Genomic DNA, 57,671 nt, shown 5'->3' with positions numbered 1-57,671 from the left:
GACTCGGAAAAACGTCTCTCTGGGCAGGTGCCAACGACGAACGTTTTGCACTGGTCATTTCAAACAACTCTGGGTGTGGCGGTGCCGCACTTAATCGTCGACGAATCGGAGAATCGGTCACTCGCATTAACACATCGTTCCCACATTGGTTCTGCGACAACTTCTTGAAATACAACCATAACGAAGACGCACTTCCCGTCGATCAACACTTGCTCGTTGCATCAATTGCACCGCGCCCGGTATACATCGCCAGTGCCGTCGAAGATACGTGGGCTGACCCCAAAGGTGAGTTCCTTTCCGCGAAGTATGCTGATCCAGTCTACCGCGCACTCGGAACCGATGGACTCGGCGGAGAGGCTCCACCAGAAGAGCAACCTGGAGTTGATCAACCATTAAAGACCGGGACTATTGGCTATCACGTTCGATCTGGAAAGCATGATGTGACAGATTTTGACTGGAGCCAATATCTCGACTTTGCAGACCTGCACTTAAAAAACAAATAGTCCATCCCCGTAATCTTAACGATTAGCGATAACTCATAACGACGTGACGAACGTCGACATAGACCTAGAGAAAGATTGTTTCATGCTCATCTTTGACGCACACCTTGACCTCGCCTGGAACGCAGTCGAGTGGAATCGAGATCTGGAATTAACGGTTTCCGAACTCCGCGAGTTTGAGAACAACTTCGAAGGCATCATCCCTGGTGCTTGTACGGTTTCGTACCCTGAACTCGAACGTGGTGGAATTGGGATCGTAATTGCCACACTCCTGCCACGTTTGCACCGCAAACACAAAGAACTTACGTTCTATCAGGGACGCGAATCATCCTACGCAGCTGCTCATGGTCAACTCGCATACTACCGCTCAATGGAACGAAAAGGCGTCCTGAAAAGTCTTCCAGACCGAGCGGCACTCGCGGAACATGCACAACTCTGGCGAGACTATCTCGCGTCACCGACTGGCGAAGCCCCGCCGATTGGTTACATCCTCAGCATGGAAGGAGCTCCTCCAATTCTTGAACCAGCACAAGCCGGTGAATGGTTCGACGCAGGACTACGAATTGTTGGCCCCGGACATTATGGGCCAAATGAATACTGTCACGGAACCGGAAGCGAAGGTCCGCTGACTGAAGATGGAGTACAGCTATTGAAAGAGATGGACTCTGTCGGATTGCTGCTCGATGCCACTCACCTTGCTGATGAATCGTTCTGGCAGGCACTTGACGTTTTCAACGGTCCCGTTCTGGCAAGCCATCACAATTGCCGAACACTCGTCCCTGGCGATCGCCAACTCGACGATAATCAAATCAAAGCGTTGATCGAGCGAGGTTCCGTCATTGGTGCAGCCTTCGACAACTGGATGATCAAACCTGGATACGTGAAAAAAGTAACCTCTGCCGACCTCGTCAAAATCGAAGATGTCGTCGACCACATCGACCACGTTTGCCAACTCGCTGGAAACGCAAATCACTCCGGAATCGGAACGGATCTCGATGGAGGATTCGGCAAAGAGCAATGCCCCGGCGACCTCGACACCATTGCCGATCTGGTCAAGATTCCAAATATTCTCGAATCACGAGGCTACAGCAGCGAAGACATCGAGAAGATCATGAGCAAAAACTTCGTCGACTTCTTCGAGAAAAATCTCCCGGAAGCAAACTGACTGCTGAAAATAACTTGCATACGGTCAGCCAGAAGACGACTTGATCATTGAAGTGCAACAGTGAGCCGGGATCGAGGAAACTCGCTCCCGCTCCTCAGCACTCTCACCAAATCTCTCCAACCGCTCGCAGCCGACAGCATTTTTCGCATTGGCGTTTGCGTAGTCAGAAATCAAGAGCAGAAGCTTGAACCCTACAGTTTCCCAAAACGCGAAGCACCGCATTCTTAAGCCATAAAATAAAAAATCCCGGAAACAGAGAGTCTCAAACACGCGTTGCGCGTGGTGTTTGCTGTAGTTTGATTGACGTTGCTATTTATGCGGTGAAATCGCTTTATCCCGAAAACTATCTTTGCTAAAATTTGCCACGATATGACCTAATTTAACCCCAACTGTTGCGCAGGAGTTGCGCCGATGGCAAAACGGCAGAAGCTGACAAACCGATTCATCGCTGATTTATCGAATGATTCAAAAAAAGCGATTCACTTCTACGACACCGAGGTGAGGGGGTTCTGTGTCACTGTTACCCCGAATCAAACAAAATCTTTTTACTACGTCGGGCGTATCAATGGGCGTTCTCGGCGGGTGATGCTTGGTCCATTTCCTGAAATGACAGCCACAGAGGCTCGCCAGTGCTGCCGGGAAACGATTGTGGAAGCGGCAAAGGGACAGGACATTTCATCACGCAAAGCGTCACATCGGCGAACTCTGGGCGAACTGTTTAATCTTTATCTGACAGTTCACGCCAAACCGAACAAACGGACTTGGAAAAGTGATGTGCGGGACTTTGAACGGTTCTGTAATTCGTGGAAAGCTCGGCCAGTCGTAGAAATTCGGCGGGGCCATATCTCAGATTTGGTTGCCACCATCGCAGCTGAAAACGGGCCGGGTCCAGCTCACAAATGCCGCGCGTTGCTCTCGAAGATGTTCAACATTGCCATCAAGCATGAATGGGTGGAATTCAATCCAGTCACCGGAACCGACAGGCCACAAATTGAAAGTCGAGACCGGTATCTCAGGCCGGAAGAAATCGAGCGATTCTTTGAGGCGGTTGAGCAGCTGCAACGGGAAACATCCCGGGACTTCATCAAGCTGGCAGTCTTCACCGGTGCCAGGCGTTCGAATCTTTGCGAGATGCGATGGGAAGAACTCGACTTGAATCGGGGCGTCTGGACGATTCCAAAAGAGAAATTCAAAGGGAAGCGGGTCCACACTGTCCCACTGATTCCACAAGCTCTTGAAATCCTACGCAAGCGCAAGGCAGATGCAGTCTCAGGCGTTCCATGGGTTTTTCCGACTGGAAGTAAGGCCGGGCACATGATGGACCCAAAGGCCGCAATGCAGCGAGTGAAGGAACTTTCAGGAATCAAAGACCTACGCTTTCATGATCTTCGGCGAACGATGGGCGCTTGGCAGAACAACAATGGAGTCCCGACCAGAATGATTCAATCGACTCTAGGCCATGCCGACATTGCGACCACAGCAGCGGCATATTCTCCCTCAGAAGTGGAGCCAATTCGGGCTGCAATGATAAAAGCAGTGAATGCGATGCAAAAAAAATGAAATATTTTTTACGCGTAAACCCTTATGGTATTAGTTGTTAACTAACACGCTTGTTTAAATCCGGTCGAATACTGGTCAACAGTTCGGAACAACTCCAAAAGTCGCTTTACCCGCTTGCACATTTCCGCATAATTAACCTCATCAACCTAACACAACCTGCAACACTTGAGGGGTTATTTATGGCAACTTTCACTGCACCTATTAAGCTTAGCCGGGCCGACGCAGCCAGCTACATCGGCGTGACGAAGCCAACTCTTGCAACCTGGGCCAGTCTCGGCAAAGGGCCGAAATTCGTGAAGGTGGGCTCAAAAGTCTTCTACCTGCAGCGTCACCTTGACGAGTATCTCGAATCGCGAGCAACCAATTGCTCTAGCTCGCTAATCAACAAATGAAGCCCCGTCGTTGGCGCGACGAGGCTTCGGAAAATTGAATTCCCACACCGTGCAAGCATAGGAGATTCCGCTAAATGGTACAGAACCGCAATCCGGTCGTCCACCACGGGCATTCTCTGCGAACGCGAGCCCCATCTACGACGCTGAACACGTCAACGATGTCTGCCGGGCTTTTGTAATAAAAAAGCCCCATCACTAAATCTTAGTAGTGATGAGGCTTTTGCATGTTCTCGCACAACACGCAATCAAGTGGCTGAACATATAATGTCTAACACACACTCAAAAATCAATAGAAAATCCTCGTCGGGTCTAAGTAATGGCGAATCGGTAAGAGCTCTTTCAGAGATTCGACCGAGCCCTGAAAACGACAAATTGTATCGACCGATCAATCCCGATGATCCGGAAATCATCGCGCTCGCCAATAGCATAAAGAAGCACGGACTTCTGCAACCGATCGTCGTCACCAGGGACGGGTTTATCATCTCAGGCCATCGCAGGTTTGCGGCTTGCAATCTCGCAGGGCTTGCGACCGTTTCAGTTCAGACAGTTAATGTATATCGCCAACATGACATCAACCGATTCACGGTTTTACTGCGAGAGCATAACCGTCAACGTGACAAGTCGAACGCAGAAAAGCTACGAGAGGAAGTTCTTCAGGTTAATCCTACGGTTGCGTATCAGACACTCATTTCGCATCGACAGGAAATTGCCAATGTCGATGTGGATGAGATTGTGCTTGGCGAGTGTCGGAAGCGTTCGAAGATCAGCAAGGCGAAGCGAGAGTTTCGTGATGCGATTTATGATGTGGTCTATCAATACCGCGAGCACTGGCCGCTAACTGATCGTCGCATTCATTACTTTTTGCTCAACAATCCACCAATGAAAAACACGGTCGGGAAGAATCGAGCAAGATATCAAAACGACCAGCACAGTTATGACAATCTGACAGACATGCTGACCAGGATGCGGTTGAATGGTGACATCCCCTTCAAGTGTATTGCCGACGAAACAAGGCCGGTTGAGACATGGAACTGCTACAGCAGCGCACGACCTTTCTTCCGGGGTCAACTAGATGAATTCTGCCTGAACTATTGGCGAGACCTGATGCAGTCTCAGCCGAACCATGTCGAACTCTTAGCGGAGAAGAACACTGTTTTTCCGACTGTGAAGTCAGTCGCCATGAAGTATTGCATTCCGGTGACATCTGGACGGGGGCATTCTTCGTTGGATCCTCGTCATCAGATTTATCAGCGGTTCAAAAAGAGCGGAAAAGAGAATCTGATCCTGATTATCGTGAGCGACTTTGATCCAGCTGGCGAATGTATCGCTGAGTCATTCAGTCGCAGCATGAGAGACGACTTCGGGATAGAGGGCATCATTCCAGTCAAAGCAGCACTGACACACGAACAGGTGTCAACGCTGAGCCTCACGGTTGATGGTCTGACACCGAAGAAGAACGATAAGCAACGAAAAGTCTTCGAGGAAAAGTATGGTGCTGACCAAAAGTGTTTTGAGCTCGAGGCGATTGAGCCGGAAGCGTTGTCAAAAATCATTACAGAAACGATTGACTCAGTAATCGACCAGGATGCGTTCAACAACGAACTCGACAACGAAAAGCAGGACGCAGCAACACTTGAGATGGTCCGCAAACAAGCTGTTTACCAGTTGCAGGACTTACTAAACGACATTTGAAACTAAAAACACCACCTAGGTGGCGAAAACCAAATTCACGACAATTTAGAGAGTTAATCAGTTGCCTACAACACAATTAGAGACCCGCAGAAGATCGGCAGAGATGCCAGGCGGTTGGGAGTCTACGCCATTGGGTGTTGTAGTGATGCAATGTGGTCTCGGGGATGACTCGCACTCATCAAGCACGGTCTACCGAACAATTAAAAATCCCGGCTCTGTCAGCCTACAACCGGGTCCATTGACGCTACGGTAACTCATAGCCGGTAACACGTCACCACATCGTACGCCATCTGATTCATTCATCAGTGTCCACTAAGTTAAGGTCACTGGGATATGGCAGCGGTGCGCAATAAGCGTGAAAACAACACTACCGAATCTAGAACTGTTAGTGGTAATTGGCAATGGTTTCGATGGTTAAAACTAGAGTTGTCATGCTTTGGAAGTAACACCGCAATTGAAGTGAACAGCCTTTTAACGTCGTAATGACAGTGGGCTTCTAAACTTAATTCATCGCGTCAACACAAAGTGAACAGCGAGTGAACAGCCAATGAACAGCCAATGAACAGCGACGACTGGAAAGCCTGTGAGAGTGAGAAGACACAGGGACGACGACCGGATCCAACACCGGAACAGATTCGCGAACGATGTTTGCAGATTCAAAGCGAGTGGACTGAGGCCGAACGTGAAAGCAGGAGTTGCTACAAGACGAGGCCGATCACGATGGACTCGCAGAGATACCAGGTCGCAGGGGTGGCCGGGGTGGACGTCGAATGAGGCGGAAGGGGGGCGGGACAAAAAAGCTACCTTGCCGGGTTCGTTGCTCTCGAGGTGCTTTGTATGGCGAAAAATTTGTCGATAGTGAGTGAGGAATGACAAGCAACAGGGACGCACACGCATCGTTGATGCGACGTAAGCGAGCATCGGAACGGGACTTATCTATTCCAACTCCGGTGAATCCTGAACGTCGCAAGGCGGCTCTGGCTAATCATTACGTTTTCATGGAAACCTACTTTCCGGACACGTTCTATCAGGGCTGGACGGAAAATCGTCGTGCGATGGTTGACGCAATCTTCCGGTCGTTGAAATACAAGACAGCGGAGGGGCTCGCAGCACCACGCGGCGAAGGAAAATCGACCATTGCCAAAGTGATTTTACTTTACTGCATCCTGAAACGACTGGTCAGGTTTGGGCTGATCATTTGCAGCACATCCGAATACGGTGACCAGCGGCTTTCAGATTTGAAAAAACTAATGGCGAGACCGAAGTCAAAAGCATTTCGCGAGGACTTTCCAGAACTGTTTGTTCCGTGTTCCGACGTGGACAAATCCGCACACCGGGCGAAGGGGCAGACGATAGGCGGAGAGTTGACAAACGTTGAGTGGACGAAGAATCAGATTGTTCTGCCGACTGTCACGCTTCGATGGTGTCCTAATTGCTTGACTGAAAATGTCGCTGAGTCTCAGGGGACAGGCAATAAACTCACCTGCCAGGATTGTGGCAACGGATTTGAACCATGGGAGGCTGGTTTTTCCGGAGCCATTGTTTCCGCCAAGGGGATCACCGGCAGTATTCGCGAACAAAATGTTGATGATGAACGTCCTGATTTAGTGCTGATTGACGATCCCGACGATGAAGAAAGTGCCGACTCTCTCACTAAAACCCGCAAAGCCGTCAAGAAAATCAACCAGTCAATTCGCGGGCTTGCGGGTCCGGGGGAGTCGCTCGCACGGGTGATGCTTTGCACGATCATCAATCGGCAGTGTGCCGCGTTCCTCTTCACTGATCGGAAGTTGAACCCCACATGGAACGGAAAGCGATTCCGCCTGATCAACAAGTGGCCTACAAACATGGAATTGTGGGACGAGTATGTTGAAAAGTTTCGAACCGATCTTGAAGAAGGTGACGAATTTGGACGGCGTGCACACCAGTTCTATCTCGACAACCGAGAGGCAATGGATGCAGGGGCTGAACTCAGCAACCCGTACCGCTACGACGACACGAAAACGCCAGACGGATCACCACGCGAAGTATCCGCACTTCAGCAATGTTTTAACGTCATTGCGGACATCGGTCGGGGATCATTCGACACAGAATTTCAGAATGACCCACCAAAAGCAGAGTCGAAGTCAACCGAATCATTAACAGTGGGCATCGTCTCAGGTTCACGCGAAAAGTATGCAGGCCGCTTGACTGGTGAGAATCCGAGAATCGTTCCTGAAACAACGGAGTATTTGACCGCATTCGTGGACGTTCAAGGCGGCTGGTTGTGGGTCGAGGTGACCGCATGGAGCGCAGGCCGATGTGATGTCATCGACTATTTCTCATTCGGTCGAAATATCCTCACTTCGCAATACGGTCAGCACACAGCGATTGTTGAACGGTTGGGTTCTCTAAATGAACACTGGAAAGCAAACCCGTATCTCTTCAAATCAGGAACAAACTTCAGTCTGAGTTGCGTACTGGTTGATTCAGGATTCGAAGCGCCTGCTGTTTACGATGCCGTACTTGAAATTGGTGGGGTTTGGCGAGCTGCAAAAGGGGACAGCAAGTACGTTCATCCCAAAAAAGCAACGCAGGGCAAGGTCACCAGCGCGGACGGCTCACCATGGTGTCTGTCAGTGATCCAACATGGTGAAAAGCTTGTTCACTTAGTGCTGTATGACCCGGACTGGTGGAAGCATCGTTGCCAAGAGCAGTGGCTCATCGAACCAATCCAGGGGGCGAAAAACGCGGTTTATCTCTTTGGGAGCAACCCGAATGAACACCGGGAATTCTCTCGACAAGTCGCATCCGCAAAGTTTGTGACAGAGTTCGACCAGAAGACCGGGGAAAAATCGTACTGGCTGGAATCACGGGACAACCACTTGTGGGACTGTCACACCGGAAATCATGTCGGTCGGTCATTGTGTGCAGATTCAAAAGTTCGAGCGGCATCGGCGGGAAATCGTCGGTACGGAGTTATTAGTAAACGCCATTGAGGAAAATAGAGTGGTAAACAAACGAAGCACAAAACCCAAGAAAGGCAAAACTCCATCAACGGGACTGCCTGCATCCCCGAATCGGTATGTTACACCGGATTGCCCTAGCTGCCGATCAGCAGCGACAGGGACATATAAAACATATCAGTTCATCCGTTACTGTAAATGCAAACGATGCGGATACACTTGGAGTGAAGGAAGGTCACAACGATAACAACATCAAGACAAGCAACGTGAATAAGTTTTCGTGGTAATGTGGTAATGATTTATAGATTGAACTCTTTATAAATGCAGTTATGAGCGATTATCAAACAGCAGCCAATGCCGCAATTGACCACCTAGCCGAAAATGCTGGCGGAATTGTTGAGGAGTACACCACCGAGGACGGGCGATCTGTTCGACGTGGCAAGGCTTCTGAGCAAATCGACGCAGCTCTGAAACTTGAAGGCATCGCAAATCGACGCCGAAACGGTCTCTTCAGGGTCGCCAAGATGCAGGAGCCAAAATGATCGGACGTGCAATCGACAGCATTGTTGGAGTTATCTCACCAGCAGCCGGGGCACGTCGTGCACATGCTCGCGAGGTGATGCGGAAAGTCTCACAACGAAGCTACGACGCAGCTCGCAAGGATCGACGGTTGTCGAGTTGGAGAACTCAAAACCGCTCTGCCGACTTGGAAATGCTCGCAGACGTCGACACTGTACGAGCTCGGTCTCGCGATCTTGTTCGAAACAACCCGTACGCTCGGGGAATCTTGCGGGCACAGATTCGAAACATTGTTTGCACTGGGATCGTTCCCCAGGCACAGGTAGAACTGGAATCGGAAGAACAGAGTGATCTCTTCAATGAAAAGGTAGAAGACCTATTTCGACGATTTAACGAAGAAGCGGACATCACAGGGCGATTGACGTTCTACGAAATGCAACAAGCGATCATTTCTGAACGCTGGGAAGCTGGGGAAATTCTAGTCAGGTTTGTTCGGGTCGATGACCGTGCGAGCGCCATTCCGCTAAAACTTGAGCTAATTGAAGCGGATCGTCTGGCGGGGGATCATCTATTTCCACGCGGAATGAATAAAGAAACCGGAAATGAAGTTCGACGTGGAATTGAAATTGATTCTAACGGAAAGCCGGTTGCCTATTGGATTTACAAGACTCACCCCAATGACTTAAACACTAGGCAACTGAAAGCTGAACGATACCCAGCTGATGATTTTCTACCTTTATTCAAACCCACTCGAGTTGGACAAACGCGAGGCTTTCCCGAACTTGGAACCGTGGTCACATGGATCAAAGGTGTTGACCGCTATTTGGCGACGGAACTTGAAGCCAGTGAAGTTGCTTCATGTTTCACTGTCGCGATTAAAACAACAGGAGGCGGGGCCGATGGTGGATTGCTTCCATCGTCTGGCGGGGCATCAGAAGACACTCGCGGAAACTCATTCGAACACATTGAACCGGCAACAGTCGCGCGGCTGTTCCCAGGTGAAGACATCTCGGTGATCAATCCGAGTCGCAACCATTCCGATTCGGGCGAATGGATTGCATTGATGCAACGCTCAATTGGTGTTGGGACGGGGCTTTCATACGAGCGACTCACACGCGACTACTCAAAGACCAGCTATTCAAGCAACAGGGCTGGCGATCTCGAGGACAGGCGAGAGTTTCGGATCGAACAACAATGGTTGATCGGTCACTTTTGTCGTGAAGTCTGGTTGCGATTTATGGCAGCGGCTGTTTCTTCGAGTATCGACTGGATGCCAGATGAAATGCAATTCATCGCTGAATTTGACAAGTGGACCGCTCACTATTGGCAACCACCGGGCTGGGAATGGGTTGATCCGAAGAAGGAGTCAGACGCTTCGAGTAACAGCATCTCGAGTTTTCAGTCAACGTTGCGTGATGAAATCGCCAAGAAGGGCGGTGACTGGAGAGGAGTTCTCAAGCAACGCGCCAAGGAATTGCGGTACTTGTCAACACTCTTAAATGTGCCCATCTCAACAATCCTGAATGGATCTGGGGCAAACGCTCCAAACGTGGATAACAAATCTCTTTTAGACAAGCTGGAAGATATGGAACCAGCAACCAATTAAGGAATTGAAATTATGACAGTTGAACGCGGTACAAAATCATTTAACGACCATTTCGACCGTGCCCAAATTCTCACGACGACTCCAGGCCACAACGGTTGGACTGTTGCGGACACATCATCGTCCGGAACGCCGACATACCTCACGACTGCTGACGGCTTGAAGCTGACACTGGCAGCCACCAGTGAGCCAGAAATCGTTACGGCGTACCAGAATGATATTCTGTCATTCAAACTCGCAGACATTCAGCGGGTTGATATGACGTTACTGGTTGCTGGAATTGATGCCGCAACGACTCTCGTTTTCGGAGTTGGCTCGGCTCAGAATGACACTGCTGACAGTGTTGCGAATCACGCGTGGTTTCGTATTCAAGGGTCGGTTTCAACATCAGCTGTCGTTGCTGAAACTGACGACGGAACCAACGACAACAACGACGTTGCCACTGGTGCAGGTCTTGCTGATGTTCTGAAACGTCTGGTGATCGACTTGAATGATCTCCGGAACGTCAAGTTCTACATTGATGGCGAACGGGTTGCCGAAGGAACGACGTTTGATATGTCCAACGTTGCCAGCGGTGCAGGTGTGCAACCATTCATCCAGTTGCAAAAAGCCAGCGGAACCGGAACCCCATCAGTCACGATTCGCAAATTCAAAATCGACTCCACATATTCATACGGAGCGTAAACGTGTCACTGAAGTCTCTCATCTCCGGTGATGTTTCGAACGTCTTCATGAACACGTCTGAGTTCGCTGAAACGATTACCCGTTTCCCTCATAACGTGGGGGCAGGTGTACAGGTCACGGCAATTATTGCGATTGAAGATGGCGAGACAGATGAGGAGGCCGGGAAAGCTCACGTCCACATTGGGACCGCTCTTGTAGAGGACTCTGTAATCGTGAAAGTGAGGGACCGGTTCACAATTCGTGGCGACTCAGTTCAGGTCACAAAGGTAAAGAAGACAACAGCCGGAATGATTAAGTTCTGGTGGAAGCGAGTCGAGCATGAAAGTCGAACAGTTGGATTTGGGGGAGTTTTATAAATGCCTATGAAAACAGAAGAGACACCCATTCTTTACAGGATGGCAGAATTCAAAAGCGATGGCATCAACCGGGAAAACCGGACGATTGACATCGTTCTCGCGACTGAAACCCCAGTCGAGACTTACGTCATGGGGGTCGGAGTTGTCGAGGAAGTTCTATTGATGCGGGGAATCGAAGTTCCCGAAAAAATCACAATGGTGGACAGTCACAACCGTTCGACTGTCCAGGCAACTCTGGGATCGATTCGCGATCTGAAAGTTGTGGGTGACAGGCTTATCGGACGTGCACACTTCGGATCAGACGAAGCGAGCGTCCAAGCCTTCAACAATTACGCTGATGGGCATCTGACAGATTTCTCAGTCAGTGCTTCACGGCTCGAAGTAACCAACAAAGAAGGACGAATCATTGTGGTTCGGTCCAAACTCATCGAAGGCTCGGCAGTCGTTTACGGTGCTGATCCGAACTCAAAAGCCTTGCATTCGATGCGGGCCTACTCAGAACCTCAAAAGGTTAGGATTGAACAAATGGAAAAGACTCTTTTCGAAAAGCTGGTCAAGCGGGGCATGCCTGAAAATGCGACCGAAGAACAGGCACAGGATTATCTGGACCGAATGTTGACCGGTGCTGGTGGTGACGGTGCATCAGCGACCGACGACATTGACCAAACTGGAATTATTCTTGAGCGAAAACGCATCAAGGAAATCGATGAACTCTGTCGAAAACACAAAGTGGAAGAAACTGTCCGCACGAAAATGATTGACGAGGGTCTGACAGGGCCGGAAGTCGCGCAGACGATTCTTCGAAAATATCAGGGTGGTGTTCCAATTGGACCGGGACAGGGAATCGAGTACGGAAAGTCAGACCGTGAAAAGTTCTACAACGCGGCTTCTGATGCTCTCGTAACACGATGTGTTCAGGGGGCTGGTCTCAGGCCTTTCAGTGCTGTTGAACGTGCCAAAGCGAACAACGACATTGACTCACTTCGACGCGCCCAGGCGATTCAGAAGATTGTTGAAAACCCGTCTGAAGGCTCGGAAGACTTTCAATACAGAAGGCTACCTGAAATTGCTCGCATGTTCTTGGAACGATCTGGTGAGCGAATCACCGGACTTTCACCACAAGCGATTTGTGAACGTGCCATGACTCAGAGAGGGTTCGTAACTCTCAGCCGTGCTGGGGAAGGCGCTTTCCATTCGACTGGCAGTTTTTCAAACCTGTTGTTGAACGCAGCCACAAAAACATTGCTTGCTTCTTACGATGAAGCGGCGGTCACTTATCCACTTTGGGTTCGTCAAGCACCTTCAACGCCAGACTATAAGGAGTTGTCCCGCGTTCGATTCGGGGAACTGGATGATCCGGAAGTTATTCCAGAGGGTGACGACTACAACGAATCGGAAGCGAACGATTCGAAGGAAACTTACTCGGTTGAGAAAAATGGAAAAATCTTCTCAATCACTTTGGAAGCGATCGTTAATGATGATCTGAACGCCATCAGCCGAATCCCGCAAATGCAGGGGAACTCAATGCGGCGCCGGATCAACAAAGCCGTTTACGCGGTGTTGACTGGCAACAAGAAACTCAGTGACAACAAAGCTTTGTTCCATACTGATCATGCAAATCTTGACAGTAACGCTTTGAACAATTCCGCGTTGAACACGGCATATAAAAAGATGATGACTCAGTCAGGCCTGAAAGCTGACACGATTCTGAACATCATGCCACGATTCTTGATCATTCCTGCTTCTTTGTCAGACACAGGACTTCAGATCATCACGTCAACAGCTGATCCGACTCAAACATCCTCATCCAATGAAGATGCAGCACGACCCGGTTTCAACTCCGGTGTTGTGAACTTGTATGGTCCAAGCGGTCCACGCCGACTGATCCCGGTCGTTGAGGGCCAACTCGACGCGTTCAGTGAATCAGGATGGTACTTAGCGGCTGATTCTTCACAGGTTGACACGGTCGAACTCACATTCCTGCAAGGGGAAGAGTCACCATCATTGACTGTCGAGGAAGGTTTCGTCAACGACACGTTGCGGTACAAAATTCGCCAGAGCTTCGCAGCGAAGGCTATCGATTACCGAGGGCTCTACCAGGGTAATTCGTAATCTATTGTTGCTGTGATTTTCCTCAATGGTCACAGCAACCTCCCGGGTGGGTCGTATCAGGAGTAAGTACGACCCACCTTATTTTATTAACAGGTGAAAAAGATGAGCGAGAACGAAGGTGAGCGAGATTTCGAGAACGAGAGACTCAATCGAGAGTTGAGATTGTTCGCGCTGGTGAAAGCAGATCTCGAGAAGGTCAATCATAAAATTACGACGGGTTATCTTGACGATCTGGACATTACAGAGCGGTCTCTACTTCTGAATGGATTCGGACTTTTTTGCCGCATCGTCAAAGGGTATTCAGAACCAATCCCCCCCAGTCGTCAACATTCCAGGGGAATAAAACGGATGATCGATGAACAACTCTGCCGGGCTCAACTTGTCCAGGCGAAAGAAGAAAACGAATTGCACGTTGAGCAAGCCATCAAGCGGTTGCTGAACAATCGAATTGAACTTGCAGAACTGATGCAACGCATCGGAACCGGGGCAACACTCGTTATCCACGACGAAGATGAAATGCAGTTGATTCGCAATTCACTCGTCTTGGCGTGCGGCATCGTCACTTGCCGAAGCATCGAGGAGAATCTGAAAAATGTCTGATGCAAAAATTGTGATTACTGGAGATGCCGACCAGTACGTCAAAGAAGCTCAAAAGGTTGAGAAAGAGAACCTGAAGCTCGAAAAGCAGCTCGAATCAATCAAGAAACAGAGCAGCGAGGCGGCACGCGAGGAACGGAAGCGGGCGCGAGAACTCGAAGCGGCATTGAAGAAGGTGCAAACGCCAGCGGAGCGGTACAACACGACTCTCAGGCAGTATAAAAAAGATCTGGATGCGGGCCGGATCTCTCAGAAGGAATTCAACAAACTCAAGGATGAAGAAGTCCGGAAGTACACAGAATCGAAGAAAAAAGCCGATGAGATGGGCGGCTCGATTCGCGTCTTAGGAAAAGAGTTCAAGGTTTCTGAACGTGCATCAGGGTTGTTCAGCGATGCACTGAAAACTGGTCTTGTCGCAAGCACAGCGGCAGTCTTGCAACTTCACAAAGAGTTCACGAAGTTTCACGACCGGATGCAGGAAGTCGTCAAGACGAACGAGAGTGCGGCGGGATCGTTCGCAAAGCTGAAAACCAACTTCAAGGCCGATGACACAATCACCGATGAACAGCTCGACAAGAAAGTTTTAGCAGGAGCGAAAGCAACCGGCACATCGGTTGATATCTTCAGCCAGGCATTTGGGCCGGCACTTTCCGCTAAGGGTTCCGGATCAAATCAGTTTGCTTATGACGCAACCACAGCGGCACTTGAATTCACTCGCGATCCGGACGAAGCGGCAGCACTCACGGGTGCGGTTGGAGACTTCGCGAAGTTCGGTGAATCGAAAGCTCCAAAGGCGATTCTTGGCTTCTTGTCCGGCACTCAGAAGTCAGCACGAATGTTGTCGGTCAATCAACTCGCGAAATCATCAACGCCAGCTGTGAACGCGGTACGTCAAACGGGCAACTCAGTTGAAGAGTCAATGGAACTGTTCGTAACGCTGGCGAACCTTTCCGCCGATCAGACAGGGGAAACCTCATCGTCTGCGTTAATCAATCTATCGCAAAAACTGGAAAAGGCCGGGGTTGCTGGAAACACCACCACAGAGCGAATCCAGACACTTCAGCAAAATCCAGAATTGAGAGAGGCGTTTCTAGGCTCGAATTCGTTTGAAGCGAAGGCAACACCAGCCATCAAAGCGATGCTCTCAGCCGATCCGGAAGCGATGAAAGAGTTCGAAGCTGCAAAACAGGGGATCGGTTCGCTCGACGAGAAAGACGATGCACAGAACGTCAAAGCCTTCGATGAACAGACTCGGAAGATTCGCGGACTCGACACGGTTGGCGGGCAATTCCGAAATGCCATCAATCAATCAAAAGCGAACATCGAGAACTTCCAGCTTGATTCAGGAGACTTGGCTCGGGGTGAAGCGGCACGTCAACTGACACTTAACACAATCAATTCTTCCGAAGCATCCGAACTGAAGAAGCAGGAACTGCGAACCGGATTCGATGCAGCTGTTGAAGCACAAGTCATCGGGAGGGGGGCGGATCGGGGAACCGCATCGACTGAAGTTGCTCGCGAGATATTGAGTCAACTGAAGAGTTCAGTCGGGAACCGCAATGACAAGCTGATCGATGAACAGATACGGTTGCTGAACGAGATGAACAGCAACTTGCTGAAGATTCAAGTCGAGTCAAGACGCAACGCAGAAGCGGCAGAACGTGACGCCAGAAACAAGAAGAATCCGATTGATAACTTGCAGAACAACAAAGGTGAATGATTTTGCCATAGTGGCAGCCGACAATTGCGTCCTGATGCGTTTCGATGGGAAAGCCGACTCAGAACACGTCCGGAAATGGCGACCAAAAACAACTGTGAACGTTCACAGTTCAGGTAGAGACTCAGGTGTGAACGTTCACACCTGCCGGACAGGGGAACAAATTGTTTCCAAGCAACTGGCAACGTTGCCAGTTGTCGCTAGTGACACTTGAACAACGTCGAATATTCGATGTTGGAAAACTTAGAGACAACCTAGGATATCCGAGGTTGGAGGACTCAGGGGCAGGCTCGGATATCCGAGGCTACCAACTGTCACTTATGACAGTTATCACCTGATTCACTTTTTGCGTTTCTTCTCGGCGGCTTCAATTTGTTCAGCTGCGATCTGATCCAATTGGATTCTCGCCCAATCACTGATTTTTCGTTTATCTAATTCAGCAGCCTTTGCCCACAGTTCGTATTGCGAGTCAGAAGTACAGCGGATGTTCAATCGTTTCTCAGTCATACGGGATTTGTAACCATCATGACGTGAACCATGCAATCACAGTTGACACCATCGGTTCACGTTGCGTACCTTTGGTTCACAGCGGAACGTCGGACTAGGGCGTTTTGCTGACTACAATTCATTCAGCCGGGTTTGACTCGGATTTTAAGCCGCGCGGTGTTCACTAGTCCTGATCATCACGCGGTTTTTTTCGTGGAAAGGGCGAAGCATCCGGGACCAGCGCAAAAAGAAAGCCGCTGCAAATGGTTTGCAACGGCTCACACTCAGCAACCTGAACGGAATTCTTGGCAGAAGCGTTCAGGCAACTCAAGGGATTATCGATGATTCGCTCATTCACATCAATTGAAAACTTGGCCGATGCACTGGAAAGTGAAGAACTTCCACAGATTGACCAGTTCAACCGGCCAACATTCCCAATGCACCAGGCAGCTGGTGATTCATGCGTCATGCTGATTCCGGTTAGTCGAGACTTCGAGCCGGGGGGATTGACAACCACACCGGGTGAACGGTCTATCAAGATGCCTAGGGCCATCGCCAATGAGATGGCGGTGAAGCTCAATCGGGATGTGCTCAGGAGGAGCCCTCACTGTCCGCATTGGAACGTTGTCACCTACAGTCCGGCAGGCTTCCACGTTCTCAGAATTCAACCTCCTGAAGACTGGCAAGCCGAAACCGAGTATGACATGCCACCAGTTCAAGCATCCCGTTTGATGAACTGCGAAGCTCGGCGTGAATTGAAGAGCGTCAACGGAGCGTTTGTGAAGTCAGGCCGCAAGATTAAGCACTGGGCCATTCACGTGAAGCGTCTTCGGAAGATTGATGATGCCGATACCACAATTGCGGAAGAAGAGCCGATGGAAAGACTCGAGGTTCATCACCTTCAGCCTTGCGAGTACGAATTCTGTATTGAAGGCGATGATGTTCTCACATTCCGCGTGAACGTTGACAACATTCGCTTTGGTCAAGCAACTCGCGAAGAATGCCAAGAATACCTTGAAGAGTTTCTGAACTCACGTAGAAGCTAACAACAACCATCCGTGCGCCCTCGGCGGGAAACTGTCGGGGGCGTTTTTTTAACACTGACTGAGGTTCATGATGACTTTGAAAACGCCGTACGAACTGCCGGACGAGACGATGACCACAACCGAAGTTGCGAGGATGGTTCGCCGAACCAATCGCACGGTTCGCCAGTGGTGTAAGGATGGCAAGTTGAGATTCTGGAAAATCGACGGTTCGCGAGATCTGCTTATTGATGTTGCTTCCGTTCGGGATCTTTTTGAAACATCAGAACGCTAATAATCATGACCCAGTGCCCTCGGCAAAGGGCTATTTTTTTCCAGTTAGCGTATCATAGTCGCTGTGAGACCCGATCCAGTACCAGACATTTCTGTCACCTTCAATGACATACAAAGCACGGTACTGCATAGTTATGGAAACAGATCGGCTGTTCAAGCGTTGCTTACTATTTCGATTGTCTTTTAACTGATGATTTCTCAGTGAGTGATGGGAAGGGTCAGCCTTGAATTTTTCAAAAGCAGCTTCAGCAATTTCCGTAATCTTCACGGGAAGGGAATTAAAACAATCCCACCACTCTGGAGTCCTGCAATTTTCTGGCGCACTGATGCTATATTGACTCACACTCATTAGCCCTGCATCGTTTAACGGCTCGTTCTTCCAGTGGCAGAAGACTGTCCTCCGTGAAGAATTCTGAGTCGTCGGTCAACATACTTTTCGCAGAATGGTAGCATTCAAAAAACTTTTCCGAACGGCGAACAGGCATACCTTTCTCTTCGAGAAATCTGAACTCTTCTACAAATTGAGTACAATTATCGTACCAATCCGAGATTAACTGCATTACTAGCGAGAGAGTCTCGGCAGAATCTGGCAGTTCACCTTTGTAGATTTTCAGCCGGACTTCTTCGTCAAAGCAAATGATTTTATCAAAATCATCGACTCGAGCATTTAGAATTTGCTCGAGATCATTGCGCATCCCTCTCAACTTGAGGCGGATTTGTGTCTGCTCGGTGCTGTAATTTCCAATTTTATTGCGCATATCATCGATTTGCACATTGGACATCGTATTTTCCTCTGGAAGAAGATGTCTCTTCATATTCAAGACCTTACACAATAGTACGACTATCAGACACATTGCAATCTATAAAAGTACGCTAAAAGTCCAGAAATCTTTCATAATTAAATGAAGATTAAGCTCCCAGCGTTGCGCCCACGTTGCGCGGAATCGCAGCCACCACATTTGACCGCATAACTTAAGCCATAAAATAAAAAATCCCGGAAACAGAGAGTCCTAGGGGGGCTGAGGACTTCAATCTATTCCCGGGGGCGATGAGCGTTTGCCGGACCTTCGAAAGCCACTCATCAAGCTTTCGATGACGGGAAACATACGGGGTGCTTCAAAACCGGTCAATACGTTTTTACCTGTTTCTGGTTTCATTGAGACCCTCAAGGATCTAGTGCCCGTTTCAACACTTCGAAATTCACCTAAACGCTTTACCACGCAAGTGATACAGCGAACGAAAACATGTTCAGCCAAAGCCGCAAATCTTGCCGGTTCGTGTGTTATCACTGTTCAGCCTCAATAAGTCAGAGTGATAAATTCAAAAGATTTCCATCCAGAGCCTTAAATGCGTTCAAAAATGAGCATGCTTGCATCGCTTTCATTCTCTGAATGGAGCACCTTTCGAATTGGTTTGCAGGATCCGCCTCGTAGCGAACAGCATCTTACTAGAGAAATGCGTTCTTCACGGGCACACGGTAGAGCAAACTGCTCTAGCCAAATTGAGACGGCCTGAATCGGGATTGGTCTTCGAAGGATTTATCGAAAACCTGTCGGTTTTGGGATGATTCATCATGAAGAGTCTGTTTTCTGTTGAGTTCGGGCTATCGAATGCGTTTTTCCTGTTGTTAAACTCTGTAGAAGAATAATTCTCAGTTGACTGATTGCCAGAAAGGGAGTTCAGACTCGGGGTTACGTCAGTTTTCCAGTCTCTTCTCGAACCTGAAATGAAATGTCGCAAATGCCTGCATGCTCGTGAGAGTGCCTGCCGGACGTCGACATACTGCCATCTCATGTTCGGTGAATCACTGGAGAAATCGAATCCTGGTCCGCACGTTCTTCCCGGTAGCAAGCAGCCTATGAAGTTAAGAGACTGATCTTCAAAGGCACGACAAGCATTGAGAATTCTCGAGTTTGCGCTGGAATGTCCTTCGGAGAGACACAATGAAGCCGGAAATGCCTGAGATCATTGCTTTACAGTTCCAACGTTTGCGGACTCGAATTCGGTCAGTGGCTGCCGCAGGAGGAGTTGGATTAACACTCTTCTCAGTCGCGACAGCCGTCGGGCTCGCGATTCTAATGGACATCTTCTTCGATCTGCCTGTCGTCGTTCGATTGGGGATGTTGGTGGTTGCAGCAGGTTTGTCAGTCGTTGGAGTCGCTTTCTGGATCATTCGGCCGATGACTCAACGGGTCCAGGACGATGAACTGGCTGCGATTGTTGAACAACAATACCCGGAACTTAACGAGCGTTTGCTCTCTGCGGTCGAACTGGATGAGTACTCCGATTCAGATGCTTCTCCAATGATGAAGAAATGGTTGATGCAGGAAACGGTGAGCCTTTCGAAACGCGTGGACTTCGCTGATTCCATCGATGCATCACGCTCTGTGCGTCGTTGCTGGTGGGGAGGAGTTGCTTGTCTGGCACTTCTGTTGCCCACGCTCTTCGCGGGAGATGCTTACGCAGTTCTGGTCTCCCGATTTTTAAATCCCTGGGGCAACTACGAACGAGTTCAGAATTTGATCCTGCAAGTTGTTGATGGGGACCGCACGGTGTCACAAGGGAGTGACGTCACCATTGAAGTGAAAGCGGGATGGAGGTTTCAGCCAGGAACTCTGCCAAAATCGGCGTGGTTAGAATGGACTACAGATAATAGTCCAACGGAGGCTCGTCGACTCGACTGGAACCAAAAGACAGAGAGTTACATCGGAACGCTGCCGCGGATCGGACGAAGTTTTTCTTATCACGTTTCTGCCGCACGTTCAAAAACCCGGTCGTATCGAATCAATGTTGTCCCGCTGCCAGTTGTCGAGGAGCTGCAAGTTGAAATTTCTCCGCCCGCGTACACGGGGCATCCAGCACAATTTCATGATCTGGTGCTGGGAGAAATCCGTGTCATTGAGCAGTCACGATGGGATGTTTCAGCAAGATTTAACAAGCCGATTGAAAAGGCTGAAATTCTCTGGCTCGACGGAACCGCTTCCCCGGAGCAACTTGAGAAGCTTGAAACTCTTCCAGGAGGATTCCCGATCTTCAAGCGGACAGAATTTATATTAAGTGCTGACAAGCAACTTGCGTCAATCGAAGAAGTCCTCTCTTTAAATTCTCCCTCTGGACGTTTCGTGATTCGAGGAATTGACAAAGAAGGACTCGCATCGGACACAAGTGCCATTCGTCGGCTCACCATCGATGCTGACCAGCCTCCTCTCATTCAATTTACTGATCATGAAGAGAACACTGCAGTCCGTCCGGACGATGTCCTTGATATTCCGGTTTCAGTGATCGACGACTTCGGAATGAGTTCCGTCGAATTGCATTATGAAATGATTCGCACCGAAGCATTTCACGAACAGGGAATCCTCAAAATGGAAAACCTGAGAGATCAGGGACGTGCATTGACTCATTCTTTCCGGCTGGACCTCTCACCACTCAAACTTGAACCTGGAATGCGATTGACTCTCCGTGGACGGGCAACGGATGAACGTCCCGTTCCCAAGCCGAATGAATCGTGGACGATCACACGATCTTTGCTCATCCGCTCCGACGCAAAACCGTACGGAGAGCAAACTATTGTTGAACAACAGCAGCGAACGGAACAAGTGATTGAGACACTGAAAACGGAACTGCAACAACAAAAAGAAAAGGCCCGTCAGTTCGAACAGGACGCCAAAGAAGCCAACGCGAATCGTGAAGAATGGGAAGCCCAAGAAGATGTTCAACAAATGCAGGAGAAACTTGAAAAGTTGCAACAGCAATTGGAAAAGCTGAGTGCATTGTTCGAGCAACAACCACTCTTTGACCAGATCGCAAAAGAGACTCGAGAGATCGCTGAGGGTAAGCTGGAAGAAGCCAGCAAGAGTGTCAAGCAGGCTCAGCAAGCCGAGCTGAAACAAAAGCCTCAGGAGTTCGCTAAAGCGTCGGAGCAACTCAATGATGCAGCCAAGCAATTAGATGAACTGCAACAAAAGTATAAAGAAATTGCTGACTTACAACGTGACTTATTGGAGTTGGGCCGCCTGGCGAATCAAACGGAAAGACTGGCAAATAGCGTCGAAGATTTAGAACAGCGACAAAAAGAGATGAACACTCAACCTGCTGAACCTATGCCGATCGCAAACCAGCAAGCTGAACAGCAATCCAAACAGAAAGCATGGGATGCTGATCATCGTGAAGCCTGGGAAGATCATCAGCAACTCAGCAACACGCTCAACGATCTATTTGAGCGACGCCCTGAGCTCGCAGATGCAGCAGCTGAAACATTGGAGAAGCAGCTCGAACAACTTGCTAAACGGACTGACGAGCTCTCTCAACGGCAAGAGAATCTAGCGAAGGCTGCGAAGCAATCTGCGGAACGGACCGTAAAGGAATTAGAGGCCGTTCAGAAACAGCAAAACGACGTTGCTTCGAAAGCTGATGAATTGCAAAAAGGTCTTGAACAACCGGAGGCAATGCAGGACGCCGAACAGGCTGCCAAACTGTTGCAGAAAGCGCAAGCTGACTTGGCTGAAGGCAACACGACCGATGCAGCTCAAGCACAGAGCCAGGCACAAAAACAATTTGAAAAACTTGCTGAGAAACTTAGATCCCAGAAGGAAACTGAGACTCCGAATGAATCGAAAGTTGATACAAAAAAGCAGGCCCAACAGGCTCAGGAAATTGCGGAACAACTTTCGAAGTCGGTCGAACAACTCGAAAAGCTTATCGCCGGGATAGAGCCCCCTCCCCAAGCAACCGCAACTCAAGACCAGACGGCTGAGGATCAAGCCGATGCGAAGATCGAAAATGAAACGACAACAAAAACGACTACAGATGCAAAACCAGAAAATTCCGCGAAGGAAAACGTGAACTATCCAGATCTATTGGAGAAGCAGAAACAACTGGCTGACATCGCAAAGCAAATTCAACAAGCTGTTGAGAGTCAAGAAGGGACAAGCAAGGAGGCTCAGCAGGCAAGCGAGCAATTCGCAACGCAGTCGCAGCAATCTTCAGATCAGGCGCAACAACTCGACTCCTCTCAAGCTGCCCAAAAAGCTCAACAGGCCGTTGAATCTGCACAAAACCTTTCGGAACAACTGCAACAGCAAGGAGCCCCCAAAGCACTTCAACAAGCGGCTCAACAGGCCGCACAGCAACAATCCGAAGTCGCAGAGAAACTGCAAAACGTTGCGAAAAGCCAGAGTGCTCAAAAGGAAATGCAGACTCAAATGCAACAGCAGAACCAACAAGAAGTTGCACAACTTGCTGACGAACTCAAACAGCGGACTGAGGAGTTGGCCTCGAATCCGATCAACAGAGAAAAACAAGCGCAATCCGGAAGCGAAGCTCAGCAACTGGCGCAACAAGCTCAGGAAGCGATGAAACAATCTAGTGAGCAAGCCGAGCAAAGCAATCAGGGTCAAGCCAGCAAACAGGCGCAACAAGCTGCGGATTCTCTGAGCCAAGCCTCTCAGAAAGTAATGGAAGCAAGCGGCCAGCAAAAGCCGACCACGCAGCAACCAGGTGAATCGGGGCAACCAGGCGACGAAGCTCAACCAAATCAACAAGGCGAAATGCAGAAAAGCGCATCGGAAAAGACTTCCCCAGAGCAAGATCAGCAGTCCGATTCTATCGTCCCCGCAGAAGTTGGGACTCAGGTTGCTCAAGCCTCTCGTCAACTCAATCAAGCGGGCGAAATGTTGCAGCAACTTGGAAAACCGACTCCGGGAACACAGGGAGATCAAGACGGGGAGCCTGATAAAGGAGAAACCTCTCAAGATCAACCGATGGACGGTGGAGAAGGTGAAGGTCAGCAGAAAGAAGGCAATCCCTCACAGTCGGGACAACAGCCATCATCTTCTGAGGCACTTCGACAGGCTGCTCAGTCCATGCGACAGGCTGCGGGGAAATCTGGGATGTCACAGTCGCAACAGAAACCGGGTGACTCCGATCAACAAGCCCAGGAAAGTAGCAGCGGATCTGGCAATGAAGCTTCCGACTTTGGGTCGACTCAGCAACTTGCAGAGTTGATGCAAATGCAAATCGATTTATCCAACATGTCCAAACGCGATTGGGGTAAACTCCCGGGAGAGCTTCAAACTGAGCTACTCGAGTCTTCACAAAAGAAGGCTTCGGGAGAGTATCAAAAATTAATCCGTCGATACTTCAACGACATTTCCAAAGCACGCTCACCAGAGTTGCAACCTCAGAAAAACTAGAGCATCTTCAATACTTGTCGTGCCCGTGGAGAGTGCTTTTCTTTTGGAAAATCGCACATATCCACGAGGCACAAATTCAAAACAAATCGTGGAGTTGTCAAGACTTACTCTTCTTCGAGCCATTTCCAGGCATCTTCCAGTTGGGAAGCTTCAAAGTATTGAACCTTTGCCTTAGTAAATGGTTTGCAAACAGTGGCCATCGATTTTTCCCAACTCTTCTCGCCGACTAACGCGATCTTTTCAATCTTCGTGCAGTGCGTTGTCGAGAATTTGATATCGTCCCACAATGCTTTCGCATCCCAACCCTGGAAATCGTGGAACTGAGCGAGCAGTCTTGCTTTGCCATGTTCAGCAATCGCGGCATCTACAAGCGGGACGAACGTTTTGTAATCTTCATCATGAAGCTTCCCGGAAAGCTTGAAGCCGATCGTTTTATCGGATGTCGATTTCAGCTGTTCAATCATCAGTCGTTCCTTAAATTTGAGTACCAATTCTTTATCGTGAGCAACTTGCCTGTCTGTTCCAGAAACCTGATCCGGCCGGGCTATTCACTCAAAATCTCTTTCAAAACTTTCCCATCGGCGTCCATCTTCAGCCCCAGTAAATGGGCAATCGTCGGTGCAACATCGACATTCTGAATGATGTCCAGTTTTGTTGCGGGGCGAATCCCCTTGCCGGCTGCGATAAACATCGCGTGCATGTAATCAGGACGAGGATCATGTCCATGCGAACCTTTGAGTCCTCCGGCATCGATCACGACTGGACCGGAAGTATTGTTTGCAAACGAATACCCAGGACCTGTCGTCAGGACGAGGTGAGGAGCTTCCGGATTCTTCTTCGGGTCAGGGATTCCCAACTCTGCAAACCCCTTCGGCTCGATGACTGCTTGAACACCTTTGGTTTGACCAAATTTTTGGACAAGCATTTTCGAGTGTTCTTCCCGTTTTGATTCATCGAAAAGATAGATAAATGCTGAACCTCCCTGAGCAACGCACCATGCGGAACGATGCGTCACCTTGTCTTTGTCATCCGTTTCAATGAGTCCAAGATCCTTCAAAACGACATTCGGACGAATCAGCTTTTCATATGGAGCAAACCCATGATCGGAAACAACAAACAGAGTCGAGTTTCCTGCGAAAGGCGGTTGCTGTAAGGCAGCCCAAATTTCCCCGATACGCTGGTCACTTTCTGCAACGGCTGCATAGGCCGGTGGGGTATTCGGACCGTAAGCATGCTCAACTCCATCGGGGGTGATGAGATGAACCAGAATTAAATTGACGCGATGTTTTTCAAGGAGATACTTCGTCACTTGCGTATAGAGCAAATCTCGATTGGTCGAGTGCTGTTTCCCCCAGCCCCATCCTCCCAGAGGAGAGATATCGATCCCCGCACTCTTGAGCTCCTCGGCAAACCCGGGAGTTGTATAGCGATCGTGCAGCTCCTGCTTATTTGAATCCGGGATGACCCAGTTCAGGGTGTCAGCCCCGTTCGAGCAAGGCCAGATCACACTTGCCGTCGAAAGTCCCGCAGCGTGGGCGATGTCGTAGAGCGTTGGGGTTCGGATCGCCTGTTGTTTGGTCAGCACCGGATCACCGATATAGACCACAGGCTTGCCGGTCTCTCGATTCCAGACGGAATTTCCGATGACGCCATGCTTCGCAGGATGGCTGCCCGTGATCAGCGAGGTATGCGACGGCCAGGTGACACTGGGGAAGCTGGTTTGCATTCCTTCAGCAGAAGCCCCTTTGGCAGCGAGTGCTCGCAAGTTTGGAAGCTCAGCACGCGGATCGTTCAGATAGCTGCCCGAGAGTCCGTCCACACTCACAAGAATGATATGCTTCACTGGTTCTTCAGCATGAAGCGTGGGCATAAATTGAAGACAGACGATGAGTGTGACAACAAACCGATACGACATGAAAGGCTATCCATCCAGGTGAGAATCAAAGTCCGAACGGTTCTGTATACCGTCTGAAGCATTTTCAATCTTTGTCGTGCCCATGTTCGTCGTGCCCGTGACGGTCACTTTCATGATTTCAGAGGCCGCTCGTCTCGATGTGGGGCGAAAAACCAAGATTGAATTTGCTATCGAAAATTCTACTAACTGGCTCGCTGAGAACGAAGGGAACGGACAAGAAACCTGCCGAGAGTGGATGCCAGCGTCGCGAGTGCTGACGAAAGTTCAAAGCGATGAAGCGGAAGCGATACGAGAATCAGATCACTCTACGAAGCGATCAAAGAGTGACGCCGTCGACGATGCCCCATCGCGACACACACGAGACCGATCCCGAATAAGACAATTGCAGACGGTTCCGGAACAGCAGAGGATTCGGTTTCGGGAGTGAAAGTCAGATCATCAATGGCAATCCCATTGACCTGCAGAATGATGAAATGAGTGATCCCAGCTCCTGAAATCGAGAGCGTTTGAGCGGTCGAACCAGTGAACATTGCTTCGTCGACTAAGACGTTCATTGCGTTAAACCCTCTCAAAGTGACTGTGTCTTCATCCCCACCTGAATCGCCAGCGAGAACAGAAATTGAACTTACGCTGGTCACAGTCCCAACGAATATCGCAGAAATGTCTCCACCAGGGATGAGGAAATTTTGAGCAGCCTTTCCAGTATTTCCGAATTGGATCGTTGAGCCATCAACAATCTCAAGATCTTCACTGAACTGAATCCCCAATGCATTGAAGGTTTCGTTGTCCAGTTGGCCATTCGCAAACGAATCAAAATCAAGAGTGACCATTGCCGCTCGCCCTTGATTTGGAATCAAAAGCAATGCAAAAGTGCAAATTGAAAGATAATGAACTGCCCGGCTCATTGTGTCACTGCCAAACGGGAGTGCGTTGAATGGAAAGTGTAGAACTTTGTTCTTTAAAATTACCTCTCCGGGAGACCGCTCACAACGAAGAACCCCGCAGCTTCTGGAGAAAAAAGCGAAATAATCAAAGTTCACTGATGAGTCAATTCACACTGAATCTCTGCAATTGAACCACTCAGATTTCGTTTTTTGCCCTAGGTCTGCCTAATCGCAGACATTGACTGCTAACACAAGGACATGGATACGAAAGAGAGACTGCGACATTCGATTACTTTTGTCAGATAGACCGGTAGACCTGCGTCATGACTTCACTGACAGCCCGTCACGAGGCGGAACGCGGATACTATTCGAAAAATGCGAAGCAGCGCAATGAAGCCAGCGTGCTGGTTTGGAATGCCTACTTTTGCTTTCCGGTGCTGAAAGCAAGGCCTGACTGAAGTCGTGCAGATCGATTCGTACAGATCAAATGGTAGTCCTATTCGATCATGGCTGATCATGTCCGTGGAAACCTGCTGCGATGCGGGCCGCTGTTTTCCAAGCGGTGCCCTGGTGCAAACCAACACCAGAAGTAACGCTCAAGCCACAAACGATCACCGCCAGAAACTTCGCAACCCGCACCGCAGCGGATTTCCCTGAACGATCTTTCAATCAGCTTTTCAATCAGACGTCCAATACTCACTCCTTCGGTCAGTTCATCACATATCGAGCTTTCATTTCCTTGAAGCATCGACTTTGCTCCGATGAATAATATCGACCAGACGCGCGATAGATTCTGTGAAGCATCCCACACGGCGACTCCATTTTTGAAATCGTCTTCGGTCATATTCAACTCCTGTCATGGTTGGCGGACGTGGACTGCTTTGATACCGTGCGAGGATGTTTGTCTTGGTTGAAGAAGGATGAGGAAGATGACGGTAAAAATTGGGATTGTTGGTCTTGGCTTCATGGGGATGACTCACTTCGAAGGAGCGAAGAAGGTTCAAGGTGGAGAAGTGGTTGCATTTGCAACCCGAAACGAGAAAAAACTCGCTGGTGACTGGTCAAGTATCCAAGGAAACTTCGGACCACGTGGAAGTGAAAAGACAGATCTCACCGGGGTGACAGGATACGCAGACTACAAAGACCTGCTGGCAAACCCTGATATCGACATGGTGAATATTTGCCTGCCGACCGAAAAGCATGAATCGATCGCAATCGAAGCTCTCGAAGCGGGCAAGCATGTTCTCGTTGAAAAGCCGATTTCTATTGAACTTGAAGCAGCTGAACGAATGCTGGCTGCGGCGAAAAAATCCGGCAAATTGCTGATGGTGGCCCAAGTGCTTCCATTCTTCCCAGAGTTTGCTTGGGTGAGAAATGTTGTTGAGAATGGAACCTACGGAAAGTTGCAGGCAGCTGCATTCCGACGTGTGATTGCGCCACCAGACTGGTCATCAGATATCAAAGACTTCAAAAAACTCGGTGGCTGGGGAATCGATCTGCATATCCACGACAACCATTACATCGGACTGCTCTGTGGTGTCCCCTCGAAAGTCTTCTCGCGAGGGCTACTTAAAGAAGGTTTCGTGAATCACGTTTGCACTCAATATCTGTATGACGATCCCGATGTCACAGTCAGTTGCATCAGCGGAGGAATCGCAGCAGGGCAATTAAAATTTGCACACAGCTTCGAATTGATTCTCGAACAAGCGACAATTCAATTTGACTGCGGAACCTATGGAGATGACTGGGTAGTCAATCGACCATTAACCGTCATTCCGAATGAAGGTCCGATCGAAACTCCCGATCCGGGTGGCAGCGGCGAATGGTGTGCAGCATTCACAGACGAAATTCAGGCAGCTGTCGATGGCGTCCAGGCCGGGGTGGCTCCTAAAGTCCTTTCTGGAGAATTGGCATGTGACGCCCTCAAGCTTTGCTATGCAGAAGCAGAGAGTATCCGGACAGCCACACCGATCCCTGTAGGATGAAAATCACCCCAGACTGATGCGTCATCACTCATTTTGCTAAGCTATTGCAAATTTCTTACACATAACAGCTTAAGACATGAAACGCACCGTCCCATTACTCATCACCGCCATTGCCGGTTTTGTGTTGATCGTTTCATTCTTCATTCCTGACCTGAAAGGGTGGGGTGAAGACGCTGCAGTGTGGTTTGATATTCTGGCAGCCATCGCCTTTGTGCTCGGCGGCGGAAATTTGCTCAAGCTGCACTTGAAGACAATGAGTGATAAGAAGCCAGGTTGGGGATATTCGGCAATCACGATTATCGCCTTCCTGGTGACGTTGATCTTCGGCTTGTTCAAAATTGGATCGCCACCAAGGTCAAACGTTGAGTTCTACGGGGAGACATTCGTCTCCTTTCCTCTTGAGGCGATGCCAGAGTTCCGCGTCGCCGGGACACTCCCTCCTCGTGAGGACGACGAGCCGATTCCAGCATCCGTCCGTACTCAGCTCCGAGAGGAAAATGGAGAACTCATTTTCGTCGGTTGGATGAGCAGGGACCAGAAATCAGACCTGCTGAAATACAGAGAGACGCTCGATTGGCAGTGTCGAGTCGAAAAGCTCTTCACAGCATCGCAGCCAAGCTTACTCCAAGACCACGTCAGGTTTTATCCGGCACACACATCGCTGGCGTTCAAAGGAGTATTGACCGAAGAACGACAGGCCGATTTACAAAAACTCTTGCCGGAATCGGAGATTGCAACGCAGGCGATTGAAGAGCTTGCGTCGCGAACGCGTCAAGCAACAACGATCCAATCGAGTGGAATTCCGAAGTCATTCAAGATTCCGGAAGAAGCGAACGCCTACTTTAAAGAAGATCAAGCAAAGATCACGATTGTCGGCCCGCTCTCCCCAGAGTTGCAAAAAGAAATCGTTTTCAGTTGGTCCGGCTTCGAGCCTGCGATGCCGTTGACTGTCACACAGGAACAAGAGCTTTTCGCTCAAATCGAGAACGCTGGTCGCAAACTCACAGACGCACAATCTGAGACATTCAAAAACTTCTTTGCTGCGGAATGGCATCCCGATGTCATGGTCGCCGCCATCAATACGGCTGGGATTCCTCCCAAAAAAGAGAAGACTGCTTGCGAACTTCTCGAAGAACAACAGGCAGGTGCGAAGGAACTTGTTCTGGAACTTCCCACTCCCGAACCAACATTGCTGAACCCCGAGCAAATCAGGGCGGTCACACTCTTCGTCAACGAGCCGGGGCAAACTGCCGAAGAACTGAAAACGGAACTGAGCTCACTCGGCGAAATCACCGCCGCGCAGTTGGCCTCCATCGACGAATTCATCAATGGTCTCCCCCGGCACGCAGATGTTCTGAAAGCACTTGGACTGGAATTGCTTCGAACTGGGCCACTCACTCCTGAACAACGTGAGGTTCTCTTCCAACCCGCAGCGACCCAATATGCCTGGAAAACAGACATCGGTCGGCTTTTCGTGGCATCGCATCAAATCAAATATCCCTGGTCTGGTTCATACACAGCTCAAGGAAATCCATTTTGGTGGATTTATGAATATGTCCTCCAACCATTGATGACAACAACCTTTGCGATGCTGGCGTTTTATGTCGCCTCTGCAGCATTTCGTGCATTTCGGGCCAAAAACCTGGAAGCAACGCTGTTACTGGGAACGGCTTTCATCGTTTTACTGGGACGCACCTATCTTGGTGTCCAATTGACCGCCTGGGTGCCAGATGCCTTCTCTGCATTGAAAATCGATCAGATGACGGTCTACATCATGAAAATCTTCAATACAGCTGGGAATCGTGCTATCATGATTGGGATTGCACTCGGAATTGCTTCAACAAGTCTGAAGGTTTTGTTAGGAATTGACCGATCTTATCTTGGATCAGGCGACGACTGATTCATAAAAACAATTGGAGACGGTCTTTCACCTACAAGACAGGCTGCTATAATTTTGTAATACGAACTCAACACCGAAAATTCAGATCATTGACTGAAATCCTGATCTGCATTCAAGTTGAGTAAGTGTAAGTGATTCTTGAAACACATATTTGTTCTGTTCGTCCTTTCAAGGCGAGGGAGAAGTTACGATGGTGACTATCACCGAAAAAGCTGCTGCGGAAATCAAACGAGTCATTAGCGAACAAAACATGCCCGAAGCGACTGTCGTCCGCGTTGGTGTCGCAGGTGGTGGCTGTTCAGGTTTTCAGTACAAATTCGGATTTGATGAAGTTGCAAATCTGGAGCAGGATCACGTTGCGGAACAGCATGGACTTCAAGTCGCTGTTCAGAAGAACCACGACCTGCACCTGGATGGAACCACAATTGACTTCTACGAAGGTCTCGAAAAACGAGGATTCACGTTCGATAATCCAAACGTGAGCCGCTCATGCGGTTGCGGAAGCAGTTTCTCAGTCTAGAGCAACCAGCCTAGAGCATTTTTGAATAATTCAACAAAATGTATGTGACCTGTCTCGTCGATCGATGTGGTTCATCAAATGAAACGCATTTTTCACGGACATAAGAAACACGAAAGTGTTCTGGAGCATTTCCAATTTTTGTCGTGTCGGTAAAGATCACCTTCCACGACTTCATGGACTGCTCGGTTCGAGCTGAATCTAAACATCGAAGAGACACCGGAGCGCTGTTCCGGTGTCTCTTTCTATTGACTTTGATATTTCATGAAAATTCTGCTCACCAACGATGACGGTATCTACGCTCCCGGTCTTCGTGCACTTCGAGATGCCTTGCAGGAACTGGGCGAAGTCCATGTTGTCGCACCACTGACTGAGCAAAGCGGAGTCGGGATGGGGGTGACTTATCTTCACCCAATCCTGGTTCATGAGATCATGGATCAGGACGAGCAGTTCGGCTGGGCCGTCGATGGAAGTCCGGTTGACTGCGTGAAAATGGGAGTTTTGGAACTGTGCCAGGGCGAACCTGATTTGATCGTCAGCGGGATTAACGCCGGAGCCAATGTTGGCATCAACGTTCTGTATTCCGGCACAGTCGCAGCTGCCATCGAAGGAGCCTTCTTTGGCAAAACCTCAATGGCAGTATCGTTATCACAAGGCACACCTCCAGACTATCAGCAGGCAGCTCAACGAGTCGTCCCGATCATCAGAAAACTTCTCGACGCTTCCCAACAACCGGGCAAACTCTGGAATATCAACCTGCCAGACTCATCAAAGCAGAAATCGCAAGGGACCAAGATTGTCCCGATGGCCGTCCAAAGGCAATCCGAAAGGATTGAAAAGCGGACCGATCCACGCGGGAGGTCCTACTACTGGAGTGGTCTGGAACCGATTCGAAATCATCAACTGGAAGCAGAAACCGATGTCAACGAACTGCTGAACGGATACGTGACCGTCACGCCGCTGCACTTTGACCTCTCTGAAACCAAGCTGATCAAAGAGCTTGCAGAGCTTGATTTTGATTCCGATCAAGCTTGCTGAACTTCCTGCCCGTCACGTGAACCCACGTGGCAAGCATTTTATGAAGTCATAATATGAAATCATGAAGTGACCTTCACCGGCTCGTGAAGCATTGAAAATTGAAAACGCTCTACCTTCCCATGAACACGACAACTACGAGCACCGCAGTCGCCAGCAACATGTACCCCACTTGCAGCGAAGGTGAGTTGTCTTCTTCAATAAGTTGAGAGGTCTCGCTGACTTCGCGTTGCCCCCAACCAGGCAGTAAGTTCATCAGGCCTCGCAACACGAATTTGTCAAACAGATGTGTCAGGCTTGAGACGATTTCGAGTGGAATCACAACTCCTCGCTCGAGTATCGTTTCCAGGTAGTAATCATTTTTACAAAGTCGAACGAGCGAACCAAGTTCTGGCGTCGCACCTTGAGTTTGCTTGTGGAGTTTCATGGAAATGAAGATGCCACTCGCAACCACAGGAACTGTGATAATCGGGGCCAGAAAGCGGAACGATGAGAACGGGCTGACAAATGCCGGACCGAGAATAAACGGAACGAACGAGACGCAAACAAGCATCAGGCAGCCAACCGCCAGGATCGGCGTCCTCCCTTCAATTGAGTGCTCCCCCAGTTCCTCAGGTCGGGGAGCGAGAACATTCCTCACTCCGAAGACGAACAACCCAAGCGAGAGAACCATCAACGGAATCATCACTGGAGGGACGTGAATGCTTGCAGTCTCTCCGCTTGTGCGAAGAGCTTGCAGAACAGCTTCGACTCCGGTTGTTCCACAAAGAAGAATGACGACCATCCCCCATTTGATTCCAACTCTTAGAGGGTGCGGAGCCTGATCTTCAGTCAACAAGAATGTGACTGTCAAAATCATCGTTCCAGCAAAGAGCGCAGCCATTTGAGGCCATAACTGAGGCTCCGCTGCAACCCCGATTGCGACGAAGGAGACAGGGACGCTCATCATCCTGATCATTCGACTTCGTCCCTTATAAAAGAGCCCTGAAAGCGGTAATAACACCGCCGAGAGCCCTGCGAGACCGATCAGTAATGTTCGAGGCTCAGGGAAGACCGTCAGCACTGGATACCATCGAAACAGGAGAAAGCCGCCAAGACTTACCGGAAAAATCAGCAGCGACACCGTCCGCCATTCAGACTTCAGGCAATCGTTGCTCCACGTCATTAGCGGGAACATCCCTAACCGAACCACAAGAGCGACCATCAGGCTCAACACGGAAGTCGTCATCAACGCTGTCGCCAATTCACTCAGCCCTTCAAAAGCTCCTGGTTCAGTGAGGAATGGAATCTGGAATGTGCCTGTGATGAAATAGATCCCAAGCAGGCCAAGCATCCAGAACAGGTCCGCAACGGTCAGGCTCACGAGAATTTGGGCCCGGACCGGATCGTTCGTTTTCGAATGCAACAGAACCAAGCTGACGAACAGCCAGTTACTCAGTCCCAGCAGCAACCATTGAGTCAGTCCGTCACACGATAAAAACAGGAAATGCGAAACCAACAACAGCCCGAGAAAACAGGAAAGCCCTTCCGCCGACTCCTCCGGTTCGCTCGAACTTCGATTTCGAAACAGGAAAAGGCTCATCAGACCGGAGGTCAAAAGTAACCAAAAAAGAGAGAGCGGATCATGCAGAAAGACCAGTGACTGTCCGTTTTCGAATTGAATGAAACTGAAATTGCGAAAAATTTCCTCGGTTGATCGCTGAAATTGCACGGCGACTGCTGCCATAAACAGAAACACGAAAGAGACCGTTGATGCGAGGCGTGCGACTGACAACCTGTGAATACTCAAGAACTTTTGAGGCGACTGTGTCTCCCCCCAAAATGCGGCCAGCAAAAGACTTATTCCAACGACCAGAGAGATGGCTGACAGAAAAATAGACAAATATAAGGGAGTCATATCAACCAACAATTACAAGATGAGAGTGTTCAGGCCTCTGATGCTGGCGCTGAAACAGTCTGAGATCGATCGATTTTACTTTCTATAATGAGAAGTCTGCAAAATCCCGACAGATTCCCACTTCTTGATCTCCTTAATCATACATCAATTCCCTATTATTCCGCATCTAGGTGAAATGAAGCGAGCGCGACCGGGCGATGTCTGGGCAGACTCTCCGACAGGTTGTCCCCTTCAAATTCAAATCACCAACGAGACTCATGCTTTACGACTCATCTGTTCGACGAGTGGTTCGAACGTAAACACCAGGAATTCCAATTGCACACGAATTGTGTGCAGCGAATCGAGTTAACCGATGCGACGCCAAGACATTCGAAATATCGCGATCATTGCGCACGTTGACCACGGAAAAACGACTTTAGTCGATGCTCTCCTCAAGCATAGTGGGCAACTCCGTGATTCAAAACTTCAGCAAGATTGTATCCTCGATTCGAACGACCTCGAACGGGAACGAGGCATTACGATCCTCTCGAAGAACATTTCGATTCCGTACAAAGATGTTAAAATTAACATCATCGACACCCCTGGACACGCCGACTTCGGCGGTGAAGTCGAGCGAGTTCTCAAGATGGCGGACGGGGCATTGATTCTCGTCGACGCATTCGAAGGGCCGCGACCTCAAACCCGGTTCGTCTTGACAAAAGCGATGGAAGTCGGCCTGAAGCCGATCATCGTGATTAACAAAATCGACCGTCCCGACTGCCGCCCAGAAGATGTTCTTTTGGAAACAATCCATCTGATGGAAGAACTGGGTGCGGAAGATTCGCTGGACATTCCTTACATTTTCGCTTCTGGCCGATCGGCATTTGCCTCCGACGACCCAGAAGCCCGTGAAGGAAATATGCTTCCGTTGTTGGACCTTGTACTTGAACATATCCCGGGACCAATCGCTAACGTCGATGCTCCGCTACAGATGGCAGCAACATCGCTTCAGTGGTCGGAATACGTCGGACGAATCTGCGTCGGACGGATCACCAATGGAGAAGTTCGACCGGGGATGAAAATTGCCCTGCTGAAAAAAGATGGTGCCATCGTCAAAGGAACAATCGAAGGAGTTGAAACGTTCGATCGACTCGGACGCATTAAATCCGAGAAAGCTTCCGCTGGCGACATCGTCGCTATTACAGGACTTGCAGAGACCGAAATCGGGGACACCATTGCCGATCCTGTGAATCCAGTCGCGTTGCCTCGTCTGGAAGTTGATGAGCCAACCCTTTCCATGGTCTTCACGATCAATTCCTCTCCGTTTTCAGGCAAAAGCGGTAAATTCCTGACCAGCCGCCACCTGCGGGACCGCCTTCAACGCGAGTTGCAATCCAACGTCGCGTTACGGGTTGAGGAAGCGGGAGCCAAGGAAGCCTTCAAAGTCTCTGGCCGGGGACTTCTTCATCTTTCGATTCTCATTGAAACGATGCGTCGCGAAGGATACGAACTCTCGGTCGGCAAGCCCGAAGTTATCCGCAAAGATGTGGACGGAAGATGGCACGAACCATTTGAAATCCTCGAAGTTGAAGTCCCAAGCGTAGATGTTGGGACTGTGATCGAGACCGTTTCACTTCGAAAAGGTCAGCTGCAAGAAATGAAAGCTGGCTCAGGCACACACTCGCACGTTCAGTTCAGCATTCCTGCCCGTGGTTTAATCGGCCTGAGAACACGCCTGTTGAATGCAACACGTGGCGAAGCTGTGATGAATCACCGCTTTGAAAAATACGCTCCGATCGAAGGAGAGATCCCACGCCGAAAGAACGGTGTCCTGGTTTCCCAGATCACCGGAAAAGCGACTGCTTACGCTCTCTGGAAATTGAGCGAACGATCAGACTTGCTCATCGCTCCAGGAACGGATGTTTACGAAGGCATGATTGTCGGTGAAAACTCTCGCGACAACGATCTCGTCGTCAATCCTGTGCGTGAAAAGAAGCTGACGAATGTCCGTGCCTCCGGTTCGGATGACAACATCACTCTTGAGCCGCCTCGTGTCATGTCTCTTGAAATGGCCCTGGAATACATCGAAGCTGATGAATATCTGGAAATCACTCCTGATGCGCTCCGCCTTCGAAAAATCTGGCTCCGTGAAAACGAACGCAAACGTAATCCAATTTCTGCATAATCAGCGGACACCTTTTCCTTCAGTAGTGAATTGGACGTTCTGAAGTTCGATACATTGAAGTTTCTTCCTGGTGGGCTCAATAATGAGAGGGTTTCTTGAAAGCCCTCTCAAAATTGCTACCTTTCTCAGGAAATTGAACTCCAACTGGTACCGGATTCGGCGTGAGAACTGGGCTCAAACATGGTGCTGGGAGAGCAATGCGCCCGTTTTTGAGTGGTCTTCAGACCAAATTCACGTTTCTGAGGTGTTCTTAAAGACTTCTTAAGTCGTTTCCAGGATTGGCGATGCCGAACCCGAAAACAGGAGGCGTTCGTCTTTCAGGGCTGGACTGCGTACAATAGGTCGTATCAGTTGTTTATGGCCTCTTAGATAGGGGGAAGTGGATATGGACGATTTTGTCGAACCGCTCGGACCGCGGATTTTAATTCGAAAAGATGAAAACCGACACCAGACTCGGGGGGGGATTGTTCTGCCTGACCAAGCAGAGATTCCAACTATCACCGGGCGTGTCGTCGAGATCAGTCTCGAAATTCAAAATGATGAAGACTTTCCTGTCGCGAAGTACGACAAGGTACTTTTTCACCCCAAAAACGCCATTCCCGTCGACTTGGAATCAAACAACGTCTTGTTCGTTGTTCCGATCGATGATGTCGTGGCCGTTTTTCGTCGAAGCAAATCTCCCAAACTGACTGACGGTGAGATCGATGAAGATGTTTCGGGTTTCAGTGAATTCGATGATTCGGATGAACTGTAATTGACTGCGCGAGTTAAAATTTCCCAGGCCGATGCCTCCTTTAAGAAAGCACCCGTAAGAATACCAGCGTCAGGTCTTTGGTTGAAAATTGACGCGCACAGTGCGTGATGGACCCGTAGACTATTTCAATGGCAAATAGATCACTGTACGCAACTCAGCAGGTGGAGTTGAATCACAATTGTTTTTGTAAACCTCAAATGCTCCCGCTTTGCTCTGCTTGAGTTTTTTGTATCGAGCATGTTGGTTTGCGGCGCTCCAGGCGTTGCCGAGATGATCGTAGCGCCCGACATGCTCTGTTACGAGGGCTTGTACCTTTGGAATCGACCAGGTTGAAAAGTCAGCTGGGAATTCTCCAATAGAGTCCGGAACAAGAAATCCACTGGTGTAGTCAAACGTTCGTGCTTTGGCGTCCATGTGATGGTAGACAGAAATCCCTTCGCCTTCGACTTGTATGTTATGTTGAGCCAGTTTCTCAGCGACATCCTTGAAGGCAGATTCCATCGAAGAGCCGATGTTGTCGAATGTACATTGCTTGCGAACGCCAAGCATTCTTAGCGGACCGATCGATTCGACTCCACGAATGTTCGTCTTCGACTCGATTTCGCCCGTTTCGATCCACTCTTTCAACATCTTGAGACCACGTTCGTAGTCCATGCCGATGAACGTTTCCATCATTGGAACCATCCAGAACATATACCACGGCATCGCTCCACGCATGTGCCATGTCAGCGAAGTCTTGCCATCAGCATCATCAATATCGAACGAGACACTTGAAGTCGATTTAAACGGCTTCAGGAAACGGATCTCGTCTTCGATCTTTTGACCCGGCTCAAGACGGAGATGTTCCATCTCGCCCGCTCCCGTGATCTCTCCTTCCCAGGCATACGTTGAACCGACAGAGGCGGGATCTTTGGAGACGGTCACCTTCGCATCTGGCTCAGCACACAACCAGGGAGACCATGTCGTCCACGTCGAATAGTCAGAGACAATTTCGAAGACTTTCTCTGGAGAAGCATCGATCGAGATAGATCGTTTGACGTGAAATTTTGGCATCTCTCTACCCAGGCGGAAGAATTGATGGGAAGTCTTCTTGGAACGAACGTCAAGAATGACCTGAAGAGATACTGTACTAACAGAGAGGGGCGACCGACAACCAATGTGCGAACTACATAGATTCCCGCCGTGGAACATTCATTCGCGCTGACAAAACTTGAACACGAGTTCGAAATCCAAGGAGGGAGAACCAGCCCACCGGGGTTGTTCGTTTGTCTTGTCCTACAAACAATTTCTCGACACCATTGGAGCGGGATGCAGGTGTTTGAAGCTCTGTAAAAAGGTGGGAGTCGATGCGAATTGCTTCACATCGACTCCCGTCCCTCTCTCCCTACGACGCCTTAAAATTCATTGTGCGTAGTGCATACACTTAGAGTATTTTGATTGCTGGTCGTGCTCGTGAAGCTCACTTTCATGACTTCACACTCTGCTCGCCACGAGGCAGAACCTGCAAACCAATTCGAAAGATGCTCTAGAATGTACGCTTGTGTCGAATTAGCCGTTGTTCGCTTTGTAGTCGAGTTCTGCCTCGGAATGTGTCTGCATTGATTTAGCCTGTTGAAGTCGCTTTTGCATCGCTGCGTGACCGGTCAACTTGTCGCCTCGGCGTTGTCCGTTGACTAAAACCGTGCCGAGACCGGTGACCTCAACATGATCTCCCTCGCTGACAGAACCACTTTCCTCACCATTGATAATGAGTCGCCCTGCTTCATAACGAACGATCAATTCAGGAGAATCGTACATCAGCGAGCCATCTTCACCTTTGACAATAGCGTGTGTTCGTTTGTCGCGATGGATGCTGTATCGAATCCCATCGTGTGTACCAGTCCAAGTAAGTGAACTGCATGATGGGGCTAGCATCGCAAGCATTATTGCGAATACGAGACCAACTCTGACAGAACGATGAGACATGGTGTGTTTCCGGGAAGGGCTGTTTGCAGCCAGGCTGCTATATTTTTCAGCTCAGGAAAAGGTTGGAAGTCGATCCGATCCGAGAACCGGATCGACTTCCGTTCCCTCTCTCCCTACGCTGCATTAAACGAAGTGAACGAGTTCATTTCCGCTGCTTGATCTGCCTGTGATAAATGCTTTCACGATTGCAAAAACTGTTTGCCACGAGGCAAATTTAAAAATCAAGTTTTCGGACTGGTTCTAAAAAGTGTGAGTTAGGATTTTAGGAATTATTGAATCTTCAGGCTGGCGACACTGAGGATGGCGAGCAGTGCTGAGCCGATCCAGAATCGTGTCACAATTTTGATTTCATGTTCGCCTTTGAAGACGAAGTGGTTATGTAAGGGGCTACAGGCGATCAGCCGGTTTCCAGTCATTCGGAACCACCCGACCTGGGCAATCACGCTCAATGTTTCAATCACGAAGACACCACCGGCAATCACCAGGATGACCTCTTGTCTGGTGACCAAAGCTGCTAAAGCCAGCAATGCTCCAATAGGAAGTGATCCAGTGTCTCCCATAAAAACTTGTGCGGGGTAACAGTTGAACCACAGAAATCCTAGGACCGCTCCAACAAGTGCCCCCATGACGATGCTCAATTCTCCAGAGCCTGCCATGTAAGGAATGCTTAAGTAGTCTGCCATCACCATGTGACCGGCGAGGTAAGTCAGTGCGACAAAGGCTGTTCCTACAAACACCACACAACCACTCGCCAATCCGTCCAGTCCATCGGTCAGATTGACACCGTTCGAGGTTCCGACGAGTACTAAAACTCCCCAGAAGATGAACCCAACGCCTAACCAAATTCCGTACTGTCCGATCGGCCAGATCAAATCCAGGCCGTGTGTTCTGTCTCGTTGTTCAAAGTACAGCCAGGTAACCGCAACTGCAGCGAGTACAAGTTGCACAACAAACTTCTGTCTCGCTTTGAGCCCGCGTGTTTTCTTTCCGATCTTTGTCCAGTCATCCACCGCTCCCAGGGCAGTAAACGAGATCGCGACATACAGGCCAATCTGAACGTATGTGTTTGTTAAATCTCCCCAGATCAGGGTCGAGATAACAATCGCTGCGATGATGAACAGTCCCCCCATTGTCGGGGTATCCTGCTTCGCGGCGTGTAACTGGTTTAATGTTTCTGACGCACTATCGATTCGTTCGCGGCAACGACTTTTCAGCCATTTGATCGCCATGGGTCCCATCACAATCGCAGCCAGGAACGAAGTCATCGCAGCCATCGCGGTTCGAGCAGTCAAATAGACTCGCGAATCGCCAGACGCATGTTGTTCCATCTGTTCCGCCAAGGGAACAAGGTGTTGCAATAGCCAAGGGATCATGAGGAGGGAGGAGTCAGGACAAGGAGGGAGGATTTCGCGTTGGGAATGAGACTTCATTCCCGGGGAGGCTGTTATTCAGGTGGGCAATTATAAATTTGGGATGTGTACTTGAAGTAAATTGAATGCCATTGAAGAAACGGTTCTTTCAGGAAAAACGCTGAACTTCTCGAGGCAGATCTCGTTGATTGTTTTCGAATATGTTTTGTTAAAGATGTGCTATTAAAATGGATCCTGCTGCGAAGCAGCGAATTGGAGTGATCGACCCAGGTAACCACTCTGCCCTACGCCTGTGGTGCTTACCGCCCCGAGACGCCAGTGGGACGGTGCTGTGGAAGTCCCGCAACCTCAACAGCAGCGCAACAGGATCCAAGTTCTGAATTCAGGAAAATGAGGACTGAGTATTTGGCTTGATTAAGCCACTTTTCTTTGAATGGAATCGTGAGGGGAGTCTTGTGCAAGCTGTTGTTCAGCAAGTTGTTGGAGCCGTGGAATGAATGTTTCCATTTGCATTCCACGTGATCCTTTAATCAGGATCACATCACCCGGTTCCAACCATAAGTTGAGCAACATCATTGCTGTTTCTTGATCAAGACAGGTTCCCAGGCAGCCGGCATCCATGCCATTTTTTCGTGCGCTTCCTGCGACGTTTGCTGCCTGTGAACCGATCGAGATCAGTCGATCAATCTTGGAGCGTGTCACTTCTTCACCAAGGAGGTGATGAAAATCTTCGCTCCATTCTCCTAATGCGAGCATGTCGCCAATTAGGAGAATTTTCTTTCCGTGAGTTTCCCAATCCCGAAGTGTCCGGCACGCTGCGGAGCTGGACATCGGATTGGCGTTGTAAGTGTCGTCAATAATGGTCCAAGGACCGACCTTTTGAATGAGGCACCGCCCTGGAGTCGCCTGAAACGACTGAAAGCCCTGCTGAATTTCAGCATCGTTCATGTCGATTTGACGTCCAATTGCGATAGCAACCAGAGCAGCGGTCAGGTGATGTCGACCAGTGACAGGAATTGCAAACCTGGACTGCTCAACCTCAAATTCGATCTGATGGTTACTGACGGAGACATTCTTTGCGATCAGGTCGTTGTGTTCTCTTTCGCCGACCAGAATGACAGGGCATTTCGCCAGCTGTGCCAGTTGGCGAACGTTTCGATCATCTCCGTTGAGAACTGCAAAGCCTCCTTCCGGAAGCCGTTCGATGAGTTCCCCTTTTGTTTTAATAATGTTTTCGTACGAACCGAAGTCATCAAGATGACTGGGGCCGATTGCAGTGATGACTCCCACTTCTGGATTAGCGACTTCCGTCAAATCGGCGATGTCTCCGACTTGCGAAGCCCCGAACTCGAACACTCCAAAATCATGGAAATCTTCGAGTTGAAGTAAACTGAGAGGAACACCAAACTGGTTATTAAAGTTCCGCGGACTTTCTACTCCCTGGAATCGGGCAGAAAGGACGCTCGTGATCATTCTTCGAGTTGTTGTTTTCCCGACACTACCTGTGACTCCGATTACCAGAGCATCGAATTGCTTTCGATACCAGTCTGCCAAGTCCCACAGCGACATGAGTGAGTCTTGAACTTGAATGGTTCGGTCAGCATCGACTTGGTCTTCTTCCACAACGGCAGCAACTGCACCGTTTCGAAAGGCCTCATCAATGTAATGATGTCCGTTATGTCTTTCGCCGTCCAAGGCCCAAAATAGGTCACCTGGTTGGATCTTCCTTGAATCAATCTCAATCCGTGAGATCAACTGAAGGTCCTCCGGAAGTCCTTGCGGGACTCCGCCTGTTGCGGCGAGGAGTTCATCGACTCTAATCGCACGCATTATTTCGAGTCCAGTTGTTGTTCATTGAAGCACTTCATTATCCCGCCACTTTCGCAGGAAAGTTTGATTGTCCAGTAGCACGAATTGTTTGCAGAATTGCATCTCGGCAAGACATTACATCGTCAAAAGGGAATCGTTGCTCCCCAATGATTTGGAATTTCTCATGACCTTTTCCGGTCACCAGAACTGTGTCTCCAGGATGAGCCAAATTCATGGCACGTTGTATTGCTTTTCGGCGATCAAATTCGATCAATGGTGGATTTGCGGAAACGTCAAATCCACACAAGATGTCGTCAATAATCTGCTCAGGTGATTCGGTCCGGGGGTTGTCGCTCGTCAGAATGACTTCATCCGCAAGCGAAGCTGCACGTCCCATTGCGGAACGCTTTGTTCTGTCGCGATCTCCTCCGGCACCGCAGACGATGATGACACGGTTCTTGGAAATCTCCCGAACCGACTGAATGACATTGGCAATGGCATCGTCGGTGTGGGCATAGTCAACAAAGACTCTGTAATCCTGTCCGCACTCGACCGCTTCCATGCGGCCGGGGACAGGTCCACACTCTGCGAATCCTTCGCAGATTTCTTCTGTTGTCAGTCCAAGGTGAATTGCCCCGCATGCGGCGGCAACGCAGTTCGCGATATTGTGTTCTCCGATCAAGGATGTCTCACACATCATCCGCTCGACACCGAAATGGATTCGAAATCGGGAGCCTCGCGGCGTCATTTCAAGAATCTCAAAGGTTACATCTGCTTCATCCGATTGTCCGTAAGTGAGGGTTCTCACTTGCTGGTTCAACTCTGGAATCAGACTTTCCCAGTGCTCGTCGTCTGCATTTAAGACAAGAATGCCGCCTGGTTTTAAGTAGTCGACAATCTTCGCTTTAGCAGCGACGTAATTCTCAAAATTCGTGTGATAATCCAAATGATCATGAGTCAGGTTTGTAACGATGGCAACATCGATCCCCATACCAGCGGGACGCGATTGGTCCAATGCGTGGCTGGAGAGTTCAATGGCTGCGTATCGAGTTTTTTGCTCCCGCATGGCTGCAAGAAGCTGTGCGATTGTCATGGCATTGGGGGTTGTGAGCACGGAAGGCTCGGAAAGGATGCCATCACAATTTTCGATCGTCCCGATGAGTCCTGTTGGACGCGAGGCATATTCGAGAAGGGACCTCAAAATCCAGGTGGTCGTTGTTTTTCCATTCGTGCCGGTCACCCCTGCGATTCCCAAATGACGGGAGGGATCACCGAACAGTCCGTGGCAAATTTGACCGTAGGCTTTTGAAACGTCGGAAACGATGCATTGAGGAAGGGAAATATCCGCGAGTGGGAAATCAGTGAGGATTGCCGCGGCCCCGCGTTGAAGGGCTTGGGGAATAAACTTTCGGCCGTGGGTTTGATGGCCAGGGAGGGTAACGAAGAGACATCCCGGAGTACATTCGTCGCTGTGCGCTGCAACCGAAGAAACGGTTATATCTGCACAGCCAACGAAACTGGCTGAGGGGATCAGCCCGCGAAGGGAAACTGAACCGGGTTGTCGGAGGGGAGTCAACATGAAAACAGGGCGTCCTGCCCGTCAACATTTCATTGCAAGTGCAACAAAGTGCTGCGTCGTCAATGACGAATTGTGTAGGTGGAGTAAGGAGACTTTACAGCGAATGATCTGTTTCGAACAAAACCTGAAGGAGGTTGAAGATCACCTTAGTGAATGACTTCGATTTCCGGAGTTTTGCTCGTGCTTTTCAAGGTGCTGTGAGTTGTTGTGCTGTAAGGAGTTGTGTTGTTCGACCGGCGTGACTTGCCGGTTGAGTAAGAGGCATTCTGTTCATTTTTCGAAATCGGTCAACCAGACTTTGGTCGAAATTCAAATTTCTACAATTCGCATTGTACTTCTTACACGCGAAGATCTGGAATAGATCAAATACCGCATGTTTTTCCAGCCGAGAAAGCAAAGGGACCTCAGAGAGAATGCTCCACGGATCTCGCCCCTGACATCAGTCGCGTCTCTGCGACAGCATGTACAGCTGTCTGAAAGAGAAGATTCATCAGGAAAAGTCCGGTTCTGCAGCGAGGTGAGAGCACGATTCGCGTGATGGCGAACGTGTGCGTATCGAGAGTCGCCTCTCTGCTCAGCTGCTGCCCCTTGGTCCTGCGGGTTGAACGGAAATCTCCTGCGTCGAAGCAGACTGATCATTCGCACCACGGGATGTGCGCCCTGTCACCTTGTTACGATAGAGGAACAGCGCCAAGCAGACACAGACAAAACTAACGATCTGTGGATCGAGAAAAAGAAACCAAAAGATTGCGACTGCCAGTAAGGTCACCGGAGAATTTCGTTCGACCCATTTCGCAAGCTGTCCAAACTGGTAATGAAACATAATGAACAGATATCCCGCCAGACAAACGACCAGGATCTTGCTGAACCAAAGCAGCCATTGCGGCCAGGCCCACAACGTCGAGAGCTGGACCTGACCTGCCTCACTTTGATCTGACGTCACCCATTGAATGTTTTGAAAATCATTGTGGACATCAAAAAGCTGACTAAAAGAGGAGTCGGTTCTTTGAGAATTGGCAGTGACGGAATCGACCGAAATGGTCAAGTCTTTAAGGATGCTTGCCCACTCTTCCCGGTAACGTTCGATTGCCTCGGACTGTTCAAGAGTAAGGACATTTTTGGAAGCGATCTCTTGAATTCTCCCTTGGCACTCTCTGAGCTCTTTCTGAAGAGCACTCTCAACAGGGAGAGGGGATTGTAGAGACTTCGAAATTTCCAGCAGCGATTTCCAACGAAAAATCCAGATATCGATCTGATTCGTATCAGCCTGTTTTATCTTCGAGGTGTGTAAATCCCCTGTTTCAACCACTCCGAGCAGATGAGGAATTTTTGTCTTCACGTTCTCCAAGAGGGGGACTTGAATCTGATTCGTCGTCGGAGCTTCACTTGTCCAATGAACCGTAATTGCGGAAACGGAGTCATCCAAATCGAGATGCGCTGAACGTTCTCCGCCGCTGCCGAGTATTGGAATTTCTGTCCCGTCTGCCAGATATACGTGATCGAGCTCAATAGACGGTTGAAACGGCAACGGGCAGTGAACTGACTCCGACCCTGTAACCCAGAGCCGGGTAACTCCTCGCAATTCTCCGGAGACTTGAGGCCAGACCGCTGTCTCTGAATACTGAATTTTTGCCTGTTGAATTCCCTGTTCCATTCTGAGCGGAGAAAGAAAAAGTGAGTCTTCAAGAAGTTGGAATCCGTGCAGATTTGCATGGCTGATCGCATCCTTCCACTGTAACGGAATCCATTCAGGCAAGTTCTTTGACTGGACCTCAAGGACACCTGCCGAAGGGAATGCGACGGTCCGGTTCTCGTTCATAAAAAAGAACTGTGACGCCGTTCGCGCAGAGCTGATGAGAATCCGTGGGACGTCGACAGCGACAGCGCTGGTGGAATTTTGTTCGAGTATCGTTTTCATTTCATCCGGGAAGCGACTCGAAACCTGAATACTGACTCCATCCGAGAATCGCTCCGGAATCTGAATTGTGTATTCAATAGTGTTGCCCATCTCGTTTGCAGTTTTCCGGAAATAGCTTGGAGAGATACGCACATTCTCGTAAGCCATTGGCACGGAAAAAGTGACTGACTTCAAAGGAGTTTGCTCACCCGAAAACCGTAGCAATTGGACCAGAGTCCAGGAATCGTTGTTGCCAACATGCAACCTCGAAGCAACATCAACACGTGTTGCACTTGGCGGCGGCTGCAAACGAATTTGAGTCGGACGAAGTTGTAATTCTGTGCGAAACGTTCCGATAGTCCTCGGAGAATTGAATTCTTCAGGTTTCATTGCCAGCTCGGTCACTGTCGTCCCGCCGGGCATTTTAAGCTCAATATCCCAGTTTGTTTTGTCCAGAATCGTTAATGAACGCTCATTGACTTTCGAATCGTTCAGCCGAAGCTCTGGCAAGCCTCGGAAGATCTCAGATGAAAACCGCCCTTCTCCTGCGAGCTCAAGTTTTCGCAAACCGAGTTGTCCTCCAGGAATGAAAACCGAGACACGGTCGCCTTTTTGATGAAACCGAAATACTGTTTCTTCACCAGGAAGACGTGAACGAACAGAATTAATTCGAACTCCGCCATCGATCTGGAACTCGTGGACAAACGTTGGAAGTCGCTGAATCTCAATGTCGACATCCGCACTCCATTCAAGTGAAGATTGTGAAACATTGATTTTTTCATAAGCACTATAAGACGACTCGGGGTGTGACTCTGCAAGACGCAACCGGAGAACGTTGTTCGCTTTCATCTCAAGAATCTGGACCGGTCGACTTCGCCCGAAGGCATCGTTTTGAGGCCATGCTTCAGCCATCAGAAACTGAAGTGTCGGCTGGTTTTCGACAGGTTCAACAGAAATTCCAGGAGGAGTTTTAAGTCCGAGAACCTGAGTTTTCATTCCAGCTGACCAGTCCAGCTTGGGAACAACAAGTTCGCCGACTTGATTCACGAGAATCGGAAGAGAAAACGAAACCACAATCGTTTCACTCGACGAGTTGTTTTTTGATTCAACAACAAGATGCCGCTCCCCGTTCTCATCGACAGATTGAAACCACTGAGCGACCGATTGCCCGGCAACTTGGGAAACAAGAAGCTTTGGCGGCAACTGCAAGACGATTTCTTCAAAGTTTTCAGCATCGACCGGTTCCAGATAAAGCTGGCCGGTAATTCTCGCTGACGAGATATTGAGAAGGGTATAAAAATTCAAACGTTCTTCGATTGGCCGCCTGGCAATGGCGGGCATGGCAAAATTATGAACCGGCCCCACAGAAAGAACTGTTGAATCATTTTGACTTGAGAGAACTTGCCCCATTCGTGTCACAGACCCAACATCCATTGCCTCGGGAAGAGTCAAAGTTGCGTCAATGATTCGAGGAATGGAACTCCGAATTGTAGACGAGGCTTCCTGTCGGAAATTCAAATCAAACTCGACAGTATGCCGTTCCCATTCTGCGTCAAATGCTGAATTGGGACTATCCGGAGTGTTGTGAATTTTCACGATCACGCCCTGCCCATCGATTGACGGAATCAATGATTGCACTTTTCCATCAATCAGACATTCTGCCCCCGACTGAAAAACGACTCCTTGAAACTTAAGCTCGACGAGTGTTTCGGTTGCAGTCACTGGCGTAAGCACTTCCAGATGAGCACGATATAGATTACTGGGAGTCGACTGAATGAGTTCGTAACGCACTACTCGCAATAAGTACGGGATTGTTGAATCCGACGAATTGACAGTTTCTCGCTGTGCCGAAACATCCTGTGCGCTGAGCGATGAGGCGAGAAGCGCAATCGCGAACAACGAAACTGTTGCGAAATTTGGAATGATTTTTTTCGAAGGCTGGTTCTCCGGTATTCGTAAAAATTCGACAGGCAGCAAAACGGACAGGAATGACCCGATCAGCATTGCACCACCAATCAGTGACCACTCATTCACTGAGATCAACTGAAAGGAAATCAGAATTAACAGCCAATACGGACTCAGCCTTCTGATGGCGGAAGATCGGAGTAAGCGTCCTCCAGTTCCGATCAGTAAGCAGGCAAGAAACGCCGCCCAAGCGACGTTTTGGGTACGTGATTCATCCCAGGATTCAAATTGGATCGATTTCGCAGAAGTCAGACAATGAAAATGATACGTTCTTGCTCCACGAGCGGAGACAGAAGGAGAGGTCTCGGTCTGTGCTAAAACATCTCCATTCAGAACCAGTTCGGAATCGAGAGACGAGTCGCTCCTGTTTGAAAATGGGCCGAAGAAATACCGACGACTTCTGGTATCGCTCACCGAATCTGGAAGAGTCACCGATGTAAGGGTCCGCTTGGTAGGGAGTTCGAGCGACCATTCAAACTGAGTCGTTTTAAGTTCGGTGACTGGTAAGGGAATATTGCATTGCTGGCGAAGCCACTTCTGCTCCGCAGTCGAAATGTAAATCACCGAAACTTCAGAGAATGCAGAAATACCTTTAGGGAAACGAATCCGCTCTCCATCCCGATAGACCGTAACCGAGCGACCATCAATCGAAACGGCAGACAAAAGACAATTCTCCGGAAGTCGGAGTTGCAACTGCTCTGGAGTTGTTTGTCCAAAAACCTCAATCGTCGCATGATGTACGAGCTTAGGATTGACCGGATGATCAAGTGATTCAGCTTGCGTGAGGATCGACATTCGCGATGTCGGAAGTACGCTCGGTTCGGAAGTCTCGGTCTCTTGCTGCACAGATGAAGCAGGGTCCGAATCAGTTTCACTCAAATGACCGCCACGCGTACCGGTTGCTCGCAATAACCGAACGTCCGGAAGTGCTGCGAGGTTGGCGTTTGAGCTGAAAAAACTTCGCAGCTTATGCGGCGACTGGATTTGTCGTCGCTGCAATTTTTGCCAAAACTGATCCAAGTGAAACTCTGTCGTCACCTCGTTCCACTGGTTCGTTGACGTCAAATCAATCTCGACAGCTTCCGGAAGAATCCAGTCGCTGCGAATCGACTTCGTTGTCGCATTTTGAACGACCGGAACAGGTAACGGCTGGGCGGAATCAAACTCCGGAATTTCGGTGCGGGCCAGAATTTCAATCGTCTTACTCGATTCTGCTGAGATCGGTTCCTTGAAAGTGACGCTCAACAATCTTTGCTCGACTGACCAACTTGAAACTTCAGAATCCAGGTCCAGAGAATCGACAGCGACAACGACCCACTTTTCGGGGATTGAAATTGTTGTTGTAAACATCCGACCGCTTTTCGCGATGCTTGAAATTTTCGAGACAACCCAGGGAAGTGGCGTGTCCAGATAATGCAGCGAGTGAATTTCACTTCTGAGTGCATAATTGGGAGGACCAAGATCCACGATCAGCTGAGGACTTTCCTCGAACGCCTCGAAGCGCCAAACCTCTCCGCGAGGCTCATTGGTCAATCCGGTTTGAAAAAATCCTTTGGCCTGAATGTTGTGCAATTCGAGTGGCGATTCGATCCGAATGTTTGCCGTTCGTTTCGTTTCCAAGGACGACCTTAATTTCAAGACGGGAAACCGCTGAGGTCGAACCCATCTCACTGGTTGAAAACCTTGGATTCTCAGGCTCAGTCGGCCACGTGTGACGACTCCGGGGACCGTCACTCTCAGTAATCCGGGGGTTTTGGTGTCGCGTTCAAACGGCAGTGAAATCCCACTTGAAGAGACGGTTTGAACAACGAGCGTCGTTGGGACCAGAAACTCAAGTTCAGAAAGAGTTTTCTTGGTCAGTCCATCGACCAGGAAATGACATTGAACAAAGATTCCGTCTTGCCGCGCGACATGAATGGTATCGATCGTGACCTTCGGAATGATCGAGTCCGTTGGATTCCTATCGGTCACAATCCGAATAGTTGATGTTTGATGCCTCCCAAGATCGACGGTCCATAATGAATGGTCTGGCTGACCTGGAGCGGGAGCCGATGAAACGTGCCCCACGGAGGAGACTAATTGACTCCCATTCGGAATTGAAACGACAAGTTCGGTATGCGTGGCTCGGGGAAATTGACACTCAAAAATATGAGTCCCAGGATAAGACTTGCCATGCTTGCTCCAGTCTCCGGAGATCTGCTGCATCGATGGGCGAACAACAACGAGACGAGTATCGTTCTTCGTTGTCCCCCAGACTGCCGGCTTCGCATTAGATGTTAAGTTTCTGAACGCGAGGTTGACGTCTGAGATATTGATTGAGGCAGTCTGTTCCCCACGATGCAACAAGTCCCAATGAAAAGTCCCGGCAGTCAGGTCTCCATCCTGAAACGTCGCCTCGTAACGGGCGGATTCTATGACGGCGTGCGACCTGGTATTCGATGAATCCGAAAGCGCACTCGCATCTTGAGAGGAGTTTGCTTTCCCGGTGGCCTGCGATTCCTGCGGCGCAGGCTGTGCCCAGCAAATCTGTCCGAACAAAAGGAGAATGAGAGAGATATAGAGATTCCAGCTGCGCATCGACGAACCTCCTATTCGTTTGAAATTTTGGAGATACTCGACCCGGTCGGCGTATAGATCCGAGTCGTTCCGTCAATCGCATCCATCGCATTTCCTCCGATGGATTGATCACTCGCCGGATTCTCATCGAAACGATCTCTCTGCCGTGAGCGGCGGCTGTGCCTCTCTGAAGGGTCGGCATGAAGTCGTCTCATACGAACATCGATCACAGTCGCCGTCAGTGCCAGTAACACACCAAATCCGGCAGGCTGCAGCAGTAGTAACATCGGTTCGAGATACCACAAACTGGCAACAGCAAATGCGAATGCCAGAACGAAGAAAGAGAACACGTTGCGAGTCGCTGGGAAGTGATAGAACAAAAATCCCAGCCCGAGTGCAAAGCCAGCACCAATCAACAGAATGAGCGAGCGGTTCATCGATCGGAAGGCACCCTTTCGAATCGGTGAATAGACTCGAAACGCATAGTAATTATTCTGAAATTGAAACATTTCTGGAATCGAACTCAAAAGTTCTTTCCGTTCCAGCTGATAGCTGGGATTCGCTTGTCGTTCCCAGACGATTCCGTTTCTTCGCCACGAAAATAACGGTTTGAGTGCGGGGTATTCGAAAAGATGATGACCAAATGGCAGATTGAATTCCCAGACAGTTTCATTCACCCACACACTTTCAGAAAACTCGGGAAAGTCAAAGACCTGTGGATTTGCAAGTGAAAACGCTGAGTGGCGATCGTTTCGATACTGCAATTCCAGAATGCGGCGTTCTTGCGTCCCCTCTGGTAAAGTGATCACAATTTTCCCACGGTCGTTTTCGTATTCCGTGAGCGGCACACCATCCACCTGAATACTCTTGAATTCAGAACCACTTGGGAACGTCATCAATAAACGTGATTTTGGGGAGAGAATTTCGTATCGGGCAAACGTTTCACATTTCCCATCTTCTTCAAATCGTGTCCACAAATTTGCGACATCGACAACATACTGTTGAGAGGAGTCAACAAGAGTCCCTCCCACTAATAATGGAATTTCAAATGTCGTCTTTCCCCCTGATTGCTTGACCCACAAGGCGCCTTGCGGAGATGTCTGAACCGGGGCCCAACCAGAAGCGTTTTGGGTCACCTGAACGTTTTCAATCGGAATGATGAGGCATTCGATTCCGGTGAGTGGGACTTGAGACAGTGAAACCACCGGCAGCTTCACATTCTGCAGATCAGTATCGTCATCGAAAGGAAACCGATAGCGAATTTCGAGAGTGTTTTGAGCAAAGATCGCTTCTGGAAACGACACTTTCAAAACAGGACCGACCAGAACAATATCATCTAACGATTTCCCAGCGAGACGAACATCTAAACTCGATGAGACGTTCGTGGGTTGAATATATTTCAGCAAAGAGGCTGGAATATTGAAGTCAATGGACTTCAATCGCCCATGTTCAACCTCAAGGTCAAATTTTTGTTTGATCAGCAAGTCTCGCGGAGTCGCTTCCTGAACTTCAACGGTTGTCTTCGCAGTGACTTTTTGTTGATGTTGAGTCACAACTGCGTGAAGTCGCTCAGCATCCGCAGTTTTGACAATGCGAGTATTTTTTGAGAGCAATTTGTTCCGAAATGGATCAGAAACTTTCCAGATATCTGCGATCTGGTTGATGTAGTGTTTGCTCTCGATCAAAGGCAATTTCTCGACCAGAGCTTCATCGAAGGCGAGGTTAAACTCATCAGCCAGCTCTGTGACTATCAACTTTCCTCGAACGTACTGCTGAGGAATTTGCGGCAGAGTCCAGGAGAGGTCCGATCGATCTTGAATTGAAACCGGACGCTCAAACTCCGTAATCAAATGGACATGTTCGCCAGCCAACAACGGGCTTGCCAGTTGTAATGTGATCCCATCCGTCAGTTCATTAAATGTTGTTGGGATCTCCGCCAATGTCTCCGCGTCGGTCGAATTTCCCTTCAGTTTCCATCCATCAGTAGAAGAATCTGGCCATCTCATTGTTAATGACGAAACAGATCCACGCTCGACTTCGACAAGCTGATGAACAATCAATCTCATCGTTTTTTTCTGATTCAGCCTCACTTCATAAATGGGTGTCACAGAATGAAGCGGCTCGACTGGTTGTATTTCTTGAACGAGTCGAAATGGCTGTTGTAAGAACTCATAGACGCTATTTGGGCTTTCCATCTCTGTAAAGCTCATCTCTTCGATATTCACTCGGAAGACGAGTCGAGATGCGTCATTTTGTGGGAGAATCCGATAACCGGGTAGTTCGTCAATGCGGACCGTTCCACCTTCCTGTACAGCCCCTTCAACTTCGAGCCCATCAATCGTAAGCTTATCTCCCTCTTTGGAAATCTGCTTTCTCAAGAGCCAGTGCAACTCAATCCGTGCAGAAGCGTCAGCCATAAGTGGAATTCGAACCCAACCGTCGCGATCCTCGACCTTGGAATATGGGCGAATATTCCTTCCGGTTAAATTCAAAATTTCAAAATCAGTTGGCACACGAATCAGCAATTCACGTGTTGCCTGTGGTTGAAGATCGATAAATTGCTTGACATCCAGAACAAGCGAATCAGTCGAAGGCTTCAAGTGAAAGTTCGTCAGCACTTTCGAAACAGTTGCTCCCGTGCCTTGCGGGACTGTCCAGGTGCAATCGAGGTGATTCCGAGAGACGCTCGCTGAGACTTCGGTCGAAGTCTTGGAATGTTTCGTGGAGAGAATCTCAAGATTCTGAGAAGCCGCAATTGCAGCGTTGGCTTCCGGAATTGTCAGCTTGAGTTGCGTATCAAAGTTCGTTGAAAGGGGCGGTAACGAAAGAACAAATTGTGAACGGACCCCTTCACGTTTCACGGGGACCCACATTGAAAATTTCAAACGATGCTTCCCCAAGCCTTTCAGCATCCAGTAAATGCCGTCGTCTCTGCGATTTGGAGAAAAGTCAGGAGATTCCTCACCCGGTCCGTCGTATTCTCGTGACCAGATATGCGCTTGATTAAACTGCAGAGGTATGGAATGCCAGCCTACACCTTTGTTGATCACCACCTCGACGTCCGCCTCGACCTTGACGCGATCATCGACCACTTCAGCATCGAGCGCAACACTTGCTAAAAAGAAGTCCGGAACAAGTGCCTCTGTCGGATCAGGTTGACTCGTCGAGACCGGTTCTGTCACTGCATTTGGGCTCGCTGCCGCAGATGCCGGGCTTCCATTTGGACTTTGATTGCCATTTGATTCAAGTGGCGTTTCACGTGGAGATTGCTGCGAGAAAGCTGGTTGAACTTGCAGGAGTGCTGCCAAAATGAGAATCAGTCCACAACGGATTCCCCACCGCAAAGCTTCTCGGTTTTTTTCACCAAGAGGAGCAATTTTTCTGAAAGAATCCGGAATGAAATTGAGGAAACTTTTCACAAGACCTGCGCTTCAATTTGTCGGGGAAAGACTCGCAGCCGAGACTGAAGTTTGCCAATCAATAGCCACGTCCTGCGCTATCAACATCTTACCCCGAGTCAGACTCGACAACCAAGTCGTTTCACCGATTTTAACGATCTTTCAACGAGCAGTGTTCAACGCATCACTCGTGACGATGACCTGTTCATTCAGCATATTGCAATCGTGCCGATAATTCAGCGTGTAACGAAGTTCCATTTGATGCCAGCATGTTCGGGGCATTGACATCGAACTCCTGATCTTCGCAAGTTGTCACTTTTCCACCTGCTTCGCGGACGATGAGAACACCAGCTGCCATGTCCCACGGCTTCAAACTGGTGGACCAGAACGAATCGATTCGTCCACAGGCCACCGCACACAAATTCAAAGCTGCAGACCCGGTTCGTTGCACCGTCTGGGCCGCTTCCAAAACTTCGAGAAATCGACGAACAGCTTTGTTCTCACGACTCGCCTTGATAGGCAAACTCGCCATACACATCGCAGCTGAAAGCTCATCAATCACAGAAACTTCGATTTTCTGTCCGTTCACTTTGGCCCCCTCCCCTTGAATCGCGGTGAACATTTCATCTCGATTCGGGTCATAAATTACTCCGAGAATCAGCTCTCCATCGCACTCAAGTCCAATGGAGACAGCATAATACGGAAATTTATGCACATAGTTTGAGGTGCCGTCGAGTGGATCGATGATCCATCGATAAGGAGAATTCCCCTCGTTCCGCAAAAGTCCCTCTTCGCCGAGAAAGCGATGATCGGGAAACTTTGATGAGATCAGTTCAAAGATCGCTTTTTCAGAAGCAAGATCAGCTTCCGTCACAAGATTCGCAGGGCTTTTTTCACGGGGGGTAAAACGCCCCGCCCAATCTTGAAGAATCGCACCGCCTAAACGGGCTGCCTCGGTTGCAACTTCAAGTAAGTCCGTTCGATCCATTTCAGCATCCATTGCTTTAGTAAAAACTCTAAATCAGATTGATCCCGTAGCAATTTGCGTCGGAATATTCAGGCAACTTTGCCGATAGCGAAAGTTTTGCCGGATTGACGATTTTATTTGAAACATTCCCCATCGCCGGGGCGTCGACTATCATAGTAGGAGAAATCTCCTAATAAATAGAGTCTGCACCGTTGCGGTCTCTCGATTCAAAACGACTCCAGTTTCCCTTAACGAGAAAGAGTCGATGGCTGTTGCCGATCCAAAATCGAAACCTCAAAAGTCAGCGTCTTCAAAATACGTCGACTTTGATGAATTTATCGAATATCAGCTCAAAAAAACACGCTCAGGGATTCATCACACAGACGTTCTCTCAGCTGTCGTCGTTTTGGCGGTCTTCCTGACTGGATATTTGCTGGTCTTCACAATTGCTGACCACTGGATCATTCAGGGCGGATTGAGCGATCTCGCGAGAACAATCTTGCTGGGAATCGTCGGGGCGATCTCGGTCACCTGGCTCGTGACAAAAATCGCATTGCCACTCTATCGCGAAGTCAACATTCTCTACGCAGCCAAAGAAATCGAAGAATCCTACCCCGAACTCAAAAGTAGTCTCGTCTCCTGGGTTCAGTTTCGCGAAGAGGGTCGCGAGATTCCTCCTGAGATTCTCAAGGCGATTGAAAAGCGAACTGCTCTCGAAATCAAGGAGGCGGATGTCGACCAAGCTGTCGACCGTCGGTTCTTGATGCGAAGCTCCTATGTGCTTCTCGGCATCGTCGTCGTCATGTGTCTTTACACCGTTTTTTCTCCGAAGAAACTTTCCAACTCAGTTTGGAGAGCTTTCTTCCCGGCTGCCTCTGTCTCTGCATCGACAAAAACAGAAATACTGGAAGTCATTCCCGGAGATTATGAAGTCCTCGCAAGAGATCAACTCGATGTCACAGTCGATCTCAGCGGAGTAATTCCAGAGAACGTCTCGCTGCTGTTCACAACTTCGGACCATCGCTTCGTTGATGAGCCCATCGCGATGCGCAACACCGGAGAAGGACTTCCACGGTTCCGCGCGAGGTTAACAGGTACAAACGGCGAAGGACTCCTTAAAGATTTGACATACCGCATCGAAGCGGGCGATGCCGTTTCTGACACTTACCAGATTCGCATCAAGCAACCCCCTTCCGCTACGGTCACATCAATCGAGTACGACTACCCGGACTACATGCTGCTCGATGACAAATCACAATCGACCAGCACCATCGACGCTTGGGAAGGTGTTTACGTTACAGTCCGTGCGCAAACAAACATGCCCATCAGTTCAGCTCAACTCTTCCGCTCGGATAATGACGTCGCAGAAGAGACAGCCGACGTGATCAACATGCAGAAGACGGGGCCCGACCAGATCGAAGCACGCTGGAGACTCAAATTCCGGGAAGATGGAACTTTTGCGAACTACTACTTTATTCAAGTCAGAAATGAAGCGGATGAAACCGACCCACAACCGACTATTCACCGCATCAAAATCCGTCCGGATCTGAAGCCAGAGATCTCTATTCTGTACCCGACCGAAGATCTCAATGTCCCTGCAAATGCGGTGATCCCGATCGCTTTCGAGGCTCGAGATCCAGACTTCATGCTTCGGCGCGTCCTGTTGAAGCTAGAACGAGAAGGCGAACTGCTTCCGAATGTTCCACGCTTGTTCGAAGGCCCGGAAGCTCCCGAGGTCCGTTCAAAATATCGATTCGATCTCAAGCCTCTCAAGTTGAAAGCGGGCGATCAGCTGCAATTCTTTCTTGAAGCAGAAGACAACTTCGAGCCGTTTGACAACCTTCCGAAGCATGTGACCAGAACCTCCAAGGTGACCATCAATATCATCGAACCAGTCGAAGAAGAACAGGCCGAACAATTTACTCAAGAGCAAGAAGAGAACCTGCAACAGCAGTTGAATGAATCAGATCCGCAGCAGCAGGATCGTCAACAGCAGACGCCTCCGAAAGACGGTTCCGAGATGCCTGAGGAATCTAAGGAAGAGAACCCTCAGGAAAAGAATCCAAACGAACAGGGCGAGCCTCAAAATGGAGGCAAGCAAGAAGAAGGTGACCAGGAGAACGGTCCACCAGATCAAAAGAACATGTCTGACTCGGAGAAACGTGACCAGTCTGGCAAGAGAGGGGACTCTTCTCAAAAAGGTGAGTCAGGACAGGGCGCAGATGGCGACCAACCTAATCCAGAGAATACTCCGAATGAGAAGAAGGGAGCAAACGACCCTGCTTCTCAGAAAGAAACGGGAAACAAGGAGAAGTCATCCAAGGAGAATCCGGCAGAAGGAAAGCAAACCGGAGAACAAAATTCGGAGACTAATGGAAACCGCACCGAGAACACCTCGCAGAAGAACGGGACCGGAAGTTCACCGAAAAACACTAAGAAGGCTGAAGATGACCAAGCGTTAAAGAAATTGCTTGAGTGGAGCGAAAAGAACAAAGAAAAGAATCCTGACGCAGAACAGCAACCCGATCCAGCGCAACAAAAAGAGTCGGCGCCGAACGGCGACGCCGATCCGAATCAGGAGAACAAATCGGGGCCGCAACAGCCAGACGATTCAAAGCGGGACCCGATGAGCGATTCCCCAATGAACAGCGAATCAGAGTCTCCAGGCAACCCCTCAGCTGATTCACCAATGCCCCCCGGCGCGGAAAATAAAGACCCCGCCCCTGGAAAAACGTCTCAACCAAAGATGGATGGAGACCCTCAATCTGATTCCCAAAGTGACATGCCTTCAGCAAATTCACCGGAGATGAAGGGAGAGAATCCGAAGTCCGACCCATCGTCCCCCAAAGGAGACTCTCCACAAGAGAACACTCCCGAAAATGCAGCAAACGACTCTCCTCAACCTTCGAACACCGAAGGTGATAAAAGAGAAACCGGCAGTTCTTCAAAGAGCGGAGAAGAGCCTTCGACGGACTCTCCATCAGAGATGAAAAACACCACACCAGACAAGAACCAACCGCAAAAACCACCGGAGACTGCAAACCCCGAAACCAACAAATCCCCCGCTGGTGACATGGCAGACCAAACAATGGGCGACCCCCAATCTGGTGAGCCAAAGTCGGGTGACCCGAAGTCGGGTGATCCGAAGTCGGGTGAGCAGAAGTCTGGCGATCCGAAGTCCGGCGATCCGAAGTCTGGTGATCCGAAGTCTGGTGATCCGAAGTCTGGTGATCCGAAGTCTGGTGATCCGAAGTCTGGTGATCCGAAGTCTGGTGA

Annotated in this window: 38 protein-coding genes (1 of these 38 running past the window's edge); 23 read left to right on the top strand and 15 right to left on the bottom strand. The window is 49.5% G+C overall.

The window, feature by feature from the left end:
• The 4 genes from ACN0YR_RS15610 to ACN0YR_RS15595 all read left to right on the top strand — a co-directional run.
• Window positions 1-503, top strand: the 3' end of a protein-coding gene (locus ACN0YR_RS15610; RefSeq protein ID WP_417850175.1) for an acetylxylan esterase. Its footprint begins 805 nt before the window's first position; 503 of the gene's 1,308 nt are visible here — the last part of the coding sequence; its start codon lies off the left edge, out of view; its stop codon occupies window positions 501-503.
• An 82-nt stretch (window positions 504-585) separates the two neighbouring features.
• Entirely contained in the window at window positions 586-1,665 is a 1,080-nt protein-coding gene (locus ACN0YR_RS15605; protein WP_417850174.1) for a dipeptidase, read from the top strand.
• Window positions 1,666-2,076: 411 nt separating this feature from the next.
• A complete protein-coding gene (locus ACN0YR_RS15600; protein ID WP_417850173.1) occupies window positions 2,077-3,225 on the top strand; it encodes a tyrosine-type recombinase/integrase in 1,149 nt (382 codons plus the stop codon).
• Between the two features lie 179 nt (window positions 3,226-3,404).
• Window positions 3,405-3,617 (top strand): helix-turn-helix transcriptional regulator, encoded by a 213-nt coding sequence (locus ACN0YR_RS15595; protein ID WP_417850172.1) that lies wholly within the window; start codon window positions 3,405-3,407, stop codon window positions 3,615-3,617.
• A 70-nt stretch (window positions 3,618-3,687) separates the two neighbouring features.
• On the opposite strand, the gene ACN0YR_RS15590 is transcribed toward ACN0YR_RS15595, so the two are convergent.
• Window positions 3,688-3,810, bottom strand: a complete 123-nt coding sequence (locus tag ACN0YR_RS15590; protein WP_417850171.1) for a hypothetical protein — start codon at window positions 3,808-3,810, stop codon at window positions 3,688-3,690.
• A 71-nt stretch (window positions 3,811-3,881) separates the two neighbouring features.
• Here ACN0YR_RS15590 and ACN0YR_RS15585 point away from each other — a divergent pair, with 71 nt between their 5' ends.
• From ACN0YR_RS15585 to ACN0YR_RS15535, 11 genes are all read left to right on the top strand, one after another.
• Window positions 3,882-5,309 (top strand): ParB/RepB/Spo0J family partition protein, encoded by a 1,428-nt coding sequence (locus ACN0YR_RS15585; RefSeq protein ID WP_417850170.1) that lies wholly within the window; start codon window positions 3,882-3,884, stop codon window positions 5,307-5,309.
• A 902-nt stretch (window positions 5,310-6,211) separates the two neighbouring features.
• Window positions 6,212-8,287 carry a terminase gpA endonuclease subunit gene (locus ACN0YR_RS15580; RefSeq protein ID WP_417850169.1) on the top strand — a complete coding sequence of 692 codons (2,076 nt, stop codon included), beginning with the start codon at window positions 6,212-6,214 and terminating at the stop codon, window positions 8,285-8,287.
• A gap of 296 nt (window positions 8,288-8,583) precedes the next feature.
• Window positions 8,584-8,796, top strand: a complete 213-nt coding sequence (locus ACN0YR_RS15575) for a hypothetical protein (RefSeq protein ID WP_417850168.1) — start codon at window positions 8,584-8,586, stop codon at window positions 8,794-8,796.
• A complete protein-coding gene (locus ACN0YR_RS15570; protein ID WP_417850167.1) occupies window positions 8,793-10,379 on the top strand; it encodes a phage portal protein in 1,587 nt (528 codons plus the stop codon). The genes ACN0YR_RS15575 and ACN0YR_RS15570 overlap by 4 nt, the downstream gene beginning before the upstream one ends.
• A gap of 12 nt (window positions 10,380-10,391) precedes the next feature.
• Complete coding sequence (locus ACN0YR_RS15565; protein WP_417850166.1) at window positions 10,392-11,060, top strand: hypothetical protein; 669 nt, start codon at window positions 10,392-10,394, stop codon at window positions 11,058-11,060.
• A gap of 2 nt (window positions 11,061-11,062) precedes the next feature.
• On the top strand, window positions 11,063-11,416 hold the full coding sequence (locus ACN0YR_RS15560) for a hypothetical protein (protein ID WP_417850165.1): 354 nt from the start codon (window positions 11,063-11,065) through the stop codon (window positions 11,414-11,416).
• Window positions 11,417-13,528, top strand: coding sequence for a hypothetical protein (locus tag ACN0YR_RS15555; protein WP_417850164.1), 2,112 nt, complete (start codon window positions 11,417-11,419; stop codon window positions 13,526-13,528).
• Window positions 13,529-13,630: 102 nt separating this feature from the next.
• Entirely contained in the window at window positions 13,631-14,128 is a 498-nt protein-coding gene (locus ACN0YR_RS15550) for a hypothetical protein (RefSeq protein ID WP_417850163.1), read from the top strand.
• Window positions 14,121-15,845: a hypothetical protein gene (locus ACN0YR_RS15545; protein WP_417850162.1), complete on the top strand. Its 1,725-nt coding sequence runs from the start codon at window positions 14,121-14,123 to the stop codon at window positions 15,843-15,845. The genes ACN0YR_RS15550 and ACN0YR_RS15545 overlap by 8 nt, the downstream gene beginning before the upstream one ends.
• Window positions 15,846-16,669: 824 nt before the next feature.
• Window positions 16,670-17,374, top strand: a complete 705-nt coding sequence (locus ACN0YR_RS15540) for a hypothetical protein (RefSeq protein ID WP_417850161.1) — start codon at window positions 16,670-16,672, stop codon at window positions 17,372-17,374.
• Window positions 17,375-17,441: 67 nt separating this feature from the next.
• Window positions 17,442-17,645 (top strand): helix-turn-helix domain-containing protein, encoded by a 204-nt coding sequence (locus ACN0YR_RS15535; RefSeq protein ID WP_417850160.1) that lies wholly within the window; start codon window positions 17,442-17,444, stop codon window positions 17,643-17,645.
• Window positions 17,646-17,973: 328 nt separating this feature from the next.
• Here ACN0YR_RS15535 and ACN0YR_RS15530 read toward each other — a convergent pair whose 3' ends face one another.
• On the bottom strand, window positions 17,974-18,426 hold the full coding sequence (locus ACN0YR_RS15530; RefSeq protein ID WP_417850159.1) for a hypothetical protein: 453 nt from the start codon (window positions 18,424-18,426) through the stop codon (window positions 17,974-17,976).
• Between the two features lie 1,173 nt (window positions 18,427-19,599).
• Between ACN0YR_RS15530 and ACN0YR_RS15525 the strand changes: the two genes are divergently transcribed.
• Window positions 19,600-23,838, top strand: a complete 4,239-nt coding sequence (locus ACN0YR_RS15525; protein WP_417850158.1) for a hypothetical protein — start codon at window positions 19,600-19,602, stop codon at window positions 23,836-23,838.
• Between the two features lie 104 nt (window positions 23,839-23,942).
• Here the strand turns inward: ACN0YR_RS15525 and ACN0YR_RS15520 are convergent, their stop codons facing one another.
• The 4 genes from ACN0YR_RS15520 to ACN0YR_RS15505 all read right to left on the bottom strand — a co-directional run bounded on the left by ACN0YR_RS15520 (window position 23,943) and on the right by ACN0YR_RS15505 (window position 27,481).
• Window positions 23,943-24,302, bottom strand: a complete 360-nt coding sequence (locus ACN0YR_RS15520; protein WP_417850157.1) for an STAS/SEC14 domain-containing protein — start codon at window positions 24,300-24,302, stop codon at window positions 23,943-23,945.
• An 80-nt stretch (window positions 24,303-24,382) separates the two neighbouring features.
• Window positions 24,383-25,753, bottom strand: a complete 1,371-nt coding sequence (locus ACN0YR_RS15515; protein WP_417850156.1) for an alkaline phosphatase family protein — start codon at window positions 25,751-25,753, stop codon at window positions 24,383-24,385.
• Window positions 25,754-26,058: 305 nt separating this feature from the next.
• Window positions 26,059-26,658 (bottom strand): PEP-CTERM sorting domain-containing protein, encoded by a 600-nt coding sequence (locus ACN0YR_RS15510; RefSeq protein WP_417850155.1) that lies wholly within the window; start codon window positions 26,656-26,658, stop codon window positions 26,059-26,061.
• Window positions 26,659-27,151: 493 nt separating this feature from the next.
• A complete protein-coding gene (locus ACN0YR_RS15505) occupies window positions 27,152-27,481 on the bottom strand; it encodes a hypothetical protein (RefSeq protein WP_417850154.1) in 330 nt (109 codons plus the stop codon).
• An 85-nt stretch (window positions 27,482-27,566) separates the two neighbouring features.
• Between ACN0YR_RS15505 and ACN0YR_RS15500 the strand changes: the two genes are divergently transcribed.
• The 4 genes from ACN0YR_RS15500 to surE all read left to right on the top strand — a co-directional run bounded on the left by ACN0YR_RS15500 (window position 27,567) and on the right by surE (window position 32,077).
• Window positions 27,567-28,622, top strand: coding sequence for a Gfo/Idh/MocA family protein (locus ACN0YR_RS15500; protein WP_417850153.1), 1,056 nt, complete (start codon window positions 27,567-27,569; stop codon window positions 28,620-28,622).
• A 76-nt stretch (window positions 28,623-28,698) separates the two neighbouring features.
• Window positions 28,699-30,522 (top strand): hypothetical protein, encoded by a 1,824-nt coding sequence (locus ACN0YR_RS15495; RefSeq protein ID WP_417850152.1) that lies wholly within the window; start codon window positions 28,699-28,701, stop codon window positions 30,520-30,522.
• A 190-nt stretch (window positions 30,523-30,712) separates the two neighbouring features.
• Window positions 30,713-31,042 (top strand): HesB/IscA family protein, encoded by a 330-nt coding sequence (locus ACN0YR_RS15490; RefSeq protein WP_145199763.1) that lies wholly within the window; start codon window positions 30,713-30,715, stop codon window positions 31,040-31,042.
• A gap of 261 nt (window positions 31,043-31,303) precedes the next feature.
• On the top strand, window positions 31,304-32,077 hold the full coding sequence (gene surE, locus ACN0YR_RS15485; protein WP_417850151.1) for a 5'/3'-nucleotidase SurE: 774 nt from the start codon (window positions 31,304-31,306) through the stop codon (window positions 32,075-32,077).
• Window positions 32,078-32,186: 109 nt separating this feature from the next.
• Here surE and ACN0YR_RS15480 read toward each other — a convergent pair whose 3' ends face one another.
• Window positions 32,187-33,656 (bottom strand): hypothetical protein, encoded by a 1,470-nt coding sequence (locus ACN0YR_RS15480; RefSeq protein WP_417850150.1) that lies wholly within the window; start codon window positions 33,654-33,656, stop codon window positions 32,187-32,189.
• Between the two features lie 667 nt (window positions 33,657-34,323).
• Here ACN0YR_RS15480 and typA point away from each other — a divergent pair.
• Both typA and ACN0YR_RS15470 read left to right on the top strand, forming a co-directional pair.
• Window positions 34,324-36,135: a translational GTPase TypA gene (gene typA / locus ACN0YR_RS15475; protein WP_417850149.1), complete on the top strand. Its 1,812-nt coding sequence runs from the start codon at window positions 34,324-34,326 to the stop codon at window positions 36,133-36,135.
• Window positions 36,136-36,520: 385 nt separating this feature from the next.
• On the top strand, window positions 36,521-36,889 hold the full coding sequence (locus tag ACN0YR_RS15470; RefSeq protein ID WP_417850148.1) for a co-chaperone GroES: 369 nt from the start codon (window positions 36,521-36,523) through the stop codon (window positions 36,887-36,889).
• Window positions 36,890-37,009: 120 nt separating this feature from the next.
• Here ACN0YR_RS15470 and ACN0YR_RS15465 read toward each other — a convergent pair whose 3' ends face one another.
• The 8 genes from ACN0YR_RS15465 to ACN0YR_RS15430 all read right to left on the bottom strand — a co-directional run bounded on the left by ACN0YR_RS15465 (window position 37,010) and on the right by ACN0YR_RS15430 (window position 54,416).
• Window positions 37,010-37,942 carry an SRPBCC family protein gene (locus tag ACN0YR_RS15465; RefSeq protein WP_417850147.1) on the bottom strand — a complete coding sequence of 311 codons (933 nt, stop codon included), beginning with the start codon at window positions 37,940-37,942 and terminating at the stop codon, window positions 37,010-37,012.
• Between the two features lie 495 nt (window positions 37,943-38,437).
• Window positions 38,438-38,854: a hypothetical protein gene (locus ACN0YR_RS15460; RefSeq protein WP_417850146.1), complete on the bottom strand. Its 417-nt coding sequence runs from the start codon at window positions 38,852-38,854 to the stop codon at window positions 38,438-38,440.
• 269 nt (window positions 38,855-39,123) lie between these two features.
• Window positions 39,124-40,284: a phospho-N-acetylmuramoyl-pentapeptide-transferase gene (mraY, locus tag ACN0YR_RS15455; protein ID WP_417850145.1), complete on the bottom strand. Its 1,161-nt coding sequence runs from the start codon at window positions 40,282-40,284 to the stop codon at window positions 39,124-39,126.
• Window positions 40,285-40,638: 354 nt separating this feature from the next.
• On the bottom strand, window positions 40,639-42,054 hold the full coding sequence (locus ACN0YR_RS15450) for a UDP-N-acetylmuramoyl-tripeptide--D-alanyl-D-alanine ligase (protein WP_417850144.1): 1,416 nt from the start codon (window positions 42,052-42,054) through the stop codon (window positions 40,639-40,641).
• 37 nt (window positions 42,055-42,091) lie between these two features.
• Window positions 42,092-43,612: a UDP-N-acetylmuramoyl-L-alanyl-D-glutamate--2,6-diaminopimelate ligase gene (locus ACN0YR_RS15445; protein WP_417850143.1), complete on the bottom strand. Its 1,521-nt coding sequence runs from the start codon at window positions 43,610-43,612 to the stop codon at window positions 42,092-42,094.
• Window positions 43,613-44,186: 574 nt separating this feature from the next.
• Window positions 44,187-50,051 carry a hypothetical protein gene (locus ACN0YR_RS15440; RefSeq protein WP_417850142.1) on the bottom strand — a complete coding sequence of 1,955 codons (5,865 nt, stop codon included), beginning with the start codon at window positions 50,049-50,051 and terminating at the stop codon, window positions 44,187-44,189.
• Window positions 50,052-50,062: 11 nt separating this feature from the next.
• Window positions 50,063-53,338: a hypothetical protein gene (locus tag ACN0YR_RS15435; RefSeq protein WP_417850141.1), complete on the bottom strand. Its 3,276-nt coding sequence runs from the start codon at window positions 53,336-53,338 to the stop codon at window positions 50,063-50,065.
• Between the two features lie 295 nt (window positions 53,339-53,633).
• The gene (locus ACN0YR_RS15430; protein ID WP_417850140.1) at window positions 53,634-54,416 is read right to left on the bottom strand and encodes an inositol monophosphatase family protein; all 783 of its coding nucleotides are present in this window, start codon (window positions 54,414-54,416) and stop codon (window positions 53,634-53,636) included.
• Window positions 54,417-54,660: 244 nt separating this feature from the next.
• Between ACN0YR_RS15430 and ACN0YR_RS15425 the strand changes: the two genes are divergently transcribed.
• The coding region (locus ACN0YR_RS15425) for a hypothetical protein (protein ID WP_417850139.1) at window positions 54,661-57,671 on the top strand (3,011 nt) is incomplete at its 3' end.

The organism is Thalassoglobus sp. (assembly GCF_048270125.1).
Classification (GTDB): Bacteria; Planctomycetota; Planctomycetia; order Planctomycetales; family Planctomycetaceae; genus Thalassoglobus.
This window is presented reverse-complemented; position numbering and strand designations above follow the sequence as displayed.

Excerpts from the sequence above, each read along its gene's own strand:
- ACN0YR_RS15605 (WP_417850174.1), top strand. The coding sequence starts at position 586 with ATGCTCATCTTTGACGCACACCTTGACCTCGCCTGGAACGCAGTCGAG.
- ACN0YR_RS15600 (WP_417850173.1), top strand. The coding sequence starts at position 2,077 with ATGGCAAAACGGCAGAAGCTGACAAACCGATTCATCGCTGATTTATCG.
- ACN0YR_RS15595 (WP_417850172.1), top strand. The coding sequence starts at position 3,405 with ATGGCAACTTTCACTGCACCTATTAAGCTTAGCCGGGCCGACGCAGCC.
- ACN0YR_RS15590 (WP_417850171.1), bottom strand. The coding sequence starts at position 3,810 with ATGGGGCTTTTTTATTACAAAAGCCCGGCAGACATCGTTGACGTGTTC.
- ACN0YR_RS15585 (WP_417850170.1), top strand. The coding sequence starts at position 3,882 with ATGTCTAACACACACTCAAAAATCAATAGAAAATCCTCGTCGGGTCTA.
- ACN0YR_RS15580 (WP_417850169.1), top strand. The coding sequence starts at position 6,212 with ATGCGACGTAAGCGAGCATCGGAACGGGACTTATCTATTCCAACTCCG.
- ACN0YR_RS15575 (WP_417850168.1), top strand. The coding sequence starts at position 8,584 with ATGAGCGATTATCAAACAGCAGCCAATGCCGCAATTGACCACCTAGCC.
- ACN0YR_RS15570 (WP_417850167.1), top strand. The coding sequence starts at position 8,793 with ATGATCGGACGTGCAATCGACAGCATTGTTGGAGTTATCTCACCAGCA.
- ACN0YR_RS15565 (WP_417850166.1), top strand. The coding sequence starts at position 10,392 with ATGACAGTTGAACGCGGTACAAAATCATTTAACGACCATTTCGACCGT.
- ACN0YR_RS15555 (WP_417850164.1), top strand. The coding sequence starts at position 11,417 with ATGCCTATGAAAACAGAAGAGACACCCATTCTTTACAGGATGGCAGAA.
- ACN0YR_RS15550 (WP_417850163.1), top strand. The coding sequence starts at position 13,631 with ATGAGCGAGAACGAAGGTGAGCGAGATTTCGAGAACGAGAGACTCAAT.
- ACN0YR_RS15545 (WP_417850162.1), top strand. The coding sequence starts at position 14,121 with ATGTCTGATGCAAAAATTGTGATTACTGGAGATGCCGACCAGTACGTC.
- ACN0YR_RS15540 (WP_417850161.1), top strand. The coding sequence starts at position 16,670 with ATGATTCGCTCATTCACATCAATTGAAAACTTGGCCGATGCACTGGAA.
- ACN0YR_RS15535 (WP_417850160.1), top strand. The coding sequence starts at position 17,442 with ATGATGACTTTGAAAACGCCGTACGAACTGCCGGACGAGACGATGACC.
- ACN0YR_RS15530 (WP_417850159.1), bottom strand. The coding sequence starts at position 18,426 with ATGTCCAATGTGCAAATCGATGATATGCGCAATAAAATTGGAAATTAC.
- ACN0YR_RS15525 (WP_417850158.1), top strand. The coding sequence starts at position 19,600 with ATGCCTGAGATCATTGCTTTACAGTTCCAACGTTTGCGGACTCGAATT.
- ACN0YR_RS15520 (WP_417850157.1), bottom strand. The coding sequence starts at position 24,302 with ATGATTGAACAGCTGAAATCGACATCCGATAAAACGATCGGCTTCAAG.
- ACN0YR_RS15515 (WP_417850156.1), bottom strand. The coding sequence starts at position 25,753 with ATGTCGTATCGGTTTGTTGTCACACTCATCGTCTGTCTTCAATTTATG.
- ACN0YR_RS15510 (WP_417850155.1), bottom strand. The coding sequence starts at position 26,658 with ATGAGCCGGGCAGTTCATTATCTTTCAATTTGCACTTTTGCATTGCTT.
- ACN0YR_RS15505 (WP_417850154.1), bottom strand. The coding sequence starts at position 27,481 with ATGACCGAAGACGATTTCAAAAATGGAGTCGCCGTGTGGGATGCTTCA.
- ACN0YR_RS15500 (WP_417850153.1), top strand. The coding sequence starts at position 27,567 with ATGACGGTAAAAATTGGGATTGTTGGTCTTGGCTTCATGGGGATGACT.
- ACN0YR_RS15495 (WP_417850152.1), top strand. The coding sequence starts at position 28,699 with ATGAAACGCACCGTCCCATTACTCATCACCGCCATTGCCGGTTTTGTG.
- ACN0YR_RS15490 (WP_145199763.1), top strand. The coding sequence starts at position 30,713 with ATGGTGACTATCACCGAAAAAGCTGCTGCGGAAATCAAACGAGTCATT.
- surE (WP_417850151.1), top strand. The coding sequence starts at position 31,304 with ATGAAAATTCTGCTCACCAACGATGACGGTATCTACGCTCCCGGTCTT.
- ACN0YR_RS15480 (WP_417850150.1), bottom strand. The coding sequence starts at position 33,656 with ATGAGCCTTTTCCTGTTTCGAAATCGAAGTTCGAGCGAACCGGAGGAG.
- typA (WP_417850149.1), top strand. The coding sequence starts at position 34,324 with ATGCGACGCCAAGACATTCGAAATATCGCGATCATTGCGCACGTTGAC.
- ACN0YR_RS15470 (WP_417850148.1), top strand. The coding sequence starts at position 36,521 with ATGGACGATTTTGTCGAACCGCTCGGACCGCGGATTTTAATTCGAAAA.
- ACN0YR_RS15465 (WP_417850147.1), bottom strand. The coding sequence starts at position 37,942 with ATGCCAAAATTTCACGTCAAACGATCTATCTCGATCGATGCTTCTCCA.
- ACN0YR_RS15460 (WP_417850146.1), bottom strand. The coding sequence starts at position 38,854 with ATGTCTCATCGTTCTGTCAGAGTTGGTCTCGTATTCGCAATAATGCTT.
- mraY (WP_417850145.1), bottom strand. The coding sequence starts at position 40,284 with ATGAAGTCTCATTCCCAACGCGAAATCCTCCCTCCTTGTCCTGACTCC.
- ACN0YR_RS15450 (WP_417850144.1), bottom strand. The coding sequence starts at position 42,054 with ATGCGTGCGATTAGAGTCGATGAACTCCTCGCCGCAACAGGCGGAGTC.
- ACN0YR_RS15445 (WP_417850143.1), bottom strand. The coding sequence starts at position 43,612 with ATGTTGACTCCCCTCCGACAACCCGGTTCAGTTTCCCTTCGCGGGCTG.
- ACN0YR_RS15440 (WP_417850142.1), bottom strand. The coding sequence starts at position 50,051 with ATGCGCAGCTGGAATCTCTATATCTCTCTCATTCTCCTTTTGTTCGGA.
- ACN0YR_RS15430 (WP_417850140.1), bottom strand. The coding sequence starts at position 54,416 with ATGGATCGAACGGACTTACTTGAAGTTGCAACCGAGGCAGCCCGTTTA.